Genomic DNA, 57,262 nt, shown 5'->3' on the forward strand with positions numbered 1-57,262 from the left:
CCTTGCTGACCCCGTAGTACGTGTCGGGCGCCGGCAACGGCATCCCCCCGCGCACGAGCGGTGAGTCGGCCGGCACGTAGCCCGCGGCGTGGACGGAGCTCGCGAGCAGCATCCGGCGCACCCCGGCGCGACGGGCCGCCTCGCAGACGGCGCGCGTGCCGTCGATGTTGACGGCGAGGATGTCCTCCCACGAACGCTCGTCCGAGTGGGCGCCGAGGTGCACGACGAGGTCGGCGCCGGCGAACGCGTCGGCCTCGCCGTCCACGTCGCGCAGGTCGCACTCGACGGCCCGCTCCGTCGCCGCGTCGACGTCCGGCACGGCCACCCCCGGGGCGTCGCAGAGCACGAGCCGGTGACCGGCCGCCCGGAGCCGCGGTCGCAGCGCGGTCGCGATCCGCCCGGAGGCGCCGGTCAGCGCGAGGAGTGCCACGTCACCGGCATACCCGCGAGGCCACCCGGCCTCTCCGCTCAGAGGCCGTCGACGACGGCGGCTGCCATCTCCATGCACGACTCGTGCGTCTTGCGGTTGATCTTCAGCGGGTCGAGGTGCAGACCGGGCGCCAGCATCGGGTCGTAGGGAATGTCGACGACCGCGCGCACCCACTGCTCGAAGTGCTCGCGCGTGTGCACGCCGGCACCGATGTCGTTGCTCCGGGCCGAGGTGTGCGAGATGACGCAGACCGCGTTGCGCACGAGGTCACCACGGCCCATGGCCACGAGCGCATCCAGGTTCTTGGCCGCGACGACCGAGGTGTCGTCCTTGAGCGAGGTCGCGAAGACGAGCATGTCGGCGCGGGCGGCGGCCGCGAGCCAGTTCGGCGACAGCCGGTTGTTGCCGGTGTCGACGACGATCATCCGGTAGAAGCGCGACAGCTGCGTGTGGAGGTCCTCGAACTCCTGCTCGCCGATGATGCGCATCGCCTCGTCGTCGTCGGCCGAGGCCAGCACGTCGAAGGACAGGCCCCGCTGCTCCCGCACCCAGTGCGCGAGCTCAGACGTCCCGGCGTACGGGTCGTCGGCGATCGTGGGCAGCGCGCCCAGCAGGTCGACGACCGTGCGGTGGTGGCTCTGGGACGGAGCCCGCATGCCGAGGGTGCCCTCGGTCTCGTTGTTGTCCCACGCCAGGACCGAGCCCGAGCGGTAGCGCCCGAGGTAGCTGGCGAGCATCAGGGTGACGAGCGTCTTGCCCCCGCCGCCCTTGGTGTTGATGACCATGATCGTCTTGCGACCGCTGACGGGGCGCGCGATCCGGTCGAGCCGGTCCCGCTCGAGCATCTCCCGCACGCTCGGCCCGAGGCCGAGGGCCCTGCGCAGCCCGGAGCTGGCCTTGAGCTTCTGGCGCTCTCCCTTGGACCGGGCCGAGATGAGGTCCTCGGCGCTCGGGCGCACAGAGAGGCCGGTGCGCGACGCGGGAGTGCGGTCGTATGCCGGGTGCTGGGCGTCGTGCTCCTCCTCGACCGCGACGGCGGACGCGGTCGACGATGCCGACGCGGCGGCCACGTCGGGATCGATGGTCGGCCGGCCGGCATACGCCCGCCGTGCCGCGGTGTGACCGTCCAGGGTCGCGCCGGCAGGGGTCCAGCCGGTGTGCGTCTCCGACTCGGTGCCGGTCGCCGCGGAGTCGTCGGACGTCGCGGGGTCGGCGGGCTCCCAGTCGCTCCAGGCGTTCGCCTCACCGGACTCCGCCGACTGCCAGGAGGTGTCCTCCCACGTCGAGCTCCACGGGTCGGCCGGGGCCTGCTCGGGCTCGCCGGCAGCAGCCGACGCCGTCGGAATGGGGAGAGTGAAGCCACCCGGGATGGAGCTGTTCGCCGAGAAGCCGGGGATGCCCTGGCTCTCGGTGGTGCCGGTCTCGTCCTTGCTCATCGAGCACTCCTTGCTGGCCTGACCATGTGCGCGGTCCCGCCTCGGGACCCGTGAGATCGTCCCATGACTGCGCCACACCGCAAATCTGCGCACCACGCAATCCGGGTCAGAACGGGTGCCGAACGAGGGGCCGCTCCGGCTGTCGGTTGGGGGCTGCGGGGGCTGACCCGGTTACGATGAGGCGCCCGGCAAGAGCGCTCACCACGAAGGAGGAGACGGCGTGGGAATCATCAACCGTGTCGAGCACGGTCTGGCCAAGGCTGTCCACGGCGCCTTCGCCAAGGCATTCAAGTCCGAGGTGCAGCCCGTCGAGATCGCGTCCGCGATCCGTCGCGCCATGGACGATCGCGCCGCCCTGCTCGGTCACGGACGCGCGATGGTGCCGAACCTCTACACGATCGAGCTCAGCCAGACCGACTACGACCGGCTCGGCGACTACGAGGAGGACCTGTCCGACGACCTCGTCGCCGCGGCACAGGAGCACGCCGACTCGCAGGGCTACCAGCCCGGCGGACCCCTCGAGGTGCAGCTCGTCGAGGGCGAGGGCCTCGAGACCGGAGTCTTCCGCGTGCGTCCCGCCACCGCGAAGGCGGCCGTGCGCGAGCCCGCCCCCCGCGAGCAGGCACCCGCCGCACCCAGGCCGCAGGCCAGCGCCGGCACGGCCGTCGACGAGGTCCCGGTCCAGCGCCCGGCTCCCCGGTCCAACCCCTCCGCCCGCCCGTGGCTCGACATCTCCGGTGACCGCTACCCCCTCCTCGGCAGCCTCACGACCCTGGGCCGCGACGAGACCGCCGACATCGTCATCGACGACCCGGGCGTGTCACGGCGGCACAGCGAGATCCGCGTCACCACCGACGGACCGCACCTCGTCACCTCGATCCGCGACCTCAACTCGACCAACGGCACCTTCGTCAACGGCGACCGCATCTCGAGCCAGCGGCTCCAGGACGGCGACCGCCTGACGATCGGCCGCACGTCCGCGACGTTCCGCGCGGGACGCCGGTGAGCCCTATGACCTCCACGGACCTCCCTGGGGCGATGACGTCGGGTGACGCATGAGTGAACTGACCCTGACCCTGCTGCGGCTGGGTCTGCTGGCGTTGCTGTGGATCTTCATCTTCAGCGTCGTCGGCGTGCTGCGCACCGACATCTACGGCACGGCGGTGAGCCGGCGCGGCAAGCGCAAGGCGCTCAAGGAGGCCCAGAAGCAGGACCGCCAGCGCACGTCACCGCGCACGCCGGTGCCGGCGGCTGCCGGCGCCGCGGGCGCTGGTGGCGCAGCGGCAGCTGGCCCTTCCCAGGCAGCCGCGCGCAAGGGGCGCAGCCGAGGCAAGGGCACCCCGACCACCCTCGTGGTCACCGAGGGGCCCCTGGCCGGCACGTCGCTGCCGCTGCGCAGCGGCGGCGTCCTCGTCGGCCGCAACCCCGAGTGCGCCCTCGTCCTCGACGACGACTACGCCTCGGGTCGACACTGCCGGATCTACCCCGACCCCTCGGGACGCGACGGCTGGGCCGTCGAGGACCTCGGTTCCACCAACGGCACCTTCATCGGTCGCGAGCGCCTCACCGGGTCGCGACCCGTCGAGGTCGGCACCACCCTGAGGATCGGCAAGACCGTCCTCGAACTGCGAGGCTGACCCGGTGGCCATCGCCCTGCGCTATGCCGCGCGCTCCGACCTCGGGCTGGGACCGAAGTCCCGCAACGAGGACTCGGGGTATGCCGGTCCCAACCTCCTCGTCCTCGCCGACGGGATGGGCGGGCATGCCGCGGGCGACGTGGCCAGCTCGATGATCGTCGGTGAGCTCGCCCCCCTCGACGAGGAGGACGTCACCGCCGACCAGGCGATCCCGCTGCTCGAGGAGGCGCTGCACTCCGCGAACGCCAAGCTCACCAAGGCGATGCGTGAGAACTCCGACCTGGCCGGCATGGGCAGCACGACGATCGTCATGCTCCGCACCGGCAACAAGCTCGCCATGGCCCACATCGGCGACTCCCGGGCGTTCATGCTCCGCGGCGACACGTTCTCGCAGATCACGAAGGACCACTCCTTCGTCCAGCAGCTCGTCGACGAGGGCCGCATCTCCAAGGAGGACGCCGGCCACCACCCGCAGCGCTCCGTCGTCACGCGCGTCATGACCGGCCAGCCGGACGACGAGCCCGACACGTCGCTGCGCGAGGCCAAGATCGGCGACCGCTTCCTCATGTGCTCCGACGGCCTGTCCGACTTCGTCGGCGCCGACGTCATCGAGGAGATCCTGCGCGAGGCCCGCACTCCCGACGAGGCCGCCGACCGCTGCATCGAGATCGCCCTCAAGGCGAGCACCCGCGACAACGTGACCGTCATCGTCGCCGAGGTCGTCGACGCCGACGGTGACGACCTGCCGACCACGGTGCCGCAGGTCGTCGGGGCAGCCGGCAAGCGGATGCGGGGCCGCACGCGGGCGATCCCGACCAGTCCTGCCGAGAAGGCTGCCGCCCTGTCGCGCGAGGCCACCGGCCGCGCCGAGCCCGACGACGACGCCCTCGAGCTCGCCGAGGACCGCACCCGGTCCCGCCGCTCGAAGATCCTGCTGCGCACCATCGGTGTCCTCATCGTCGCCGCGATCCTCGGCGGCGGGGGGTATGCCGCGTGGGCGTGGTCGCAGAAGCAGTACTTCGTCGCTGCCGACGCCGGACACGTCGCGATCTTCCGGGGGGTCTCGCAGGACCTCGGCCCGATCCGGCTCTCCCACGTCGAGTCCTCCTCCGACGTGCTCCTCTCCGACCTGCCGACGGACGTGCAGGCCTCGGTCGGCAACACGATCCCGGCCCGCGACCTCGCCGACGCCCAGGTCAAGGTGACCGCGCTGCGCGGCGAGGCAACGCGGTGCCAGCGTCTGGCCGCGACGGGCACGCCGTGCGGCACGACCCCGAACCCGACGTCGACCGTCCCCACGACGCCCGTCCCGACCTCGCCGACACCATCGACGTCGCCCGTCCCGACGCTCCCGGGGCTGACCCCGCGACCGTCGGTGCCGCGCCCATCCGTGTCGCTGAGGACCCCACCGGCCGTCGCGCTCGCGACGGACCGTCACGACGAGGTGGCCGCGTGACCACGACCGTCGAGCCCCTGAGGCCACGCACGCGCCGCGGCGCCGAGCTGCTGCTCCTGCTCCTCGCGATCGCGATCGTGCTCCTCGCGTGGGTCACCACCGACCTCAACCGCAACGGCACCGTCCCGGCCAACATCATCCCCGTCGCCGGCGGCTTCACCGTGCTCGCGCTGGCTGTTCACGTCGTGCTGCGCTGGAAGGCGGCCTACGCCGACCCGGTCCTCCTGCCGATCACCACGGTGCTCAACGGCCTGGGCCTCGTCATGATCCACCGGCTCGACCTCGCCCGGGGCCAGCTGGGCACCGACGGCGACGCGTACCGCCAGCTCATCTGGACGACGCTGGCCGTCGTCCTGGCCGTCGCCGTGCTCGTCCTGCTGCGCGACCACCGGCTGCTGCGCCGCTACACCTTCGTCAGCATGGCGGCCGCGCTCGTGCTGCTCCTTCTCCCGCTCGTGCCGGGGCTCGGCCGTTCCATCAACGGCTCGCAGATCTGGATCAGCATCGGGCCGCTCAACTTCCAGCCGGGCGAGTTCGCCAAGATCGCCCTGGCGATCTTCTTCGCCGGCTACCTCGTGCAGACGCGCGACGTGCTGTCCCTCGCCGGCAAGAAGATCATCGGCTTCACCTTCCCCCGCGGGCGCGACCTCGGCCCGATCGTCGTCGCCTGGGCCCTGTGCGTGGTCGTGCTCGTCTTCCAGAACGACCTCGGCACCTCACTGCTCTACTTCGGGCTGTTCGTCGCCGTGCTCTACGTGGCCACCGAGCGCGTCTCGTGGATCGTCATCGGCCTGCTGCTCTTCGCGGCCGCGGTGGCCTTCGCCCTCACGGCGTTCGCCCACTTCCACGAGCGCGTCGACCTGTGGCTCGACCCCTTCTCGCAGCAGAGCCTCGACCGGTCCAACCAGCTGGCCAACGGGCTCTGGGGCATGGCGGCCGGCGGTCTCACCGGGACCGGGCTGGGTGCCGGACGCCCCTACCTGACACCGTTCGCCGAGAGCGACTTCATCTTCACCAGCCTCGGTGAGGAGCTCGGGCTCTTCGGTGCCGTCGCCATCCTGGTCCTCTACCTCGTCTTCTGCGAGCGCGGCGTCCGCACCGCCCTCGGCGTGCGCGACGGCTTCGGCAAGCTCCTCGCGATCGGCCTGTCGTTCTCCGTCGCCTTCCAGCTGTTCATCGTCATCGGCGGCGTGACCCGGGTCATCCCGCTGACCGGTCTGACCACGCCCTTCCTGTCGCTCGGCGGGTCGTCCCTGCTCGCGAACTGGGTGATCATGGCGCTGCTGCTGCGCATCTCCGACCAGGCCCGGCGCCCGATGCCGGAGCTGCCCGTCGGGGTCGCCGTCGCCGACCCGGCCCCCGCCCCGTCGCCGGCTGAGCAGACGCAGGTGGTGAGGCTGCCGTGAACACCCCCATCCGACGGCTCTCGATCGTCATCGCGATGCTCTTCACCACGCTGCTCGTCGCCTCGACGGTCGTGCAGTTCGCGCAGGCGAAGTCGCTGGGCGCGATGGCGAGCAACAAGCGCACCCTGCTCGACAACTACTCCCGCCAGCGCGGGGCGATCGTCGTCGGCGGTCAGGCCGTCGCTCAGTCGGTCTCGGTCCCGGACCAGTACCGCTACCTGCGCACCTACCCCCAGGGCGCGCTCTACTCCCACCTGACCGGCTTCTACTCCTACTCCGTCGGCGCGCCGTACGGCCTCGAGCACGCCGCCGACGACCTGCTCTCCGGCAACGCCGACCAGCTCTTCGTGCGCCGCATCACCGACCTCATCACCGGCCGCACGACCTCGGGGGCAACGATCGAGCTGACGATCGACCCCAAGGCGCAGCAGGCCGCCGACCGGGCGCTCGGCGCCAGTCGCGGCGCCGTCGTGGCGCTCGACCCCAAGACCGGCGCCATCCTCGCCATGGTCAGCCACCCGGACTACGACCCGAACCCCCTGGCCAGCCACGACCTCGGCAAGGTCGCCAAGGCGTGGAAGGCGCTGTCCACCGACCCGAACCAGGCCTACCTCAACCGCGCCCTCAGCGGCATCTACCCGCCCGGGTCGACCTTCAAGGTGGTCACGGCGGCAGCAGCCATCGAGAACGGCCTGGTCAAGGATGGCAACACCGTGGTCCCCGGCCCCGCGCAGCTCGACCTGCCCCTGACCAGCACCACGCTGCCCACCGAGACGGGCCAGCCCTGCGGGCCGGGCGACAAGACCACCCTCGTGCACGCCCTCGAGATCTCCTGCAACACCTCCTTCGGCGCGCTCGGGCTCCAGCTCGGCGGCGAGAAGCTCCGCGCCCAGGCCGCGAAGTTCGGTTTCGGCGACTCGCTGCAGGTCCCGATGCGCGTCGCGACGAGCTCCGTCCCGGCCGAGCTCAACGCCCCGCAGGCGGCTCAGGCCGCGATCGGTCAGTACGACGTCCGCGCGACCCCCCTGCAGATGGCGATGGTCGCCGCCGGCATCGGCAACGGTGGCAGCGTGATGACGCCGTACCTCATCCAGTCGGTGCGGAGCGCGAACCTCGACGTCATCCAGTCGGCGCCCGACCCGGTCGAGCTGTCGCAGGCCGTCTCGGCGCAGACCGCCTCCACGCTGACCAAGATGATGGTCTCCGTCGTCAACAACGGTAGCGGCGTGCGGGCGCAGATCCCCGGTGTCGAGGTCGCGGGCAAGACCGGCACGGCCCAGCACGACCTCAAGAAGCCGCCGCACGCCTGGTTCATCTCGTTCGCGCCGGCCACCGACCCCAAGGTGGCCGTGGCCGTCGTCGTCGAGGACGGCGGCGTCACGGGCAGCGAGGTCGGCGGAGGCCGCGTCGCGGCGCCGATCGCGCGCGCGGTCATGAAAGCGGTGCTGAACCGATGACGCTCCAGACCGGTGCGACCCTCGGCGGCCGCTACACGCTGGGTGCCGCCATCGCCTCCGGCGGGATGGGCGACGTGTGGGAGGCCGCCGACGAGGTGCTCCGGCGCCCCGTCGCCGTCAAGGTCATGCGCCCACAGGGGCCGAGCGACGCCGCCTTCCTCGAGCGCTTCCGCGCCGAGGCGCGCAGCAGCGCCTCGCTGCACCACCCCAACATCGCGGCCGTCTTCGACTACGGCGAGGAGGACGGCACGGCATACCTCGTGATGGAGCTCGTGCCCGGGCGGACGTTGGGTGAGATCATCCGCGACCACGACGGCGGTATGCCGGCCGAGGAGGTGCGCTCGATCCTCGGCCAGGCGGCGCTGGCCCTCTCGGCGGCACACGAGGCCGGCGTCGTGCACCGCGACGTCAAGCCGGCGAACATCATCGTGACCCCTGAGGGACGGGTGAAGCTCACCGACTTCGGGATCGCCAGGGTCGGCGACGGTGCGGGTCACACGCTCACCGGCGAGGTGCTCGGCACTCCCGACTACATCAGCCCGGAGCAGGCGCTCGGCGACCCGGCGACGGCGTCCAGCGACCTCTACTCCCTCGGGATCGTGGCGCACGAGATGGTCACCGGCCGCAAGCCGTTCGACATGGGATCGCCGGTGGCGACGGCCATCGCCCAGGTGACCGACCCTCCCCCCGAGCTGCCCGCCACCGTCCCGCTCGACCTGCGTGAGGTCATCGAGGCCTGCCTGGCCAAGTCCGCGACCGACCGACCGGCCCACGCACTCGCGGTGGCAGAGGCGACCGGGGTGTCGGTGGCCTCCCTGCCCGGGGCCACGCCACTGCCTGCCGTGACCGTCGACGGCACGAGGGTCATCCCGACAAGCGCTGCTTCGCCGTCCGCGACCCGCGCCCTGCCCCGGATGGCGAACCGTCCGGCCCGCCGTGACTCCCTTGGCCCCCGCGACCGCCGTGTCCGCGGGCGCCGTCTCGGTTGGCTTGCGGTCCCGGCCGTCGCCCTCATCGCCCTCGTCGCGTGGGGCGCGGTCGCCCTCGCCGGTGTGATGCAGGCCCCGGTCGCGGGGCCGGCCGCGCGGCCCGCGTCCGCCCCGGCGGCGACCGCCACGCCGAGCAGCACGCCCAGCTCGTCACCGAGCCCAGCGACGAGGGTCACCGCCCCCTCGGTGACGCCGAGCTCGACGTCGAGCACGACCCCGAACAGCACGTCGAACAAGGCCGCCCCCGTGTCCACGACCTCCAAGCACCAGCCCGCCCACCACGTCAAGGGCAAGGGGAAGGGCAAGGGCAAGTAGATGACCGACCACCGCGACCAGCCCGACCAGCGCGCTGCAGGCGCCCGACGAGTGGACCAGGATGACCCAGCACCCGAACGAGCAGAGGCCAACGACATGAGCACCGCACCCCGTGTCCTCGGCGGACGCTACGAGGTCGGCGAGCTGATCGGCCGCGGCGGCATGGCCGACGTGCACCTCGGCCACGACACCCGCCTGGGGCGCCAGGTCGCCATCAAGATGCTTCGCTCGGACCTCGCGCGCGACGCGAACTTCCTCCTGCGCTTCCGGCGCGAGGCGCAGTCGGCCGCAGGTCTCAACCACCCCGCGATCGTCGCCATCTTCGACTCGGGCGAGGACGACAGCGCCGTCGAGGGTCCCAACGGCACGCGGACGACGCTGCCCTACATCGTCATGGAGTACGTCGACGGCGAGACCCTGCGCCAGCAGCTGAGCAAGCGCAAGCAGTTCGAGCCCGCAGAGGCGATCCGCGTGACGGAGGGCATCCTCGACGCCCTGGCCTACAGCCACCGGATGGGCATCGTCCACCGTGACATCAAGCCGGCCAACGTCATGATCACCTCGGGCGGCCACGTCAAGGTGATGGACTTCGGCATCGCCCGCGCCATCGCCGACACCGCCGCCACGATGACGCAGACCCAGTCGGTCGTGGGCACCGCCCAGTACCTCTCGCCCGAGCAGGCCCAGGGCCAGACGGTCGACGAGCGGTCCGACCTCTACTCGACGGGGTGCCTCCTGTTCGAGCTGCTCGCGGGTCGTCCGCCGTTCACCGGTGACTCGCCGGTCGCCATCGCCTACCAGCACGTCGGGGAGCTGCCCCAGCCGCCGAGCGTCTTCAACGACGCCGTCGGCGGAGACCTCGACGCCGTCACCCTGCACGCGCTCGCCAAGGACCGCGAGGCCCGCTACCAGAACGCGTCCGCCTTCCGGGCCGACCTCGAGAACGTCCGGTTCGGCCGATCCATCAGCACGGCGGCGCTGGGCACCGCGGCCGCCGTCGGCGCCGTCGCCACCCAGACCCTCCCGCAGTCGTATGCCGTCGCCGGCTCCCCGACGGCGGTTCAGTCGCCCGTCACCGAGCGCAGCGAGCGCTACGCCAACACCGCGGGTCTGCCTGCCGTCGGCCATGACGAGGAGGACGACGAGAGGAAGGGCGGCAGGGGCAAGGCCGCGCTCATCACGGTGCTCATCACCGCCGTGCTGGCCCTCGTCGGATGGGGTGCCGTGACGTGGTTCAGCAACCAGACGCCGGCCGTGACGCTGGTCTCCGTGCCGACGATCGAGGGGATGAAGGGCGACGTGGCGGCGCAGACGCTCGCGACCAACAACCTCCGGGGCGAGAAGTCGACCGCACCCAGCACGACCGTGACCGAGGGTGACGTCATCAGCCAGGACCCCAAGTCCGGCACGAGGATCGCCGAGCAGTCGGTGGTCAAGTACGTCGTGTCCACCGGGCCGGACAGCCTGACCGTCCCCGACGTCACCGGCTTCGACAAGGACGCCGCGCGTGCCGAGCTCGAGAAGCAGGGCTTCGTCGTGTCGGGCTTCCAGGAGGAGAACACCCCCGACCAGGAGAAGAACAAGGTGACGAAGACCGACCCGGCCGCCCGGGCCGTCGTCGCCAAGGGCTCGAAGATCCGCATCTTCTACGCCACCGGCAACGTCAAGGTGCCCGACAACCTCGTCGGGCAGGACTGGGCCCTGGCCGCGGTCGCCCTGCAGAACGCCGGCCTCCAGCCGCGCAAGGAGACGGTCGAGTCCGCCAAGAACCCCGACGAGGTGCTGTCCGTCGACCAGGCCGGCAACGTCGTCAAGATGGGCACCTCCATCACCGTCAAGGTCGCCAAGGCGCCGACACCCCCGCCCGTGACGGTCACCTCGCCGCCGCCCACCACGCCGGGGACGACCACGACCGGCACCGGGACCGCGACGCCGACCCCGTAGGGCCAGGCACACGGCATACGACGAAGGGGCCCCTTCCCGAGCGGGCCTGTTCGGCTTCTGGTGGGGGACCAGGGGCAAATCGGTACCACTGAGGTGCGCCTCCCAGTGAAGCTGGGAGGCGCACCTCTTGTTGGGAGCGTGGACCAAGTCGCCGGCGTCACCCACTCATCCGGTGCGCGCCGGTGAGCTCTGCGCGAGCTGAATGCCGTGTGACGAGGGGAAGAACGACGGAGACGGAGCGAGCTCTGACTGGCGAGGTCTAGGTCTCCTCTTCGGGCGTCATGGCTGACGCGACTTGGTCCTGCACGAGGTGGACACGTGGACGAAGACTGACGGGGATTGCGGACTCGTCGACGCACTCACGGAAGTACTCCAGGTGTCGACGGTCCATCCAGTGCTCGGACTCCTCGACGCGCCTACCGCCGGGCCCTTGCACGGTGTACCAGAAGAGGTAGTCGACCCCATCAACGGTGTCGCAGAAGATGGACTCGACATACATCCGCTCCGGCTGCAAGGTCTCGAGCGCCGCATCGTGGTTGGCCTCGATCCAGGCCATCCACTCGTCGACCAGGGCCCTCTTGCCGTGCCGGATCGGGAACCTGGTCAGCTGCACGCGCATAGCGCGATCGTGCCTGACGCGGCCGTCTGGTGCATTGACTGCCGGTCTCGTGTTCGCAGACGACTTCGCCGTTGCGCTGGGGATGGGCTACTGCAACGTTTCTCCCGTCCGGGAGGGCCCTTCGTCGTGTGCCGGGTCGCGGGGTGGGTCAGACAGCGGCGGTCACGAGCGGGCTGAGCCCGACCGACCGCTCGACGGCGCGGACGTCGCCGCACATCGCGAGGAAGTTCGCGAGCATCCGGTGCCCGCCCTCGGTGAGGACGCTCTCGGGGTGGAACTGGACGCCGTGCAGGGGCAGGTCGCGGTGGCGCACCGCCATGACGAGACCGGAGTCGGTGTGACCGGTGACGAGCAGCTCGCCCGGGAGGGTCTCGGGGTCGATCGTCAGCGAGTGGTAGCGCGTCGCCGTGAACGGGCTGGGCAGCCCAGCCAGGACGCCCGTGCCGTCGTGGTGCACGAGCGAGGTCTTGCCGTGCAGCAGCTCGGGCGCCCGCCCCACCGTGGCACCAGCGAAGACGCCCAGGGCCTGGTGACCGAGGCACACCCCGAACATCGGCTTGGCCAGCCGGGCGCACTCGGCGATGATCTCGAGCGAGACCCCCGCGTCCTCGGGCGCGCCGGGTCCGGGGGAGACGAGCACCCCGTCGTAGGCAGCCGCATCCGACGCGGGGACGGCGTCGTTGCGCACGACGGTGCAGTCGGCGCCGAGCTGCTCGAGATAGCCGACGATGGTGTAGACGAAGCTGTCGTAGTTGTCGACGACGAGGATGCGGGTCATGCGGGCCTACTTCTGCGTGCTGACGGTGTGCGGGCTGGGCTGACCCTGGACCGTGACGTCCTCGAAGGGCAGGAGCGGGGCGACCGCGGGGAACACCCAGCCGAACAGGATCACCACGGTAGCGGCGAAGAGCACCAACGCGGACAGGGACTTCGCGAGGCGGCCACCGGGGAGTCGGCGCCAGAGGGCGGCATACATCGGTCAGAGGTCCTTCGGCGTGGTCAGGTAGGCGGCAGGCAGGCCCTGGGCGCGCGGGATGGTGGTCTCGAGCTTGGAGAAGACGATGTAGCGGGAGGTGTTGCCCCACCGGGGGCTGCACGTCGTCAGCGTGAACCAACGCTCGGTCGGCTTCACCCCCGGGCGCTCCGGCACGGGCGCGACGACGTCGGAGCGGTCCGGCGCGACGATCTCGTGCCGGACGACGCGGTAGACGTTGTAGGCACTCTTCGTCTCGAGGACGAGGACGTCGCCGGGGCGGATGAGGTCGACGTCGAGCAGCGGGTTGCCGTGCCCCGAGCGGTGACCGGCGATGCCGATGTTGCCGACGGCACCCGGCAGGGCCGTGCCGGGGTAGCGGCCCATCCCGTCGGCGAGGACGTCGGCGCCGACCCCCTCGCGCACGGGCTTGGCCCAGTCGCCACCGAGCCGCGGGATGCGCAGCACCGCGAAGAGCTCACCCGGCTTCGGCTGCGTCTCGGCGGGGGTAACGGCCGGTGCGTGCCCGGCGGAGGGCGAGGGCGGCGGGGCGGCGAAACTGCGTTCAAGACCGCTGACCGCATCGGCCTGACCCGCATCCTGCACGTGGGCCTGCCACACGAGCAGCCAGACGACGAAGAGGCCGACGAGCAGCCCAGCGGTCAGCAACAGCTCGCCGACGGTACGGACGAGGATGCGAATGCTCATGCGGGCCTGTCGGGAGAGGTCACGGGGTGCCGGTGGTCGGCCGGATCGGGGTCGCGTACTGGAAGTCGACCGAACCCGAGTATGCCGGGAACTCGGTCGAGCCCAGGGTGTGCAGGCCGTAGCCGAGACCGACCGCGTCGACGTACTGCTTGTAGATGGTGACGGACGGGTCGGCGTCGAGGCCCCGCTCCATCCGGTCGATGTCACCGATGGCGGTGATGCGGTAGGGCGGGGAGTAGACCCGGCCCTGCAGGATCAGGGTGTTGCCGACGCAGCGGACGGCACTGGTGGCGATGACCCGCTGGTCCTGGATCATCATCGCCTCGGCGCCCGAGGTCCACAGCGCGTTGACGACGGCCTGGACGTCCTGCTGGTGCACGACGATGTCGTCCGCGGTGAAGCCGTCCGGCAGGGAGTCGGCGGTGCGCTTGGCGTCGTCGAGCGTGACCTCGAGCGCCGGGCCACGGACCTTGGTCGTCGCGGCGGTCGGGGCCAGCTCGTCGGCGGCGCGGGTCAGGCTCGAGAGGTGCTGGTCAGCCGGGGCGCTCGTCGTGCTCAGCCTCTTGACCTCCTTCTGCAGCTCGTCGAGGACACCCGCCTGCGCGGCGACGCGGGCGTCGCCGGCGATGATCAGCTGGGGAAGGTCACGGTCACCCCGCAGGTCACGGCCCTGGGCGGTCTGGAAGCTCAGCGCGAACATCACGCCGGCCGCTGCCGTGACGACGGGCACGAGCAGACGCCAGGTCAGGCGCCGCCGCGGACGGACGGGTGCGTCAGCCACGTCGACAGGGTCGACAGGGTCGACAGGGTCGACGATGCCGGTGGCGTCCTCGCCCACGCCCTGCTCCGGCGTCTCGGCGTCCTTCATCACGGCTGACCTCGCTCGCGCGGACCGTCCGCGCCGCCACCATTGTGCCTCGTCACGGTTCGTCGACGGACCGGCGGTACGGGCAGGCGCGGCGGGCGGGCGCGGCGCGGTGGAGGCATCTCCGTGTTCTCCTCGACACCGGACGGCCGTCGTGCCTGCTCAGGCAGGGACGCCACGCGTGTCATTGGTTACCCTTGCCTCAACTCAGAGCAAGGAGAACGCAGTGCCCGAGTCCAAAGGCCGCGACCACAAGGCGACGGCATACACCCCGCCCCGCACGAGCAAGGCCGCCGAGCCCAACCCCACCTGGTGGGCGCCCGTCTTCATCACGCTGCTCGTCCTCGGGCTGCTGTGGATCGTCGTCTACTACGTGACCGAGTACAAGTACCCCATCGGGTCCATCGGGGTCTGGAACCTCGGCGTGGGCTTCGTCCTGCTCATGGGCGGGTTCATCATGACGATGCGGTGGCGCTGAGCCGCGAGGCTCACCCTGCACAGACCGCCCGACGCCGGCTGTCCACACCTGTGGACAGCCGGCGTCGTGCATGTCGGTCCACACCTGTGGATGACGGCCGTGCACAACCTCCGGCGCGCAGGTCCCCGGTTATCCACACAGTTGTCCCCAGCTGGGGATGAATGACATCTGTGTAACTACATCCACAGGCTTGTCCACAGCCCGTGGATAACCGTCTGCTGGCCTCGCCGCGAGGAGCCTCAGAGCCGCGCCAGACCGAGCTCGGTGACAATCCGCTCGGCGGTCCGGCGGGCGTCCGCGTGGTCGTTGTCGAGGCGCAGGTGACGGTGCCCCGGCAGCAGTCGCTCGCCGTCCCGCGCGGGGTCGGTGGTGAACCGGGCACGCGACTCGAGGTCGACGACATGGGCGCGGGCCCAATCGACGTCGCGCTTGCTGCGCTTGTGGTCCATCCGGTCAGCACCACCCTCCCGGGCGAGGCGGACGTGCTGGGGTGCGCAGAGCTCGACGACGTCGACGGGGGCGCCGGCACGCTCCACGGGCTCGACGAGCTCCTGCAGCTGCTCGAGCTCCCTGGGGTCGTCGAGGTCGATGGCGAAGGTGAAGACGAGGCCGGGCAGCCCGGCGACGACGGACTCGGCGATGACCTCCCGGCGGATCATCGCGTTGATCCGCCGGAACGAGGGCGTGCCGAAGTCGTAGACGCCGAGCAACGGCTCGATCGACATGTGGTTGTGGAAGAGCCGGAAGCCGGTCAGGTCGCAGACCGCCCGGCCCACCGTCATCTTGCCCACGGCCGGCGGGCCGGTGACGCAGATCAGGTGCACGGGCCGGTCACCCGAAGATGCTGAGCTCGCGGATCGCCTCGGGGACGGTGAGGTACTTCCCGACGGTGACCGCGACGAGCAGCACGAGGACGGCTCCGAGGGCGGCCCACACGAGGTGGCGCACACCCTGTCGGCGGAAGGCGACGATGACGCCGGCGCAGATGACGCCGGTCACCAGCCCGCCGAGGTGGGCCTGCCACGAGATGCCGGGGTAGAAGAAGCCGAAGGCGGCGTTGATCGCGATCGTCGCGTACATCGCCGCCGAGGAACGCCCGAGGTGCCGGTTGAGCACGAGGAGCGCCCCGAAGAGCCCGAAGATGGCCCCGGAGGCACCGACGACGGGGGTCAGCCAGGCGTCGTCCAGGCCGGCACGCAGACCCGCGATCGTGGGCGAGCCGGCCATGAGCGTCACGGCCACCTGCCCGCCGATGCCGCTGATCAGGTAGAGCGCGGCGAACCGGGCGCGACCGAGCATCGGCTCGAGGTACTGCCCGAGGGACCACAGCGCGAACATGTTGAGCAGGATGTGGAAGACCGTCTGCGGGGAGTGCAGGAAGGCCGCGGTGACGAAGCGCCACGGCTCGGTCCACCCGAGGAACGGCGCGAAGGCGAAGTTCTGCGTGACGCTCGAGTTGGCGCGCTGCGCGAGGTAGACGACCGCACAGATGCCGATGATCGCGTAGGTGACGACGGGCGTGCCGTCGGTGGCCCGCCCACCGAAGACGGTGCGAGCGCTGGGCGTGGTCCGGGCGGCTTCGCGTACGCAGTCGACGCACTGGATGCCGACGGCGGCGGGCCGCTGGCACTCGGGGCACGCGGGCCGGCCGCAGCGCTGGCAGCGGACGTAGGCCTCGCGGTCAGGGTGGCGGGGGCACACGGACGGACCGGCAGCGGGCTGCGGCACTCCCGGCTCGAGCGGGGGCTGGCCGGGCTGGCCACTGGTCGGGTTGTCAGACAACGGGGGTCCCCCTGCCGGTCACGTCCGTGGGCGGTGTAGCTGTCGTGCGTTGCTGCTGTGGATCTGTCGTGCTGGAGGGTCAGTCCTCGATGGTGACCGAGTTGAGGACGACGTCCTCGAGGGGCTTGTCGTTGGCGCCGGTGGCGACCGCCCCGATCTTGTCGACGACGTCGCGCGAGGCCTGGTCGGCGACCTCGCCGAAGATCGTGTGCTTGCCCTGGAGCCAGGTGGTCGGCGCGGTGGTGATGAAGAACTGCGAGCCGTTGGTCCCCTTGCCCATGCGCTTGCCGGCGTTGGCCATGGCGAGGATGTAGGGCTTGGTGAAGTCCTTGTCGGGGCTGATCTCGTCGTCGAACGCGTAGCCGGGGCCACCGAAGCCCTGACCGATCGGGCAGCCGCCCTGGATCATGAAGTTCGGGATGATGCGGTGGAAGATCAGGCCGTCGTAGAACGGGGTCGGGTTGGTGCGCCCGGCGTCGTCCTTGTACTCCTTCTCGCCCTTGGCGAGACCGACGAAGTTCTCCACCGTCTTCGGGGCCTGGTGCTCGAAGAGGTCGATGACGATGTCACCGTGGTTCGTGTGCAGGGTTGCCTTCATGGGGCCAATCCTCGCACGACCGAGCACGTATGCCGTTCGGGCGGGTATGCGCCGTGTGACGCGGAACGCTGACGGTGCACCCACCGTTGGCCAAGGAGAAGGATCGTCCTCACAGCAGCTGGGGACGCGACCCGATGAGCAGCCGGCCGGAGCCGGTCGAGGACGGAGTGCCGATGTCGTTTCTGGACAACCTGAAGAAGAAGGCCGAGGAGCTCGATCTCGAGACGAGGGCCAAGCAGCTGCAGGACACCGCGACGCAGGCAGCGAAGCAGGCGCGTGAGAAGGCGGGCGACTACGCCGCGCAGAACCGCGAGAAGATCGACGGCTACGTCGAGACGGCCACGACCAAGATCGACGAGAAGACCGAGGGCAAGTACGCCGACAAGGTCGCCAAGGTCAGGGAGCAGGTCGGCCGCGGCGTCGACAAGATCGCCGAGGGCCACACGTCCGGGCCGGCGCCGGTGCACGAGGGCGGTTTCGACGCGGCGGCCGGCGACCTTCCCGTGCCGACGCGGGAGGCCCTGGCCGACACGACCCTGGAGGACACCGTGCTCGGGCTCGACCACCTGCCCACCGCCCCCGCCAGGCACCAGGACGCGCCCATCCCGGAGGACGCCGACACGGGTCCGCGCGGGACCCAGCCGCCCCACGACGGCACGATGTGACACCCGACCCCGGCGACACGGCATACGCCGAGACTGTCGGGGTGGTCACGTTCGGGAGGTGTCCGTGCGGTACGTGGCCGAAGTTGGCAGGATGGGTAAGGACGACAGGACCTAGGAGGACGTATGTTCGGAACCAAGCAGTCCCGCACGGAGGCTGCCGTTGACCAGGCACGCTCCGCGGCGGCCGACCTCGGCACCACGGCAGGCGACCGGATCGGCTCGCTGAAAGTCAGCGCCGCCGACACCGCGAGCGATGCCGCCGCAGCCGCGAAGGACCGCGCGTATGCCGCGAGGGAGGCCGCGACGCCGGCGCTCCAGGACGCGGCCGAGACCGCGCGCGAGCGGTTCCACGACGCGGCGGCGGCCGCCAAGCCGAAGGTGGAGGCCGCGCAGTCGACGCTCGTCGAGAACGTGCTGCCCAAGGTCGGCGCGGCCATCGCGACGGCCGCCGCGGCTCTCGCCGCCGGTGCCGAGCAGGCTCGCGAGGCGGCCCAGCCGCACCTCGAGCAGGCTCGTGACGCGGCCCAGCCGCACCTCGAGCGTGCCGCCGCCCAGGCCAAGGAGTCCGCGGCCGTCGGGGGCCACCGCGCCCACGACGCCTACGCGGTGCTCAAGGGCGACGCGGTCGCGAAGCAGCGGCGCGGCAAGGGCAGGTGGCTCATCGCCATCGGCCTGAGCGCGGCCGCGGTGGCCGCTGTTGCTGCTTTCCGCAAGCAGAAGCAGGCCGACGACCCGTGGGCCACGCCACTCGACACGCGCACCGGCGCGGGCGGAACCCTCGGCTCCGACGCGGCGACGCTCAAGGACAAGGCGGCCGAGCAGGTCGGCCACGCCAAGGACGCTGTCGCCGACGCCGCGAGCAAGGCCAAGGACAAGGCCGGCGACCTCGCCGCCAAGGGCCAGTCCGCGATCGCCGACGCGAAGGACCGCTCCGGCGAAGCCGTCGACGAGGCGACCGACGCGGTCGCCACCGAGGGCGAGGGTGAGGTCACGGCGGTCGACGCCGCGCCGGACTCCGACGCGATCACCTCCGAGGCGGTCGAGGGCGGCACCATCAACGGCGCCTCCACGACGGACTCCCCGCGCGGTTCGGCCCAGGCCAAGCTGGACCAGGAGCAGGGCGACAGCCAGAGCTGACGCCCCGCGCGACACATGCGCAGGACAAAGAGAAGGACAAAGAGAAGGACCCGGATGCCGAGGGCATCCGGGTCCTTCTCTGCTTGAGCTGGCTCGCACCGACAGGGGGACAGCGCGAGCCAGCACATGCAGAAGGGCTGGGCGCGGTTCGTGCGTGCCCAACCCTTCGCTGCAACCAGTCTAGACCCTGTCTGGCTGGTTGCGCGAGAGGCTCGATGAAGATTGCATCACATCGCGGGCCGCGAGTTGGTGCTCCACTGAGCATGGCACCCGAGCCGGTCCTGCGCCATAGGAAGATCCCGTGGATCGGCTGTGCGTCTCTTCCAGGATCCGGCCCGCGCAGCCGCGGTGCGCTGAAACCTAGCGCCGCATTACTCCCAATTATGGGGTTTCGTGCTGTTACGTTCACCTCGCCCGGTAGCCGCCGGGGCACAGGGGACTCACCAAAGGCACACCTCACATGCGTTCGAATCTGCAGCGCCTAGGCGTGGCACTGGCCGGGGCGTTGCTCGCCACGTCCGTCGTGGCCGCGCCCGCATCAGCCGCTCCCGCCTCTCTCTCGGGCGCCATCACCGCCGACGACACCGGGGCCCCGATCCAGGGCTGCGTCGACGTCTACACCGCCGACCGGAGCTGGGCCGGAAACGCATGTTCGGACGAGCAGGGACACTGGGGCGTCGACGGCCTCGAGGCCGGGGTCGGCTACAAGATCCAGGTCAGTTCCTGGGATGGGGTCCACGTGGGGGAGTGGGCCCAGGACGGTGTGTCGTTCGAGACGGCCACCGAGTTCACCGCGCCCGCGACCGTCGACACCGGGCTGGCGGCCGGCGGAACGATCAGCGGAAGCCTCCGGCGTGCTGACGGTTCGCCCGCGAGCTGGGCCTCGGTGACGATCTGGGACGCGGCAGCGGTGACGCAGGTCGCCACCACCAACGTGGGGGACGACGGCTCCTTCACCATCACCGTCCCCGCCGGGGACTACAAGGTGCAGTTCCAGGACTGGCCGTCCGAGCAGTGGGCGGTCGGCAAACGCAGCTCGCAGGAGGCCGACCTCGTCCACGTGGGCCGGGCCGAGACCACCCGGATCGATGACAGCTTCCGCCCCAGCGGCTCGGTCGCTGGAACGATCACGAGTGACGTCGACGGTCGACCGATCGCCGGTGCCTGCGTGACCATCACGAGCTTCCCTGTCGACGACTCGTCGTCGTGGGCGGGTGAAGCCTGCACCGACGAGTCCGGCGCCTACTCCGTTCCGGTGTCGACTGCCGGCACGTATGCCGCCGCCGTCCGCGACGACACCGGCGCGTTCGCTGCGGAGTACTCCGGAGACACGACCGACCCTGCGCGCGCCACCTCGTTCGAGGTCGTCGACGGGCAGCAGACCCACTTCGACGCACGCCTTGCGCCTGGCGCGACCATGACCGGTCTCGCGGTGGACGGCAAGACCGGCGCGCCGGTCGAAGGTGCCTGCCCAGCCGCATACGTGGGTCACGACGGCGGGTACCTCCGTGGTCAGGTGGCGGAGTGCTCCGCCAGCAATGGACGATGGACCATCAAGGGACTTGCCGCCGGCTCGTACGCCCTCCACCTGGGGACGTCGGAGGGGAGCGACTACATGGCTGGCACGTGGGCATTCAAGGCGACGTCTCAGGCGACCGCGGACCTCCTGACCGTGCGCACCGGCGAGAGAGCTGCCGTCCGGAACGTCAAGCTCGCTCCCGGCGGCCGCATCAGCGGCCGGATCACCGATCAGTTCGGCCAGCCCGTCGAAGGCGCCTGGGTCGATGCCAGCGGCCGTCTGCCCGGCCGGGCTGGACCGGGTGAGGGGCGGTACGACGCGGTGACGGACGCCGACGGCCGCTACACCATCATCGGTCTGCCCGCCGGCTCGTACACCCCCGTCGTCTACACCGACTCGCGCCGTCCCGAGCTGGCCCCCGAGTGGTCCGGTGACGCCGACAGGCTCTCCTCAGGGTCAGCGATCAGCGTCAAGGCCGCCAAGACTGCGACGATGAATGCCCAGCTCGCACCCGGTGGCACGGTGACCGGCCAGGTCGTGACCAGCTCCGGTCAAGCCGCGCCCGCGGGGCTCGAGGGTGACATTTTCGATGCGGACGGGCAGCCGGTGGGCTCGCTCTGGTGGGACGGCCACGCGCTCCACGCAAGCGCTCTGCCGAGTGGCGACTTCACCATCTGTATGCGGGACTTCGAGACCGGTCACACCTGGTGGTACGACGGTGCTTCGAACCAGACCGCGGCAACCCGACTGCACCTCGAGCGAGGCGAGACGAAGGACATCACCTTCCACCTGGGGTGACCGGCGCCGGTCCCCACCGGCCACGGCGAGCTGGTTGCGCAGCGTCGCTGAGTCACCCTCGAGCCAGCCCTCCGCCGCCTTGCCGTGCGTCTGCCCGTCGATGACGAGATCTAGAGGGCGCGCTGCGTCACTGCTCCACCCACCGGAGCACTGACGCAGCCGCCGACACCCCAACGTCAGCTCCGTCCGGTTGGGCCCACCCAACTGAACCTTGCCTTCAGGGCCCGATACAGCACGTACATGGTCGCGCGGGCCGCCGCTCCAACGCCGACCGCCCGTGGTCGCACCCGCGTACGATCGATCAGGTAGGGGTTCGGCGCCGAGAGGTGAGCCGATGGGCACGACGGTTGAGGTGCAGTTCGACGAGCGCGGGTCCGATGACGCACGCCTTGACCTGCTGCACCGACAGCTCCGCCAGCAGCTCCACGAGGTCGGTGCCCTGGAGATCCTCCCGGGGGCGGCGCCCGGTGTGCCGGTGCCCGAGAACACCCGCGGGCTCGATGTCGAGACCCTCGGCACCCTGATGGTGGCCGTGCTCGGGTCCGGAGGCCTGACCGCCCTCGTCGCCTCGGCGCGCGACTGGCTGGGCCGGGGCACGCGCGACGCCCGCTCGCTGCGCATCGAGATCGCGGGGGACGTGCTCGAGCTCACCGGCGTCACGGACGACGAGCACGACCGTCTTGTCGCGCTGTTCCTGGCGCGGCACGAGGACGTGGACGCGTCATGAGCGGCGCGTCATGAGCGGGGCGTCATGAGCGGGGCCACGGGCGGCGCAGCGCCGGCCAGGCGCGCCCTCATCATCGCCAACGACACCTACGACCACGCGAGCCTCAGCCAGCTGCGCGCCCCCGAGGCCGACGCGCGCGCCCTGGCCGGCGTCCTCGGAGACCCCGAGATCGGCGGCTTCGACGTGTCGATCGTGCACAACGCCGCCTCGCACGAGGTGCAGTCGCACATCGACGACCTCTTCGCGGACAGCCGTCCGGACGACCTGCTGCTGCTGCACTTCTCCGGCCACGGCCTCAAGAGCGACTCCGGCGAGCTGTTCATCGCGGCTCGGAACACGCGGCCGGACCGGCTGGGATCGACCGCGGTGCCGGCCGATTTCATCCAGCGGTGCATGCGCTCCGCCCGAGCACGCACCATCGTGCTCTTCCTCGACTGCTGCTACGGCGGCGCCTTCGGCGAGGGAGTGGCGGTCCGGGCGGCCGGCCCGGTCAACGTCATGGAGAGCTTCCCCTCAGGTCGCCTCGGCGGCGGGCGCGGGCGCGCGGTGATCAGCGCCTCGAGCGCCATGGAGTACGCGTTCGAGGGCACGACCCTGACCAGTGACCACGAGGTCCAGCCGTCGGTCTTCACCTCAGCCGTCGTCCACGGCCTGCAGACCGGCGAGGCGGACCGCGACGAGGACGGCCTCGTGTCGTTGGGTGAGCTCTACGACTACGTCTTCGACCGGGTTCAGGAGCAGAACCCCCGCCAGACGCCCGGCCGTGACGTCGAGATGTCCGGCGAGGTCTACCTGGCGAAGAGCCGCCACAAGAAGGTGCGCCCGCTGCCGATCCCCGACGCGATCGTCGCTGCGCTGCGTGAGCCCGACCCCACCTATCGCCGGGGCGCCGTCGTCGAGCTGCGCGACCGGCTCGGGCATCCGGACCTGGGCGTCGCGCTCGGCGCTCTCGAGGCGCTCCAGGGCATCGCCCGCTCCGACACGAAGGCCGTCGCCGACGACGCGGCCGCCGTCATCGCGGGGGCGGCCCCCGGGGTCAGCCCGGCGACGCTCGACTTCGGTGAGATCGCTGCCGGGGCCGTCGCCGCCGTCGAGCGTGAGCTGCGCGTGAGCGGCGTTGCGCTCGCGCGGGAGGTGCGCGTCGACGCCGATCCTCCGCTCAGCGCCGTCGTCGAGGGACCCGTCGTGACCGTCACCTTCTCGCCGACCGACCAGCCGTATGCCGGCAGCCTCACCCTGACGAGCCCGACCGGGTCCGTCGTCGTGCCGGTCACGGCCTCCGTGGGCCGCCGGACCGGTTTCCTCGAGTCCGCACCGCCGGTGGCCGAGCGCGTGGACGAGCGCGTGGTCGAGCCCGTGGTCGAGCCCGCTGCCGCGGTCGGCTCGGATCCCACCGTGGACACGGAGCCCGGCGGTCGCGCGCTCGTCGGTCGGCGCCTGCGCCCGGTCGAGACACCACCCGAGGCTGCCGCGCCCGTGCACGAGGCCGCCGAACCGCGCGTCCGCGTCGCGTCCCCGACGACGTCCCCGTCCCCGACCCCGACCACGTCCCCGACCACGGGTGCACCGTGGCGACGCCGGGTTGCGGGCGGCGCGGCGCTCATCGGCGGCCTGATCCTGCTGCTCAGCATGCTTGCGCCCTGGTTCGACGGCGGGACCTACTCGGACAACGCACCGGAGCAGATCCCGGCCATCGGCATCCGTGCACTGCTGGCGCTGACCGCGGGGGTGGTGGCGTTCGTGCCCCGCGTCAGCACGCCGGTGTCCGTGGCGTTCCTCGCCTCCGCCGGCGCCGGCGCCGGTGCCGGTTCGCTGACCATGATCGGTGTGGTCCGCGACTCCGGCCTCGATCGCGTCGACGCCGGTTGGTGGCTGGCGCTCGCCGGTCAGCTCCTCGTCGGCGCGGCAGGTCTCGCGGCCGTACTGGTTGCCGCCACGAGCGCCCAGGTGCTGTTCCACCGGTTCGACCGGCGCGCCCCGGGCTCTCTCGTGGCCCTGTGCGTCGGGCTCGTCACGACCGCCCTCTTCGTCGCCTACGCCGTGTTCCTCGCTCCGGAGGTGCCCTACTGGGCAGCCGTTGCTCTCGTGTGGGGCCTGCTGACCTTGGGCGTCACCATGGCGGCCGTGCGCCTCGGCGCCGCCACAGGGCGGGTCCTGCTCGGCGGCTGGGCTGTCGGCGTCCTCAGCTACTCGGTGTCGGACTGGGTCTTCCGCAACCACAGCTCGCTCGACCTCAACGTCATACCCTGGCTCGTCCTCGCCGGCGTCGCCCTTCTCGTCGCAGCTGCTTTCCTCCGGGTCAGCCGATCGTGATGGACACCTCGTCCGCGCGGCCTTGGTAGAAGTGGGTGTCGTTGGGCTTCCCACCGATGGTCAGCGAGACCGAGTTGGCGATGCTCCCGACCACTCGGGTCGCGACGGGGCCTGACTTTCCGTCGACGGTGACATAGGCCTGGGTGTCCGTGAGGTGACACTCGACCTGGTGCCAGGAGCCGTCGTTGATCCGCTTCGGTCCATAGACGCGGTTCTTGGCTCCGCCGGGAGAGTTGAACGCGCAGTCGGGGTAGCCGAACTTGTTCGCCCCCGCGGTGCCGACGATCTCCAGCTTGTACGCGCCGCCGACCGCGTTGGCCTGGCCCTTCTGCAGGACGTTGTAGTCACCGCCGGTGAGGCTGCTGGGCACCCAGAGGTAGGCCGAGACCGTCAACGGCGACAGGTAGGGGTTCAGGTCATCGGCCGACGGCACCGTGACCTTCGCGCTGGGGCCGGGGAACTCGAAGGCCGTGCCGAACTGACCGGGGACACCGGGCAGCACGTCCGCGCCGATCGCACCGTGGTGGCCTCGCCCCGAACTGTCCACCGCCACCGTGTCGCCCGGCTGCTCGTCGAGATGCCACAGCGCCACCGTTGCCGGGCCCGAGGTCCCCACCGTCGCGGCACTGACCGGAGCCCCTGCCAGCGCGACCGTCAACGTGCCAGCCGCCATGACCGGCAGCAGAATTCGTCCCATCATCGTTCCCCCCTTGACGGCGGAAGGTGCCGCCCCCATTGCCCTGGATGCACGCTAACGGGCGGAGAACACCTTGCGTGCACTTTTCACGCCAACGGGCACGAAAGAGCCCCTTCCCGGTGACCGGGAAGGGGCTCTGAGCTGTGGTGGAGCCAAGGGGACTCGAACCCCTAACCCCCTGCTTGCAAACTCGGCGCGAAAGGATCGGGAGCCAGCGGCAGCGCAAGCCGAGACTCGTTGGCGACCACTTGGTGTTCCCTATCGTCGCCCTCGTTGCCGTACTCCGCTGCAGTACTCCCGGAGCGCCGGGTGGGGTACTGTCCCAAGGCCCCCGGCTGATGGTCCTTGGCACTCGGACAGTCCTCGATCGTCCACGCGCGCTGCGACCCGGGTGCGCGCTGCAACTCGCGGCGCTGGTGGGGACCGCCGCTACCGCTGTCGGTGGTGACCGTCATCCTTGTGAAGTCGGCGCGCCTCCCAAAGACTGGGACGAAAACCGGCCACGATGTCCTGAATTCGACCTAGAGAGGCCCCGCGTCCTGTGACTGCCGTACAACCCGTGCCCACCCTGCTCGACCAACTTTCCGTGACCCTCACACGGCCCCAGATCGCCGACCTAGTCGGTGTCACGGAGAGGACGGTCCGCAGATGGCTCAGCGGGGAGACTCCAGTACCTGGACACGTTGACGCAGTCCTGACCCGACAGCTCCGCAGGGACAAGCCCGAGTCGGCCTTCACCTTCATCGACCTGTTTGCCGGGATAGGCGGAACGAGGCTGGGCTTCGAGGGGGCGGGTGGCCGCTGCGTCTTCACGTCCGAGTGGAACAAGTATGCGCAGCAGACGTACCTCGATAACTTCGGCACTGACGACGGCCACATCCTTCAGGGTGATATCACAGCGATTCCCGCGACGGAGGTTCCCTCGCACGATGTCCTGATTGGGGGATTCCCGTGCCAGCCCTTTTCGATCGCCGGAGTTTCCAAGAAGAATTCTCTCGGCCGCCCTCATGGCTTCGCGGACGAAGCACAGGGAAACCTGTTCTTCGACGTGGCTCGCATCATCGACGAGAAGCGGCCAAAGGCGTTCATGCTCGAGAACGTCAAGAACCTCATGTCGCACGATCGGGGTCGAACCTTCGCCACCATCAAGAAGGTCCTCGAAGAGGAGCTTGATTACAGCGTGAGCGCACAAGTGGTCGATGCGTCGGCTTGGGTGCCCCAAGCGCGGAAGCGCATCTTCATAGTCGGCTTTCGCGACAAGCACAGCTTCGACTGGCGAGACCTTGAAATTCCTGAGGATCCGCCAACGATGGCCGATGCACTGCACCCTGAGGATGGATCCGAATCGCCGGAGCATCACTATACGCTGGGGGATCGCGCGGTCGTCAACGAGAAATACATCCTAACGGAGCATCTTTGGACGTACTTACAGAACTACGCCCGCAAACACCAAGCAGCAGGGAACGGTTTTGGCTTCGGACTGGTCGGGCCCAACAGCGTTGCTCGCACCCTGTCGGCGCGCTACTACAAGGACGGATCAGAGATCCTCGTGTCACGCGGCGAGGGCGAGCGACCCCGGCGATTGACTCCGCGTGAGTGTGCCAGAATCATGGGCTTTCCCGACGACTTCAAGATCAAAGTCTCGGATACGCAGGCGTACAAGCAGTTTGGCAACTCGATCGTCGTTCCAGTGGTCGAGGCGGTGGGCAAGCTGGTCGCGAACCAGCTCTGAAATGGACGTCGTTGACCCAGTCACTCGTAGCCGGATGATGAGCGGTATCCGTGGCAAAAACACCAAGCCAGAGCTTGTCGTGCGACAGTTTTTGCACCGCAGCGGTTTCCGCTATCGCCTTCACGTCAAGAAACTTGCCGGCAGCCCTGACATCGTGCTGCCGCGATGGGGCGCCGTCGTGTTGGTACACGGCTGCTTCTGGCACGCGCACCAGGACTGTCGATACTTCCGAATCCCGGCCACCAGATCAGCTTTCTGGGAGGTCAAGCTCTTGGGCAACCGGGCGCGGGACCGACGTGACGTCGCGGCACTAGAAGAGGGTGGGTGGCGCGTCGCGATCGTCTGGGAGTGCGCGGTTCGTGGCTCGCTTGACCTCGAACTGCTCGCGGCCTGGCTCAGGTCGGGGGATACCCGACGATTCGAGACCAGCGTCGACCGCTTGAAATGACTGATACAAGCGGTTCAAGTTCTTGGAGGAGCACCGGAATTGCGACCTGCGTCTCCCGATCCACTTGCCTGAATCGCCGAGCTTTAGGTTGATGCCCGGATCGTAATAGACGTCCCCGCTTGCCAGTGCTTGAAGGAGCAGTGGGAACGTTGTCCCAATGCCGAGCCGGACCGTGGAGCCGTACCTGAACCCGGCGGGCGCGTCGCTCTGAATGTATGGAACATAAGCTGTCTGTCCGTGCTTCATCCGCCAGTGTTCGAGGAGCTTCGCATACGACCAAGAGGCGGCGATTGATCCATCCTTACCGATCAACTGGATCGCTCCGTCGCCGGTGAACTTGCTACCCCCTTGGTAACCCTCAAGCCGAATGTGTGCCCCAGTGAGTGCTTTCGGTGCATCGCCGACCCGCATAACCCCGCCAAAGTCCCATCGGTCTGGACGTCGTTGGTACCCGTTGGCCATCACGAACCGTTTGAAGTCCTCCACATACAGGCCTCCATCCGGCTCAGGTGTCATGAGCGTCAAGACTCCGGCGTTGAGGGCCGCAGGTCGGACCAAGCTGCTGACTTTGTGCGCCTTGAGTTCCCAACCCAAGTAGTCCGGCTTGGCCTCGGCGTTGGGTACCACACCAACGGCAGCTTCGAGGGTGAACCCGCCGCAGTTGGTGCCTGTGCACACCCGCAGCGTTCCGTCCTTCGCCAAGAGGCGTGGGGGCAGCCAATCGGGCTCCGAGGCGATCTCGTGCAGTCGGCCCAAAAGGGCGGAACGGGTGTCACCCTGCGCACCCTGCTTCAGCTGCCACGTGTGGAACGGACCGTACGCCTGCCCGAGCATTCCAGAAAGCAACTGTTGCCCTGCCTGCGATTCCGGCGGCAGTACGAGTCCATAGACTCTGTCTGAAACTGGGGCCAGCAAGAGGACGCGGTTAAACTCCTTTCCGCGACGGCCGATCGCCAGCAGTGACAAGGGCGCATCAGGGCTACCCCGTAGGAACCCGGACAGCCGCACCTCGGGGTACTGGGGGTAGTAGATCAGCTTGGCACCCGGAGCAGGAACCGAGATGAAGCCTGGGGCAATCCACCAGAGGTTGACCAGAGCTTGGTAGCGGACTTTCCCACTTGCTCCCGCCTTTTGACTTGCGGTGACGCTGGCGACCACCTCCCCGGATGGAATCTTCGCGGTCGCCGTAAGGTCTTGGCCCACATAAATCTGCTGCTTGTCATTGCCCTGCTTGTCGGTCAACCGCCGGACGAGGACCTCGTCGGCGCCCAGGTCACGGAAGGTTGACTCGATCTGAGAGAGGGTCAGACCAGCGAGCCAGCGGTCGTACTCCACGGGGTCGGTCCTCGGCATGGGGTGAGCCTGCATGCGCCGTGGGGTTTCCGCCACTCGAACCGCCGGGGTGACTGACTTTCCGAGACCCACGCTCGCTGCGACGAGTTGCTGAGTGGACCGCGCCCTCCGTACGCCGGCCACGTATGCTGGCCCCGTGCCCATCAAGATCTCGAAGGCCATGCGCTCCAAGCTTCCACCTGAGGAGCGCGACACTGCTGAAGAGGTGCTCTGGGCTAAGAGCACTGGAAAGTGCTTCCTATGCGAGGTCCAGTTCAATCGATCTGCCGATGACATCGAACCAGATCACGACGTCCCCGAACGCGAGGGCGGCGCAACCACGATCGAGAACCTCAATCTCGCTCACGCTTCATGCAACCGGGCCAAGCGAAACGCCAAGACCATACCGATCCGTCCGTATCTGAAGCTTGCTGCCTTCGGCCAAAAGCGCCGTCTCAAGTACGACGGTTACCTCGAGCATTTCGAGATTGAGACCAAGCCCGTAGTCATCACGCGCTCAAGCGGAACGGCAACGTTTGAACTGCCGGACGGTGAGATCGTCGAAACCCCCATTTTCAGCGAGTCGAACTCCCAAGGCGACTTCGAGTATTGCTTCCTGCAGTTGCCTCGTTCGGCGATCTTCAACGACGACGCCTGCCAGCCACGGGCACTCCGCCTCGAGCACGCTTGGGCAATCTACGCGGATCTGCAGCGCAACGTCCTTCACGAGCCCCCCAGCTGCCGAGCAGATTCCACTGACTTGGGCTCGCCCGTAAAACTGCTCATGTTTGACGGCCAGCACAAGACAATTGCGAATTGGATGTTGGGTCGGCAACGGGTCACGACCAAGGTCTACCTGAATCTCACTGCTGCCCAAGCCAACGAGTTAGTCAACTCGATACAGGCGAAGATCAAGAAACTCCCGCTCTCGCCGTTCGAACTGGCCGGGAAGATGTCGGATGAGTGGGAAAACAAATTCCACGAGTATGAGGAACATGTTGGCTCCACCGGTGTTTCCGAGAAGGGGTTCCTCGATTGGTTGCCTGCCACGGAACGCACGAGAGGCAAGCAGGCCCTCCAAGCTGCGCTCGTACAGAATATTCTGGCGAGCGACGATCTGCGTATAACAAACTTCGTAAAGCGCCCCGGCTCGCCGAAGGCGGACGTCGAAATCACCGAGCAACAGTTGAAAAGTAAGTTGATCGAGAAACTGCTCGTGATGGACGCCTCCACGGGAGCCGGCGAGGATGCCCAAGCCACACGGGACCAAGAAGCGACGAATATCATTGCGTGCCTGAACTTATTTAGTGATCTGGCATTCGAGCCCAAGGAAGACGCCGTCGAGCTCACCATTCAAGAGAAGGATCGGGCGCGTCGGCTGACGTACCAAGCTTCCTTAGCGTACGTGGCCACCCTCATACGTCAGCTCTGGTTCCACATTGCAAAGCGAGCAGAGACGAAGTCTCTGATGACGGACGAGATGTCTGAGACGCAGTGGGGTGAAGTGCGGAATGGGATTGAGCTTCTCGTCAAGCATCCTGCTTGGGCCTCCCCATACGAAGATTCGGACAAGATGAAGCGACTGAAACTGGCGTTGGAGAAGAACCAAGAGGTGAAGGAGTCACTTGAGGAGCTGGGGCTGGATCTGTCTTACCTCCTGCTTGGTCCAAGCGCCACGACCTACAAGAAAGTCTGGAAGGACGCCGGCTGAGGACGGCGCGGCAGCGCCGCCCGCAAGTCGGCAAGGCGCGAAGCGCCTTCTTGATCCAATAGAGGTCAATCCAGCAAGCAACGCCGTGAGAGTGTGTCCTCCGTCGGGTGATGCGCGACAGTCGTCCGCCACCTGACGCGCGATAGGGGCCCAATTCGGCACCGTTGGGTCTGGGCGTCTCCGTGGGTCGCCTGGACTTGAGGAGGCCGGGATTGGCACCGGTTGTCTTGTCTGTCCTGGGTCAGCCGTTGGACGCGGTCCGGGCTGTCCTAGGTGGGGCAGACGTCACCGAGAAAGGCAGGTAGGTGCGGGGTGCATCGAGTGGCTGGGTACCTGACCGACCAGTTGGCGGGGCCGGTCGATCTGTCGCGCCGGCCAGGCGTCCCAGTTGCCGTCAATTGGAGCCCGATGTCGGGTAGTTTCGGAGAGGCATCCTGGGCAACGTGTCGGGAAGTGGGCTCCGCCGCCGGAGCCATGCCTTGTGGTTGGGTTTCGGCTGGAGGATGACGTGGTCAACGATGAGGGTCCAAGTTCGGGCGCCACTCTGCGCCGACTGAGCCAGGTCGCCGCCGTGGCCTCGAGCAACCGACTCGAAGAAACCTTGGACTGGCTAATTCCGATGCTGGCGTACTATTCGAATAGACCATGGAAGTCGGCAGATGACTGGTTCGACGAGATTTCTTCTGCATACGGCATCGAAGTGTCCCTTCACGATATCGGTGAATCTCTGTCCCGGCTGAGTTCTAAGCGACTCCTCATCTGGGAGGCCAGCAAAGCAGAATTCAGTCTCTCCCGCGCGTGTTCGGGCGACATCGAAGCGAAGATCGAAGCCGCGAGCGACCTTGAAGAGCGCGTGATGAGCCTTTGGATGGAGGAGCACGCGGATCTCGGCGTTGAACGAGAGGCACGCGAGTGTTGGCAGGTGCTGATGGACTATTGCGCGCCGGTCTTTCGAGCCCACGGTATTGATGCTGTGCGCGTACTGACTGACGACGGTCCCGACGTTCGAGATGAGACACATCTGAAGGTACTCGAGTCAGTTCTTGAAGCTCACTCGATCCCAAATGGTGAACGTGACGGATACCGCCGAGCCATTGCGGACTTCTTTCAATCCGAGAACCCCGAAGTAACGGGCTATATCGCTCAGATGGCGGACAGCACTTTCAACCTCCTAGCTCTCTGCGTTGATGATGCGAGCAGGGAAGCCCTCAGGGGAGGGATGCCTAAGCTGAAGATATTCGTGGACACGAACATCCTTTTTGCGCTTTTGGGAACCCATGACACGCCTCTCGCCGCGGCGAGCATAGATCTATTTCGCGTAATCCAAGATTCAGATTTGCCATTCACGCTCTATTATCACGCTAAGACGCTTTCCGAGTTGACGCATACTGTTGAAGATGCGGCTTACCGCCTGAAGAAACAGACATGGTCTCAGCACGTGAGTAAAGCAATAATTCAACTCCCTTGGCAGGTCACAAGGGTTAGCGGCATTGAGATGCGGTTCCATCAGCTAAACGCTAAGCGGCAGATAGATCCCGCGGCTTTTTGCGCTCGCTTCGACTCGCCCGCGGCTCTTTTGAGTGAGCATGGATTGCGCATTTTCCGCGAGCCTGAGGCGAGCGAGAGCCAAGGGAGGCTTGAGCTCCGATCTACCCTGATTTCCGACTATAAGGATTATCTAACCAACCACCCACGGCGCAGGAATACCAACTATGCCAAGTTGGATCACGACTGCTCGGTTTGGATGCTAGCGAAGGATCAGCAGGCCCCTACGCGCAAGGGTTTAATATTCTCGGGATCATTCTTCTTGTCGAGCGATTACGTGCTGTGGCGGTTTGATCGGGAGATTCTTCGGGAAAACTACGGTTCTCGGCCAGTCGTCGTGTTGCCGGATGCATTTTTGCAGGCGCTCCGTCCGTTCGTAGGTGGCTCAAGGTTCGACAATCGCGCATTCGTGCAGGCTTTTAGTGCGTCCGAGTTCCGGGCCAACAGTGGTGCGGGCTTAGCAACGACAGTGCGCAGAGTTATGAGTTATCTGGCTGCCTTTGACGACATTTCCGAGGAGACGGCGGTTCGCATACTCACGGACAACATCCTATTGGAGGGATTGAAGAAGTATGAGGAGACGGCTCCGGAATTCAAGCAGGCGATCGAGAAGGCGCTATTTGCTCACAACGAAGCGCTCGTCCGGGATCGGGACGAGCTCCTGCAAGAACGTGGCGCCCAATTGGGTCTAGCTCGCCAGGCGTTGATGGACGTCGGTGACGGAAGCACTTCTTCGGATGCACAGGCAGTTCTTAGTGAGCTGATCAAATCACTTGAGCGCTCCCCGCGTTTAGGGTCAGGTCCAACCATCAACAACTATGGAGGTACCGTGAACACGGACACAGGTGGGGTCTATCACAACCAAGGATCGCAGGTTGGCGCGCAAGGTCCGTCCGCCTCTGCCACGGAGAATTCGTTCACGATGCAACTAGTTCAACTGAACAATGATCCAGCACTGGTGAAGGAATTGCAGGACGTCAGATCACACCTGCTTACCCAGGCGAAAAGCGCGGCCGATTACGAGGTCGTGGCTGGAGTGCAGGGCGCTATTGAGGCGCTTGAGGCGAAGGATGAGTCGAAGGCTGCGGGTCCACTGCGGCGCGCTGGGCAGAAAGCCCTCGACGTAGCCATTGAGATTGGTGCAAAGCTCGCGTCGGCTGCTATTCAATCGCAACTTGGTTTAGATTCCTAACGTCTCGTTGATGTCAAGCCGTGGAGGCGGCGGGGTGGCCCGCGAGTGTTCGGTGGCCCGCATGTGTGCGGCAGCCGAGCGTTTCGAACGCGAGCTCGTTGATCTCGAGCTGATCGCGTCGAGGTAGAGCTATCGAATGACCCGTTCGACTAGGTGCGCGGCCGACGTCTGCTGCCCTTGCCGATGAGGAGGATTCGCTCGCAGTCCTCGGTGGGCAATCGCATTGAAGCGTGTCGAGCTCCCATTCAGCATGGCAATTTAGACGGGGCCGAGCGAGTCCGTCTGCGCAGTGACGAAATGGCGTGACCCACCTCCGGATCCGCGCGAGGCGCCGTATGAAACCCAGCCAAGCGGGTCTGGAGATTCAGCCATGCGCCTGACGTGGGCAGTGGTGAGGCTGTGGGACTCAACCATGCGCGACGCCTCCCTCCCTCGTCCTCGGCGCCTGAGACTCCGCACCTCGTCGAGGTGGTTCGGTACTCGTGGAAACCCGACCGTCCGCTCACCCCTCGAGGACCACCCTCGGTGAACGGGGGGTGAGAGCTGCTTCAAGACTTGGTCAGGTCCCGGCGTGTTTCTTCGTCCTTCGTGCAGGTGTCGCGGTGCTCTGGATTGGGCGATCTGCCCGATTCCGTCTGGAAGGGGACACCATGAGCACCATCGCAACGTTGGTCACCGCTGCCGGCACGTCCGGCCTGCAGGGCTGGATCAAGTCCAACATCATCCCTCTGCTGCTGCTCTTGGTGGCCACCATGTTGTTCGTCCTCGCGCAGCGCGGAGACAACGCCAAGGCCATGCGAGTGGTCGCTGGCGTAGTCATCGCGCTCGCCGTGCTGGGTCTCGCCACCAGTGGCCGGGCCGACAGTCTCGGCGCGTGGATGGCCTCCTTGGTCACGGGATGAGCTGATCATGCGTCTTCCCGTCGATGACGAGATCTACAACGTCAACTCCGTCTGGCTGGGGCCGCCCAACCGGACCCTGCCCTTCAGAGCCCGATACAGCGCGTACATGGTCGGTGCTGTCGTGTTCGTCCTGCTGCAGATGGTCGAGCGGCGTCTGGGCATCGGGCTCGGGTTCTTCTCTTTCGCATACAGCCTCCTCGCGACGGTCGGATTGACTCGGCTGATCCTGTCGGTCGTCAACCCTGACCGACCCCTCAGCGCGGTGCTGGCCGCGTTCGCGCACGAGGTGTCCGCGCCGCGTGACAACCAGAAGGTCGCGGTGCGCGCAGTCCGCCCGGCTCGAGTGCGTGCCGTCCCCTCGCGCCCGAGCCGGGCCCAACGCAGGGCCCAGTGTCAGGTCGAGCGTGAAGCGGCCGTCGCGCAACGAGAAGTCACTATCGAAGGGACGAGCGCATGAGCGGCAAGCGAGGCCTGGCGCTGCGTCGGATCTCTGGGCACTGCACTGTGACTGCTCAGAAGGTCATGGCGTGGTACCTGCTCGACCCTCAGGGCTGGTCGTTCCGGCCGGACGGCGTCCGGGAGCAGCTCATCGTCGACGGTGCCGATGTCTTGTCCCAGCTGGCCAGGCGAGAGGTGCACCTGCGCGTCACGACCCGCCCCTATCCCGTGGCGAAGTGGGCGCGCGACCATGATGCGAACGCGCCGGCCCCGTTGCCCGCATGGGGGGAGCACCTCACGACCGACCAGTACCGTCTGGCGTCGCTGTCGATGGCAGATAAGGAGGTGTACCTCGGAGTCGAGATCCCAAGCCGGAGCCCGCTGCTCAAGGCCCTCGGCTCCATCGGCGACAGCCTGAGCGACACTCTCGGCGGCGCGGTCTCGCACCGAGAGGTCACCGCTCTCGAGAAGCAGGTCCGGGCCACCGACGAGCTGATGGGCTCTCCCGGGATCGAAGGTGCCCCTGCTTCACCGCAGCAGCTCGAGTGGCTTCTGCACCGCTCATGCTCCTTAGGACTGCCCGCCCCGCTGACCCTGGGGGGCGTCGAGGACCCCGCCTGGGACACCGACGACCTGAGCGAGTTCACCGATCAGGTGAACTGGTTCGCCACTCCGTACGGCCGCACGATCCGCGTGGTCGGCGAGCACGATGATCGTCGGATCGAACGTCACGTGTGCGTTCTGTCGGTCGGGCGCATGACCGACCTCGAAATCCCGCCCGGGATCCCGTGGATGCAGCGGACCGACGAGCTGCCGTTTCCGGTCGAGTGGTCTGGCCGCATCCTCGTCGAGGACGCCGCCAAGGTTGGGGCCGCCATGCGCCGCAACATCCAGAAGATCCGCGCGCAAGCAAACCACTACGAGCTCGAGCACCACGAGCCCGCGCCCGGAGCCTTGGAGCGTCAGGCCAACCGTGCCCTCGCCGTCGAGGACGAGATCTCAATGGGGCTGTCGGGCCTCTCCACCCGCACGACGGGCTGGTACCGCATCGCCGTTTCCGGGGCGACCGAAGACGAGGCCGTCGACCGGGCCAGCCTCGTGCGCAAGCTGTACGCGCCGCAGATCACGATCGCCCGCCCGCAGGACCAGTACGCAGTCGCCCGTGAGTTCATCCCCGGCGAACGCCTGGGCTCGACCGCCTACCGGCGCCGCATGCCTGTCACAACCATCGCCGCCGCGGTTCCCGCGGCCACGGCCACAGTCGGCGACCGAGTCGGGATCCACCTCGGCCAGACATCCGGCACCTCCGCCCGGGTCGTCACCTGGGAGCCGTGGCTAGCCACCGAGCGGGAAGAGGAGTCGGGACTCGCCGTCCTTTGCGCAGGCCTCGGAGGCGGCAAGTCCACAGCCGGCGGCAACATCATCTACCGCACCGTCATCCAAGGGGTCCCGTGGACCGTGCTCGACCCGTCGGGCCGACTCACGGCACTGACCCAGCTGCCCGAACTGGCCGCATACTCCCGTGCCGTCGACCTGCTCGACGCCGCTCCAGGATCGCTGTCCACCTACCGCGTCATCGCCGAGCCGAACCGGCAGCACTATCCCGACGAGGCCGCGTGGCGCGCCGCGATGGAGCAAGCGAAGGACACCCGGCGACTCCTCACGAGCAGCGTGCTGCGCGCCATGCTGCCCAAGCAGCTGCAGGAACATGTCCTGTCGGAGGTCGCGCTAATGCGCGCCGTCGGGGCTGTGCCCGCCAACGCCTGGTCCTCCTGTGACCAGGTCGTCACCGCCCTCGCATCGCTCGACCGAGGGCCCAACGGTGAGCCCACCGGCGACACGGAGCTCGCCCGTCACGCCGGCTACATGGCCGACTTCCTCCGGGAAGCCGCGAAGACCAGTCACGGCCGCCTCATCTTCCCGGCGGGACGTCCCCCCGGCGAGAGCGATGCTGACCCTCTGCTGACGGTGTACTCCCTGCGCGGTCTGGCACTGCCCGATGAGAGCACCCGAGGCGGGGAGGACCTCGACGAGCGGCTGTCGATGTGTGTCATGTACCTCGCCGCCTGGCTCACCCAGCGCGGCATGTATTTCGGCGATGTCCACGCCCGCAAGGGCATCTTCATCGACGAGGCGTGGGCGCTGTCCACGTTCTCCAGCGGACGCCGATTCATCGACCGCGCCGCCCGCGACTCGCGTAAGCACAACACCCGCGTGCTCATGGCCTCCCAGAATCCGGCCGACCTGCTCAAGCTCGACCTGGCCAACCTCTGCTCCGCCGCCTTCATCGGGCGCCTCACGGGTGAGGACGCTCAACGAGACGCCCTGAGGTTCATCCCCGGGATACGGGATGGTCTCGGCTACGAGCAGATCTTCGGCACTCTCTCCAGGCCATCCAGAGACGGACTGCGTGGGCCGCGGGAGTTCGTCTTCAGCGACGGTTCTGGCGGGATCGAACGCATCCGGATGGACCTGTCCGCCCACCCCCGCCTACTCGATGCGCTCAACACCACGGCCGCACCCGACAAGGCGCGCAACCGGCTGCAGCGCCCCGCGGCTCCGTCGGACGAGCCCGAGCCAGCCGCTAGCGAGTATGCGGCTGGGCTGCTTGAGCGGGACCAGAGAGCGAGTGCCTGACGTGGCCCCCACAGTCCGCCGTCTGATGGTTGCGCTCCTTCTCGCCATGGCCGGGATGCTCATCCTTACGTCGCCCGCGTCGGCGAACCCGACGGCGTCCGAGGCGGCTCCCGTCGCGCTGCCAGCAGCGCCGTGGGACTGCAAGACCGCCCCGACGGCATCGTTGCCCGACACCGGCTTGCCGGGCTTCTTCGACCCGGCACCCAACCCCGCTCCAGCGAAGGGCAACCCGTGGGCGAGCAACCGCACCACCACCGTCTATGACCAGTACGGGTACGCCGGGCTCGGGTGGAGCACCTACGACATCGGTTGCGTGGGTGGACTGGGCGAGATGGACGCGACCATCGACACGTTCATCGGCAACACGCTCATGGGTGGCGGCGTGTGGATCAGCTCCGCCACCAACGGAATCCACAACCGCGTTGCGCACCCCGAGCAGTACATGAATCCACTCGACAACGTCGTTGCAACCGTCACGACGCGCTTGCATGACGCGATCTGGTCCCCATGGGGAATGGTGTCGTTCCTCGGCGTCGCTGCCTTGCTGCTCTTCTACTCAATCAGCGGACGGCTTTCGGCGGTCATGTCCGGCGCGGTCTGGGCGCTCTTCGTCCTCGTCGTTTTGTCCGGCGTCTCGCAGTACCCGACACGCGTCGCCAGCTTCTTCGACCAGGCAGTGACCGGCTCGGTCGCCACGGTGAACCAGAGTGCTACGGGACTCACCGGCCCCAGCGCGGGGGACCCGACCCGTGCTCAGGGCGCCCTGATCGTCGACGACATCCTCTACCAGTCCTGGCTCCGCGGGGAGTTCGGTGATCCCGAGAGCCCTGCGGCCAAGAAGTGGGGACAGCTGCTGTTCCGCGAGTCGACCTTCAGCCGAGCCGAGCTCGCCGCCGCCCGCTCGACGCCCGACGGGGTCCAGAAGATGACCGAGCAGAAGGCCAACGACTGGGGCGCCACTACTCAAGAAATTCAGGACCAGGATCCGCTCGCCTACGCTGCGATTCAGGGCAAGGCGAAGGGCCGCGCAGGCGCCGGTTTCATGGCGCTCGTCGGGGTGACCTTCACGGCAGTGTTCAGACTGATCGCCGACATCTTCGTCTTCGCCGGCTTGGTCATGCTGCGACTGCTCGTCATGTTCTTCCCCGCAGCCGCCGTCTTCGGCGTCATCGCGCCTATGGCGAGCATCGTCAGGCGAATCGGCAACATCGCGGGCGCGTCAGTCGTCAACGTCATCGCGTTCGGCGTCGGCTCGGCCATCCACAGTGTCGCCATCGCGGCCATCATCACGCAGGCCAACAACGCCGGCATGGGCATCCTTTCCCTGATCCTCTGCTTGGTCGTCTCGCTCGCAGCGTTCGTTCTCCTGATGCCCCTGTTGTCCCTGACGAACATCCTCGGGCACACCTCACAACGCGGGATGCTGCGGAACGTCGGCCGGACCACTCTGGGGTACTTCGTCGGACGCAAGGCCGTTGATGACGGCACTGAGGACGCAGCCAAGAAGACCCGTACGACCGCCTCTGAAGACGAGGAGAGGCAGGGCCGCAACGGTCCGCTTGATGCCGGACCCGCCCGCTACGTCAGACGGGTCAACCTGCCGCCGGAGTCCATCGGTAGGCGCTTCGACACCCTCACACAGACTCAGCCTGAGGTCCCCCACACCCAACGCCATGTCGGCGGCAGGTTGATAGGGCCGCGCCACGAGCTCCCCAGCTCTGCGCCGGCAAACGGGCAGCGTGTCCCTGACGCAGGCGCGACCATCGCAGCAACGGCGGGGGTCTCGCGGGGGAGCTGGCCGGGGCCCAACGGTAGCGACACCCCCGCTCTTCACGCGCCGAGGCAGACGCTGCCCGGCCGTGGAATCGAGGGACACCTCGTCGACGAGGTGCCGTCTGGGGTCAGGGTCCTGACACCGATCGAGCGCACGCATGACTCGCACGCGGAGGTGACGGGCCAGGGGCTTCGCATGCGAATGTTCGACGCCGACACCAAGTCGATGGTGACCGTCGAGCCCAGCGAGTCCGAAGTGGGTCGGCGCCATGAGTAGCCGCCTGCAGCGGCTCATCGAGTGGCCCCTCTGGTCGTGGAGACACCTGACTGTCTCGCTGGCTGCGCTACTCGTCGTGCTCGCACTCGTGGGCAAGGCCACAAACTTCCTTGCGCCACGGCCAGCTCCCGCGCCAGCGGCTGCGACCCCGGTCGCACCACTACCGTCACCAGCGCTCATGGCGACGCACACGACCGTGCCCGTGCCCGTGCCGAAAGCAGCCGCGACCGGGGCCGGTGCACCAGCCTCCACTGGGCCGGCCAAGAACAACCCGTGTCAAGAAGTCGCAACGGCGTTCATGAACGCTTGGGTGCGAGCTGAGTTGACGCCAGCGGAGTGGCTGGGAGGCATGCGTCCCTACGCGCGCCCCGAGTTCATCGCTCAGCTGAGCCACACTGACCCCGCGCGCGTGCCAGCAAGCAAGGTCACCAGCCAGCCGGTCGCAGTGCTGACTGTGTCGGCGACCACGGCCTTCCGGTTTGCCACCGACGGGGGCCGCGTCGATGTCTCGATCAAGAGGTCTGGAGCATCGTGCCTGGTGAGCGATCTCGAACCCGCAAACGATGTCCCCGGCGCCCCGAAGCCGGCGCTCACCCCCCTATCGGCGAACGGCTGACATGGTCGCACCACTCGTCGTCGCGGGACGTGCCTTGGTGTGGCGAAGGCTGCGCCGCATCCTCATGGGCGTGCTGCCGATCGTCCTGGCCGGTGGCCTCGCGATCGTGTTGCTTGTGGCGTTGATCGGCGGATCCGGTCATCAGCAAGCGCCTAGTGGTGGTGGAGGTGGCTGTCCTGGGGCGGCCATAGACGCAGCCAACGCAACGATTGGGGTCACCGGCCTCACTAAGGAGCAGGCCTCGAACGCGCGGACCATCGTGGCGGTCGGGCGCGAGCTGAAAGTTCCCGCCTACGGTTGGGTCATCGCCGTCGCGACCGCGATGCAGGAGTCGAACTTGGTCAACGTGCCGTTCGGGGACCGTGACAGCGTGGGCCTGTTCCAACAACGCACCGCTTGGGGAAGCACTGCGGACCGCATGGATCCCGCGAAGTCGGCGCGCATGTTCTACACCGGTGGCCACCAAGGACAGCCTGGGCTGCTCGACATCTCCGACTTCGAACGGATGTCGGTTACCGATGCCGCTCAGTCGGTGCAACGCAGCGCCTTCCCTGGTGCATACGCCAAGTGGCAGCCGCTCGCCATGCAGGTCGTTGGGGACCCGACCGTGCTGTCCGCGGCCTGCTATGCGAACGCTGCATTCCTCAGCGACGGGACGGCCGGAGGAAGAGCTGTCGCCGCCGCTCTCGCGGAGATCGGCGTGCCCTACTCGTGGGGCGGAGGCACGGTCGCGGGACCAAGCGTCGGCTTCGGAGCAGGCGCCGGAGTCTTGGGATTCGACTGCTCCTCCCTGGTCCAGTACGCCTGGCACAAGGCGGGAGTCGACCTGCCGCGCCTGGCCAGCGCACAGGCCGCAAGTGTCACCCGGCTTCCGTCCGACCCAAAGGCATGGCGGGCAGGCGACCTCGTCTTCCTCCACACTCCCGGCGATCCACCCGACTACTTCCACCACGTGGCGATGTACGACGGCCAAGGAGGCATCGTGCAGGCTCCTCGACCAGGACTCACAGTCGAGGTCGTCCACGACTTCCTGAGCGTGGACTACTACAAGAGCGAGCTGGCGTTTGTGGGCCGCGTGTCTCAGCAGGCGTCCAGCGTTCCGGGGGCGGCAAACCGTGGATGAACTGACGCCCCGCGACGTCGACACACGTTTCGGCGCTCTGGTCGGTGCCTACGGCTGGGGAGACGAGCCCACTGATGACTTGGCTCTCGGCGTGCCGGCGATGCTCGTCCGTCGGCTGCGTGCCGGTGATGCGGTGCCGCGCGGCGCCCGAGCACGGTTCCTGATGACGACATTCGAGGAGGGCAAGCTCACGGCATACGGCTGGCGCACGGATCTCCGGATCGGTTCCGCTGACGTAATCGCCGCCGCCGGCCTCAAGGAGCCCGGGGTGCAGCTGCTCGATGAGCGCGACTACTACCTGGGATCCGCCGAGGCGGCAGTCTACGTCGACATCTCCCGTGTCTGGGTAGAGGAGCTCGTACAGGTTCCGCGCTCGCGATTCTCGCCAGAGGGGTCGTGGTTGCGACCGGTTCTCGAGGATCCGAACGCACCCCGAGTCGAGCCACTGAGCTTGGCGGCCGGCCGGCCGCACCTCCTCGGATCTCGCCTCGTTCGTGCCCTGGCCAACGGCAGGTACGACGTCGATCTGCGCGCCGTCTCGGGCCCAGTGATGAGCAGCGACGGAACGCTTGCGGTCGCCGCGGTCACCGAGGATCAGTGGTACCGCTGGCATCAGGGCAGCTACACCGAGACCGACCGCACCGTTGGTCACGTCCCAGCCGAGGAGCTCTGGGTCGAGTGAGGTCAGCAGCGTGCGCAAGCCGCCGTCGCGGCGCGGCCGGTCGTGCCCCGAGACTCGCTGTCTATATCGTTGTCCTATTCATCAGTGCATGGAAGGGCAACATGGCGGAAGTTGGATTCGAGCTGCGGCGGATGCGGGAAGCGGCTGGCATCTCCGGATCGGCTGTCGCACGCGACCTGGGGTGGTCCCAGTCGAAGATCTCTCGCGTGGAGACAGGTCGCTTCGGCGCTTCAGTCAGCGAGGTTGCCGAGCTCCTCGCCTACTACGGGGTCGCCGAGGAGGTTCGCGCCGAAATCCTCGGGTCTGTTGCAAGGAGCAGTGGGCTCGAGGGCGCGTGGGTCGTCAGTGCCGGCGGTGCCCCGAGGCGTCAGGCAGCAGTCGAGGCCGTCGAGACCCGGGTCAAGCGGCTCAGGCAGTACCAGACCTCCTGGATCCCCGGTCTGCTTCAGACCGCCGCCTACGCCACCGCGATCTGCGAAGCAGCGGGCCTGAAGGCCGACTCCGTCGTACCGGCGCGGCTGGAGCGTCAGCAGCTCCTGGCCCACCGCCGCGGCGTGCGTTACGAGGCGATACTGGACGAGTCCGCGTTGCGGCGCTCTCCACGCGCCACGTCGGCGGACATGGCCGCGCAGATGACTCGCCTGCTCGAGCTCGTCGACGCCGGCTACGCCGACCTGCGAGTCCTGGAAATCGGGGGAGTGGTCCCCACGTTCGCGGCCAGCTCGTTCGTGCTTTACGAGTTCAAGACGGGCTCACCCGTGGTGCTTTGCGAGAGCCAGACAGCGGACCTCTACTTGTCCGCTGAACGCGATATCACGGCATACCAAAAGCTCTTCCGGGGGCTGCACAAGGACGCTCTCGACGCCGAAGGGTCACGTCAGGCGATCGAGGCCGCGCGGCGCTACTGGGCGTCGTGACGCGATGAAAGGGGAAGTCATGGAACCCGACTGGAGCCTCGCAGCATGGCGGAAGTCAGTGCACAGCGACACCGGCGCGTGCGTCGAGGTAGCTCAGTCCGCAGGGCTGATCGGGGTGAGGGACTCGAAGGCGCACGGTTCCGGTCCGATCCTCGAGTTCACTGAGGCTGAATGGCGCGCGTTCATGGGCGGCGTGCGGGACGGCGAGTTCGAGTACGACGTACTGACGACGACGGAATGACCGAAGCCATGGCGAGCCAGCAGCCGGCCGACGCTTCGCTAGGGCGAGGTCTAAATCGGCTGCTGGCCTCCACGGGCGTCTCCATCGCTGGACAAGGCATGGTGCTCGCCGCCGTGCCACTTCTCGCCGCCCGCCTCACCACTGACCCCTTTGAGGTCTCGCTAACAGTTGCGGCTACGTATGCCGCATGGCTGGTCGTGGGTCTGCCCGCGGGAGCACTCGCGGACCGGTGGCCGCGGCGCACAACGATGGTCGTGGCCGACGTCGTCCGGGCCGTCATCGCTGGCGCGCTTGCGGTCACCGTCCTCACCGGCGCTGTGCAGCTGTGGGCACTCGTGGCATGTGTCTTCCTGCTTGGCGTCGCGGGCTGTTTCTTCGACCCGGCTGCGCAGGCCGCACTGCCGCTTGTCGTCGGCCGTGACCAGCAACGGCTCGCTACCGCCAACGGGCGCATCTGGTCACTGGACCTGATCGGCCGCAGTATGGTCGGCCCACCTCTCGGAGCCGCCCTCTTCGTCCTTGGCGCCTCGATTCCCTTCTTCGGCAATGCGATCGCCTTCCTCATCTCGGCTGCACTGCTTGTGGGGCTGGGCCGGATGGCGCCGCCGCCGACCGTCGCCGAGCACCCGCCCGTGTTCCGCTCGGTCCGAGAAGGCCTCAGCTACCTCGCCCGCCACAGCGAACTGCGACTGCTCACGGTCGGCATGGCCATCTTCAACTTCGTCTACAACGTCGCCTACTCGACGCTCGTCCTCTTCGCACGCGAGCGTCTTCATGTGACAGAGACGGGATTTGGCTTCCTGTTGGCGGCTTCTGCCGTCGGCGGGTTGGCGGCTGGCTACTTCGTGCCCAAGATTGGTCGCCAACTTCCGGCCCGTGGCATCTATGGCGCCGGACTTCTGGCCCAAGGGTGCGGCTGGCTGTTGGTGCTCGTGTCGCCCAACCCGTGGATCGCCGGCGTTGCGATTGCCCTGGTCGGAGCGGCATCGATGTCAGTCACAGTTCTCGGAGGAACTGCCCGCCAGCGGCTGACCCCTGACGAGCTGCTGGGACGCGTGAGTGCCACGACTCGAGTCGCCGGGATAGGTGTCGCTGCGCTTGGAGCGATCGCGGGCGGCATGATCGCCAACGCTGGCGGGTTGTCGAGTTCATTGCTCACGGCTGGAGTTATGGCCGGGCTCGCTGGGGGCCTTCTCGCAGCCTGGGCGGGGAAGCTTCCTACCAACGGCACCCGAGACGCACCCTGATCTGCATTATCCCGTTGTGCGTTCAACCTCGCCGAGCGCCTCAGATTCGGGCAGCAAAGCTTCGACTGTGGCCCACCAACGATCACGAAATTCCGGCGCCAACTTCACCCAGACTCGCGATTCCTTTGGCGCTGCATTCGGAACCAACATGAAACCCGAGATGGCATTGTCCTTATTCACCATGAATACGGTCTCGACGGGGAAGGGCAGTTTTTCCCACGTAGAAGGAGCAACTTGGACAACGCCGATTCGCCCCTTGGCGGCCTCGCCGACCTTGCGCGTCATCTGACGAGCCCGATGGCCATTGACGCCACTCTCTTCCGTGACATATGTATAGCGAACTCCGCGAGTCACGTTTTCTATCACAATGCGCGCGTAATCGACGTACGCGTCTCGCTCGTCGATTTCGTCCTGAAATTCGTTGCCCATCTCTTTAATTACGATAAGCACACGTGATACATCCTCGGCGGCTTCCAGAGCGGCAAACTGCGTGTCGGCCAAGACCGAGGAGTCACTCACCGTCGAAGTGCCGGCGACAATGCTTAGTCGGCGATCTAATCCCGCCATCGAACTAAGAAGGCCATCGACGGCCTTCAGCACGCGATCCCGCATGTGCTCTACTTCACGTCGGAACTCAGGGAGAACGAGCTCCCGAGACACGAACCCTCCGACCCCTGCAGCCAAGATTATGGTCATCATAAGAAGTGCGCAGGCCGCCAGCACCCCGGGAACAGAAGCGGCACCTAGGAGGTAGGACGCAATCAGACCCGCGGCGACGGTGAAGAGTCCCGCGGCAAGATTAGTCAGCGGGCTGTTCAATATGCGCTTTGCCCACGACGATTCAGCGCTACTATCCTCCCCAGTGGTCACACCGCTCCCATCGGGAGCGCCCAGCGATTAACGATGGCATCGTAAAACTGTCTCCTCGCCTCGAGTGCCTGAATGGCTCCCTGCTCGACTGCAAGGATGTCTGCCTCAGTACGAAGGAGTGACTCAATAGTATCTTCGGTTTGTCGAGCGTGGCGTGCGTCAACCTTGAGGTTTTCTTCGAAGAACCTGAGGCTCGGCGTGTCGAACTCTTCCTTCACGGCGCGCCAAATAGGGCGAAACTCAGCGACTGTCAGGTACTCGTTGGCGTAACAGAAGGCTCCCAGGCCCGCGAATACGTTTGACTTGGCTAGGTCTTCCTGTACCTTGACGAAACGTGTGGTCTCAACCTCGGCCGCCGACGCTGGCGGATCTCTCTGGAGACCCATGCTTTGCAGGAGGTCGCAGTACAGAGAGTAGTGCGTTCCTTGCAGGGCACCTTCGCCGTGCTCCTCCCACAGGTTTTGGACCATTGGATGCCGGGATTCAGGGTCATCAATTTGACCCACAATGATGCCGATCAGGCATGGGAATCGGCGAGATACGAAGTAGTCCTGAATGGCCCAAAGTGAAAGGAGCCTGCGCGAGTCCGATCCACGGTCTAAGTGATGGAAGAACTCATGGTCGATGACTCCCGCCGAGTCGGCCATTCGTCGCAAGCGGCGACTCCAATCCCGCCTAGACTCCACAAGGACTCCTTTCTCCGCGTTGTCTGCTCGGAGCGACGTCGAGCTCAGCCTAGACGAGGGTCGAGGCGCGACTGATCCTTCCAGAGGTCTTCAGTGATCGGGGGTGTATCCGCGAACTGTCCGTGCCACTCCACGATGCGTCGCAATGACGGCAAGGTCGTGGGCAGGAACCACTCAGAACGGTGACCTCCGGTGTCGTTGGCTAAACAGCGGTCCGCTGCTGGCGGGCCCGGCCCCGCACCGGTGCCGGCACGGCGACGTCCAATGAACCGCCCGCCCCAAACCCACCACAAACGGAAGGTATGCAGCGCTGACGACGGTGACCTCCACTGCGACTGTGACAGGTGCGGCAAGGGGTGCGTCAGCACACAGGGCGGGACCGCGGGCGTCATCGTGCCGTGACCCCCGGGCTGGCGTGGACAGTGCGCCCATCGCGTCGATCAAGATCCGCCCGGTCGCGAGCCCGCCGCGCGTGATCGCCTCACCGGCGATGGCCGACGCCGACGGTCATCCATTCTCCGTCGACTTGGCGAGTCAAAACGTCCGCCCTGAGGGGTCATTCGCGTCCCCCTGCCACCGGCCAGCGCTGCGAGGCCAGCGTCGTTCCGCCGCCGCTGTCGCGGGCCGTTCACGGGTACGGCACCGCTGCCGCAACGATTGCCCGGGTATCCGGGCGAGGTTCCCGCGCGGGGAGACTCAGAGACGGTGCTGCGCCAAGCAGACCCCCCGACACGCCGGCGCTTGCGAGTTCCTCTTGTTCAAAGTCATGCATATGTGCATAACATGAGTCTATGCAGTGGTGCATACGGCATCGCGGCCAGTCAGAGGAGTTCAAGATGGCAGTCGCACGCAAGCTTCAGCTAGGGCACGACGAGGTGTTCCCTCATGGCGCCTACCTCGTGTCGGAGGTCACCCCAGTCGTCGACTTCGACCGCTCAACGCGTGAGAACCGCGTCCAGCAGATCGACCCTGACACGGGTCTGCCGGTGTGGTCGGTCGACGTCGTCGATGCGGACCCGGATGCGCGCAAGAAGGACCGGACAGTCTCGGTCAAGATGCTCGGCAAGGTCCAACCGGTCCCACCGGCCAACGACGGGACGTCACCGTTCACACTCGTCGTGTTCGGGAACCTGACTGGGACTCTCTGGGTGGACTCGTCGAAGTGCCGCCCGCCGGAGGACGGCCGATCTCATCGGTGTGGAGCCCAGGCCGCATGGTCGCTTCGCGCCGACGGCATGTCTGCGCCGGGCAAGTCAGCGGCTGCAAGGACGACGAGTGACGGGTCGACCTCGCAGACGCCCACTCCGCCCAACAAGGCCGCGTAGGGCGGTGCGCTGTGAAGTACACGGTTGACTCAACGGCCTGGGCCGAGGCCTTCGGCGTTCACCACGACGTCCTCGACCGGGCATTACAGCAGCGGCTGCGCCGGCTCCAGGACATGGATGAGGAGCTGCGATCGGTCTACAGCTCTTTCAGGGACGTGCCCGACGACGAGTTGGTCCTGTGCATCCGGTCGGCCAACCGGTCCATGACGCAGGCCGTCGAGTGCCTTCAGCACGCCATCCGGCAAACGATCAGGTGACGGTATGTCTGCGACGACCATCGGCACAGTGTCGGACTGGACAGCATTTCTCGACGTGCGAGCGGCCGAGCTCGACGAGGCGATGAGGGCACTGCAGCGGGGGGCGATCGACACCTCGGTCGACCTCCAGCGCTTCGCTCGGCGTGTGAGGGGTGCTCCCAACGAGGAGTTGCAGCTTCAGGCCAGCCATCTCTCCAGCGCCATGGGGCTCGTCGTGATGGAGATAGGTGTGACGCGTCGTTCTCTGATCAGGGAGGTCGCCCGATGAGCGGTCGGACCCGGTCCGGAAACGAGGGCCTTCTCGGTAGCGACGACGTCGTGGCTGTGCTCGTCGAGGCGGTCCTGTGGACAACGTGGGGGACGCTTCGCGCGGTCGTGTCCATGCTGTCGACCATGGTGCGGCATCCGCTCACGACCGCCATGGGCCTGGCACTTGTCGCGTGCTGGGCATTTCTGGGTTGGCGCGGTGTTGCTGTGGTGATTGCCGCTGGGGCAGTCGCGCTCGGCACATGGCGCGTCTGGCATCCGCCGACCTATAAGGCGTACGTGCAGGTGGCTGCGTTGACGCTGGTCCGGTCTGCCTACTACCGCGCCCGGTGGGGCCACATCGCGCAGAACGTGGACCTCATAGTCCACGATCGCGAGCAATCCCGGCTCCGTCGCCCCAAGAATCGGGGGACCTCCAGCCGCAGCGTCCAGCTGGTCAAGGTCAGGGCGACAAGCCATGGCACGGACCGTCTGCTGTTGCGCCTGCCCACCGGGCTTGTCCCAGCGGACGTCGCAACCCGGGGCGACGCCATCGCACATGCCACGGGCTGCCTCAGCGCCACGGTTCGCCCTCATCGCCCAGGTCGCTGTTGGCTCGAACTGAGCCGCCGCGACGACCTCGTCCGCACCGTGCCTCCTGTCGCTGCGTCGGAGACGGTCGACCTGCACGCCGTCCCGATCGGCAGACGGGAGGACGGAGGGCCGTGGCTGCTCAAGGTAGCTGGCACCCACCTTCTGGTCGCCGGCGCAACTGGCGCCGGTAAGAGCTCGGTCCTGTGGTCGCTGCTGCAAGGCGTGTCACGCGGCCTCTCCAGCGGTGTCGTCCAGGTCTGGGCGGTCGACCCGAAGGGCGGGATGGAACTGCGTCCCGGTCGCGCACTCTTCACTCGGTACGAGGACGCCTCCCCCGAGGACATGTGCCGTCTGCTCGAGGACCTCGTCAACGTGAAGGACACCAGGTCAAGACAGCTGGCAGACGCCGGTGCGCGCGTCCACCAGCCCACCCCGGAGTCGCCACACATCATCGCGGTCCTCGACGAGCTCGCGACGCTGACCGCGTTTGCGGACCGGGCTGTGACGCGACGCATCGACACCGCGCTCGGGATGCTGTTGACCCAGGGGCGCGCCTGCGGGATCACTGTCGTCGCCGCTGTGCAGGACCCGGGGAAGGACATCGTCGGGTGGCGAGACCTCTTCCCCACCCGAGTCGCGATGCGCTTGGACAACCCCCTGCAGGTGTCGATGGTCCTTGGCGACTCTGCCCGCGACGACGGTGCGCGTGCCGACGAGATCAGCGAGCTCACTCCCGGCGTCGCGTACGTCCGCATCGACGGCACACGCGAGAACGTGCGTGCTCGCGCCGCCTACCTCGATGACCAGGACATCGCCCGCCTCGTCCACGACGTCACCACGCGGCGGGTCAGCCACACCGCCGGCGATGACTCGGCCGAGCCCGTCCTGACGACGGCGGACCTTCCAGACACCATGCGCGCCACTCGCGAAGGAGATCAGTCATGAGCAGCACGGAAGAACAGCAGACCCCCGAACCAGCCGGCACCAAGGAGCGCGAGCTTGCCAACGCCGCCTCCGAGGCGGTCCGAGACATCAACCACCGCACGATCGGCTCACCCGCCATCCCAGCTCCGAAGATGTACGAGGTGCTCGGCGACCTCAAGACACTCGGCTTCGGCCTCGAGCAGGCGCTCCGCCAGCTCGCCCGGTCCCTGGCGTCATCCCTGTCGGTGTACGCGCTCTACGAGGAGGACGGCGGCAACCCCGAGGAGAGCATCGCGTACGCCATGGACAGCATGCGCGTCGCGGCCGGACACGCCAGCCGACTCGGCGAGGTGCTCGACTCCGCCCAGTGCGACATCAGCCGACAGGGCTTCTACCCGCCCAGCACGACCTTGGAGACGACATGAGCCCGTTCGAAACCACCCCGCGCCGGGCACCCATTGCGTACGACCGGGTCCAGGCGACGCCGGGCAACTGGCTGCGCAACTACGGCCGGCCGATTCAGGGCCTCGACACTGCGGGCGGCCCAAGCCTCCAGACCCTGCTCGAGCCGAACTGGATGCGCGGAGCAGTGTGCGCAAGCGTCGATCCGGAGCTGTGGTTCGAAGAGTCCGACACTCCTTCGACTCGCCACGCCATCAGCTTGTGCCACGAGTGCCCGGTCCGAGCCATGTGTCTTGCCTCCGCGCTCGTGTTCCGCGAGGAGTACGGCGTCAGTGGTGGACTCACCCCTAGCGAACGACGGCCACTCGAAACTCGCCTGGCTCGCGGCGAAGCCCTGGGTGAGGTGCTCAGCTCGGGACTGACCCACTCCGCCGAGCGCAACCAGCAGGGTGCGGCCTGATGAGCCCCCACCTGGACGCCGGCGTCGTACACGAGCTCGCCCTCAAGGAAGGCGTCTGCGTTCGGCCCCTGCTCCATCGCGTGACGGACCGAGAGACCGGGGAGCACACCGTCGTCGTGATGCCGTGCCGCTCGGTCCGCGAGTCGCGCTGCCCCAACTGTGCCGAGGCCGCCAGACGCCTGAGGATGCAGCAGTGCTCAGAAGGCTGGCACCTCGACCACGAGCCAGAACTAGCCGATGAGCCGGATCCCAGCGACCAGGATGACCCGGCGGAGAATGCGGACGAGTCCGCGCCGGAAGTGGATGAGCAGGCCCCACGAAGAACTCGCTCGACGAGGCGCCGAGACGACCTGGGCGATCTCCCGCTCAAGCCCGCTGAGCCGCGGACCATAGGCGCCGTGTTTGAAGGCAAGAATGGACGCACCTACCGGCCGTCGATGTTCGTGACCTTGACCCTGCCTTCCTATGGCGGCATTGCACGCGGTCGTGGGGTCCCCACCGATCCGACGAGGTACGACTACCGAACTGCTGCGCTCGACGCGCTGCACTTCACCAAGCTGCTCGACCGATGGATCCAGAACCTACGGCGATGCGCCGGCTTCAAGGTCCAGTACTTCGGCGCGATCGAAGCCCAACGCCGGCTCGCCGCTCACTTCCACGTCGCGCTGCGCGGAGCCGTCCCGAGATCGACGCTCCGCGCCGTCACCCGCGCCACCTACGCGCAAGTCTGGTGGCCACCCATGGACGAACCTGTCTACACCGACAAGGTCCCGGCCTGGGACGGCGTCGACTACATGGATCCCGACACCGAGGTCCCCTTGACCACGTGGGACGAGGCAATGCGCCGCCTCGATGAAGACCCCGAAGCCCGCCCGGCCCACACGCTGGCGTTCGGTCGGCAAGTCGATGTCAAGGGTCTGCTCGGTGGGACGCCCGATGCAGACCGTACCGTCCGCTACCTCGCGAAGTACCTGACCAAGTCAGTCGCCGAGACGTACACGCAGCCTGACGTGTTCGACGCTACCTACGAGGCGCACATCGACCGGCTCCACGACCAGGTCCGGTACCTGCCCTGCTCGCCGGTGTGCGCCAACTGGCTTCGGTTCGGCGTGCAGCCCAAGGATCCCGGCCCGGGCCTCTGCCCCGGCCAGTGCTCATCGCCCGCGCACGATCGCGAGAACCTCGGCATCGGCGGTCGCCGCATCCAGGTCTCGCGTGGGTGGTCGGGCAAGACCCTCAGTGACCACCGCGCTGACCGGGCCGCTGTGGTCCGCCAAGTCCTCGAGGCCGCCGGCTACAACCCGCACGAGGCAGACCGGATGTCCACCGAGACTCTGGCCGACGACGGGTCGCCCAAGTACCACTGGCAGACCGTGCACCTCCCGCCGGAGAAGGCCAGCGAGGCGATCATCCAGTCCGTCTTCGAGCGACGGCGATGGCGCAATGAGTACGACCGCGCCAAGACCGCCGTCATGAGCAACGCACCACCTGTGGACGGCAATTCGGCAATCGAACTCATCACCGAAGGAGTGAGGACATGAGTGAGCTGGAGATCAGACGCCGGTGGCACACCGTCGCCGAAGTCGCGGAGATGCTCGGCTACGGCGAGACGAAGGTCCGCATGGCCATCATCTCCGGCGACCTCAAGTCGGTGAAGGACGGCAAACTGCGCCGCATCCTGCCTCAGTGGGTGGACGAGTACGTCGCGCTCAAGGTGGCCGAGGGCGAGCAGGACATCTGATGGCCGGCCGTCGCCAGAACGGCGAGGGGACCATCTACGCGTACCGCTCGGGATATGCCGCCCAAGTGTTTGTCGTGACCCCAGAAGGCCGGCGTGTTCGGAAGACCGTCTATGGAAGGACTCGCGCGGACGTACAAGAGAAGTGGGTCCAGCTGCAGACCCAGTCGCGCCGTGGCCCAGTGACTACGACTGTCCCCCGAGTCGACGAGTTCGCAAGTGACTGGCTTCGCGACGTTGTGACCCCGGGGCTCGCACCCTCCACTGTGGCGAACTACGAGCTGTTCACCCGGCTCTACATCAATCCCGACCTGGGCAAGAAGCGCATCGACCGGCTGACCGTTCGAGATGTCCGCATGTGGCTCAACGACCTGAAGACTCGGTGTCAGTGCTGCGCCCAAGGCAAGGACCGGGCTCGCGCGGTGGCCAGGTGCTGTGCCGCGGGAACGTGCTGCCAACAGTTTCCCTCGGAGTGGACCGTCCACCAGGCCTGGACCGTCCTGCGGAGCATGCTCAGCGAGGCCATGCGCGACGAACTCGTGACCAGGAACGTCGCCGCACTCGTCAGGGTGCCCCTCCCGCGTCCTCGTAAGCGGAAGTACTGGAGCGTCGACGAGGCTCGCCAGTTCCTCGAGTCAGCTCGGTCGAATGGCGACCCCATGTACGCCGGCTACGTCCTCATGCTGGTCCTTGGGCTCCGTCGCGGCGAACTGCTCGGACTCGCGTGGGAGGACCTCGACCTTGATGAGGGGGAGGCCCACATCGCCTGGCAGGTCCAGCGACTCGGTGGAGAGCTCGTACGCCGTCCGACCAAGACACACGCGTCTGACGCCCCGCTCCCGCTCCCTGAGATCTGTGTCGAGGCACTCAGGCACCGCCGCGCGGTGGAGAACAAGCTCCGTCTCGCCGCGGGTGAGGCGTGGAACACGAGCGGACTTGTGCTCACGACCCGGTTCGGGGACGCAATTGACCCACGCAACTTCCAGCGGGCTTTCCGTTCGAGTGTCCGACGGGCCGGCATTCCGGTCATCCCCGTGCACTCGACGCGGCGCACCTGCGCCAGCCTGCTGGTGGCCCTCGACGTGCACCCCCGCGTGGCCATGGCCATACTTCGACACAGCAAGATCGCCGTGACGATGGACATCTACTCCCAGGTGTCCGCCGCATCGACGCGGGAGGCGCTGAAGAGACTCGGGGAGGCCTTCGGATGAGCGTCCTGACGACCGGAACTGCAGTACTTATTTGCAGTACGGGCACGAAAGAGCCCCTCCCCGGTGACCGGAAAGGGGCTCTGACCTGTGGTGGAGCCAAGGGGACTCGAACCCCTAACCCCCTGCTTGCAAAGCAGGTGCGCTACCAATTGCGCCATGGCCCCGAGTGGGGGGAGCGGTCAGGACGAGGAAGAGTCCTCGTCGGTCGCCGCGGAAGCCGGAGTCGGAGCCGGAGGCACCGGTGCGTGCACGTCGTCCGTGGCCTGGGTCCACAGGTCCTGCTCGGCCTGCTGCTGCTTCGCCTTCTTGCGAAGGAACACGACGCCTGCGACGGCGCCACCGATGAGGGCGAGACGCTTCAGCATGCGAGGGATCCTCTCCGTGGTGGCGGTGATGGTGGGCCTAGGAGGACTTGAACCTCCGACCTCTTCCTTATCAGGGAAGCGCTCTAACCGTCTGAGCTATAGGCCCATCGTCACCTTCGCGCGGCCGTCCCACCCCGTCAGAGAGGTTGACCGGACGCGAGGGGAAACGTTACCCGATGCACCTCACCTCATACAAAACGGCCCCCACCCGCGAGGGTGGGGGCCGTTTGCGTATGCCGTGTGGCCGGCTGAGCCGGGCGGGCTCAGTCGTCGGTCAGCGTGAGCTGCACGCCGCCGACGAGGGCCGAGCAGATGTTGTAGAGGAAGGCCATGACGGTCGCGATCGCGGTCATGAGGATGACGTCGATGACACCGATGACGATCGAGAGCGACACGACGCGGCCGAAGCCGACGTAGTCCTTGATCGAGAACGGGTCGGACGTCGTCGTCTGCAGCGACTGGAGCACGCCCTCGATGTCGCTGAAGACGTTCATCGTCGACAGGATCATCCACAGCACAGCGGTGAGGATGACGCCCGCGATGCCGAGGGCGACGGAGAGCAGGAAGCTCATCTTCATGACCGACCACGGGTCGACGCGCGCCACCGCCAGACGGACCCGGCGTGGGCCCTTGTGCTTGCGCGCGGCCGTCGCCGTGCGCGCGCCAGCTGCCGCGGAGGCGCCCGACGGGCCTGAGCCCGACTTGTTCGCCTGACCCGCACCGACGCGCTGGGTCGGGGCGGTGCGGTTGGTGACCGCGCCGCGCGAGAGCGGCGTGCCTTGGTCGGCGCCGGCGGCACCCGAGGTGGTCCCGGTCGCGCCGCTCGAACCTGTCGATGCGCCCGCGCCGCCCGAGGCGTAGTAGGACGCGTTCTGGCCACTGCCGTCGGACGAGCCCGACCCGCTGCCCGATCGCGTCGACGTACCGGGCCGGCTCAGGGAGCCTTCAGGGCTGGTCGCGCTCATTCGTCACCTCCGTTGTCGGCGTCCGACGAGCTCGCCTCGTCACCCGACGTCTGGTCCGACGGTACGCCATCAGCGCTGGGAACCGTAGCGGGCGCTCCCGTGCCGGACGGCTGCTCCACCGGGTTGCCGTCCTCGATCTCGGCGACCGCGATCTCGGACTCGGCGTTGCGGGCCACCGCCACGATCGAGTCGCCCTTGTCGGGCGTCGCGAACTTCACGCCCTGGGTGAGACGACCCGTGTAGTTGACCTCGGCCACGCGCGAGCGAACGATCTTGCCCTTCTCCATGACGACCATGACCTCGTCGGTCTCGCTCACGGTCAGGGCGCCGACCAGGTCGCCGCCCTTCTCGGACAGCTTGGCGACGGCGACTCCGTAGATGCCCCGGCCCTTCGGGGTCCACACCGACGACTTCGTGCGCTTGGCCAGTCCGTTCTCGAAGACGACGAAGACGTCCGGGTCCTCGCCCTCCTCGATCACCGAGACGGCCAGGAGCGAGTCGTCGCCCTTGAACCGCATTCCGGTGACGCCGGACGTCGAGCGTCCCATCGGGCGCAGCGCATCGTCGGTCGCATGGAAGCGCACCGACTGGCCCTTGCGCGAGACGAGCAGCAGGTCGTCACGGTTGGAGGCCAGCCCGGCGCCGACGAGCTCGTCACCCTCGCGCAGGTTGATCGCGATGAGGCCCCCGGAGCGGTTGGAGTCGTAGTCGGCCAGGCGGGTCTTCTTGACGAGGCCCGCGCGGGTGGCGAGGACGAGGTAGTCGGTCTTGGCGTAGTCGCGGATGGCGAGCACCTGCGCGATCTGCTCGCCGGGCTGGAAGGCGAGCAGGTTGGCCACGTGCTGGCCCTTGCTCTCCCGCGAGCCCTCGGGCAGCTCGTAGGCCTTGGCCCGGTAGACGCGGCCGAGGTTGGTGAAGAAGAGCAGCCAGTGGTGGGTCGTCGTCGTGAAGAAGTGCTCGACGACGTCCTCTCCTCGCAGGGACGTGCCACGCACGCCCTTGCCGCCGCGCTTCTGCGATCGGTACTGGTCGACGCGAGTCCGCTTGGCGTAGCCGCCGCGGGTGATCGTGACGACGACGTCCTCCTCGGGGATGAGGTCCTCCATCGACATGTCGCCGTCGAAGGGGACGATCGTCGTGCGTCGCTCGTCGCCGTAGCGCTCGACGATGTCGGCGAGCTCCTCGCTGATGATCTCGCGCTGACGCACGGGCGAGGCGAGGATCGCGGTGTACTCGTCGATGAGGGCCTGCAGCTCGTCGTGGGCCTCGATGAGCTTCTCGCGCTCGAGAGCCGCGAGGCGGCGCAGCTGCATGTTGAGGATCGCGTTGGCCTGGATCTCGTCGATCTCGAGCAGCTCGATCAGGCCCTCTCGGGCGATCTCGACCGTGCGGGACCCGCGGATGAGGGCGATGACCTCGTCGAGACGGTCGAGCGCCTTGAGCAGACCGCGCAGGATGTGGATGTCGGCCTCGGCCTTACGCAGGCGGAACTTCGTGCGCCGGACGATGACCTCGACCTGGTGGTCGACCCAGTGCCGGATGAAGCCGTCGAGCGGCAGGGTGCGCGGCACCTCGTCGACGAGGGCGAGCATGTTCGCGCCGAACGTCGTCTGGAGCTGGGTGTGCTTGTAGAGGTTGTTGAGCACGACCTTGGCGACGGCGTCCCGCTTGAGGACGATGACGAGGCGCTGACCGGTGCGGCCCGAGGTCTCGTCGCGGATGTCGGCGATGCCGGAGATCTTGCCGTCCTTGACGAGATCGGCGATCTTGAGCGCCAGCATGTCCGGGTTGACCTGGTAGGGCAGCTCGGTGACGACGAGGCACTGGCGGTTCTGGATCTCCTCGACCTCGACCACGGCACGCATGATGATCGAGCCGCGGCCGGTCCGGTAGGCCTCCTCGATGCCCTTGTGCCCCATGATCAGCGCGCCGGTCGGGAAGTCCGGGCCCTTGATGATCCCGAGCAGCGCCTCGAGGAGGTCCTCGCGCGAGATGTCCGGGTGGTCGAGGTAGTACTGCGCACCGGCCGCGACCTCGCGCAGGTTGTGCGCCGGGATCTGGGTGGCCATGCCGACGGCGATGCCGGCGGAGCCGTTGACGAGCAGGTTGGGGAAACGGCTCGGCAGCACGGCCGGCTGCAGCGTCTTGCCGTCGTAGTTCGGGACGAAGTCGACGGTGTCCTGCTCGATGTCGCGGACCATCTCCATCGCGATCGAGGCCATCCGGCACTCGGTGTATCGCGGGGCCGCGGCGCCGTCGTTGCCGCGCGAGCCGAAGTTGCCCTGGCCGTCGACGAGCGGATAGCGCAGCGACCAGTCCTGCACGAGGCGCACCAGGGCGTCGTAGATCGCCGAGTCGCCGTGCGGGTGGTAGTGACCCATGACGTCGCCGACGACACGCGCGCACTTGTTGTAGCCGCGGTCGGGGCGGTAGCCGCCGTCGTACATCGCGTAGACGATGCGCCGGTGCACCGGCTTGAGGCCGTCGCGCACGTCGGGCAGGGCGCGGCTGACGATGACCGACATCGCGTACTCGATGTAGCTGCGCTGCATCTCGGTGTTGAGGTCGATCGGCTCGACCCGGTCGTGCTGGCCGATGTCGGCCGGCACGACGACCGCGCTGGCGTCCGGGTCGCCCTCGTCGGCGGCGTCGTCGTCAGCCGGGTCGGGCCCGAGGATGTCGTCGATGCTCTCGTCGGGTGTCTCGTTGACGTCGTCTCCGTCGTTGGGAGGCAGGTCGTCGCTCACGTCAGATCCCTTTGTCTCTCAGTCGCACTCATTGCGTATGCCGTGTCGTCACGATTCACGTGAAACGTCCGTGACGGTGGTCGGGGGAACTCGGGGGCGCAGGCCCGCCAGGGCCGTGAGCTCCCGAGCGTTCAGATGTCGAGGAACTTCACGTCGCGGGCGTTCTTCTGGATGAACGACCGGCGCGACTCGACGTCCTCACCCATGAGCACGGCGAAGACCTCGTCGGCCTTGGCGGCGTCGTCGAGCGTGACCTGCAGCAGCGTGCGCGTGCTCTGGTCCATCGTCGTCTCGCCGAGCTCCTGGTAGTTCATCTCACCGAGGCCCTTGTAGCGCTGGATCGGGTTGTCCTTCGGCAGGCGCCAGCCCTTGCCCTCACCGAGCAGCCGCAGGCCGTCGCGCTCGCGGTCGCTGTAGGCGAACTGGTGCTCGGCGTTGCTCCACCGCAGGCGGAAGAGCGGCGGCTGCGCGAGGTAGACGTAGCCGGCCTCGATGAGCGGGCGCATGAAGCGGAAGAGCAGCGTCAGCAAGAGGGTGCGGATGTGCATGCCGTCGACGTCGGCATCGGCCATCAGCACGATCTTGTGGTAGCGCGCCTTGTCGATGTCGAAGTCCTCGCCGATGCCCGTGCCGAAGGCGGAGATGAGCGCCTGGACCTCGTTGTTGGCGAGGATCTTGTCGATGCGCGCCTTCTCGACGTTGAGGATCTT

General features: G+C 67.6%; 53 protein-coding genes, 2 tRNA genes and 1 pseudogene (2 of these 56 running past the window's edge). 36 read left to right on the forward strand and 20 right to left on the reverse strand.

The features are described from left to right. A protein-coding gene (locus AC1DIW_RS07060; protein ID WP_478107010.1) for an NAD-dependent epimerase/dehydratase family protein crosses the window boundary here: on the reverse strand, positions 1-430 show its 5' portion. The gene continues 398 nt to the left of window position 1, outside the view; only the first 430 of its 828 coding nucleotides appear in the window; it begins with the start codon at positions 428-430; its stop codon lies beyond the left edge, outside the window. Positions 431-468: 38 nt separating this feature from the next. Then, on the reverse strand, positions 469-1,866 hold the full coding sequence (locus tag AC1DIW_RS07065; protein ID WP_478107011.1) for a MinD/ParA family ATP-binding protein: 1,398 nt from the start codon (positions 1,864-1,866) through the stop codon (positions 469-471). Positions 1,867-2,086: 220 nt separating this feature from the next. On the opposite strand from AC1DIW_RS07065, the gene AC1DIW_RS07070 reads away from it, so the two are divergent. The 7 genes from AC1DIW_RS07070 (at position 2,087) to pknB (ending at position 11,070) form a co-directional block, all read left to right on the forward strand. Continuing rightward, positions 2,087-2,872 carry an FhaA domain-containing protein gene (locus tag AC1DIW_RS07070; protein ID WP_442278407.1) on the forward strand — a complete coding sequence of 262 codons (786 nt, stop codon included), beginning with the start codon at positions 2,087-2,089 and terminating at the stop codon, positions 2,870-2,872. A gap of 49 nt (positions 2,873-2,921) precedes the next feature. Continuing rightward, a complete protein-coding gene (locus AC1DIW_RS07075; RefSeq protein ID WP_478107012.1) occupies positions 2,922-3,503 on the forward strand; it encodes an FHA domain-containing protein FhaB/FipA in 582 nt (193 codons plus the stop codon). Between the two features lie 4 nt (positions 3,504-3,507). Further along, complete coding sequence (locus tag AC1DIW_RS07080) at positions 3,508-4,959, forward strand: PP2C family protein-serine/threonine phosphatase (protein ID WP_442278405.1); 1,452 nt, start codon at positions 3,508-3,510, stop codon at positions 4,957-4,959. Then, a complete protein-coding gene (locus tag AC1DIW_RS07085) occupies positions 4,956-6,365 on the forward strand; it encodes an FtsW/RodA/SpoVE family cell cycle protein (RefSeq protein WP_478107013.1) in 1,410 nt (469 codons plus the stop codon). The genes AC1DIW_RS07080 and AC1DIW_RS07085 overlap by 4 nt, the downstream gene beginning before the upstream one ends. Then, on the forward strand, positions 6,362-7,822 hold the full coding sequence (locus AC1DIW_RS07090) for a peptidoglycan D,D-transpeptidase FtsI family protein (RefSeq protein ID WP_478107014.1): 1,461 nt from the start codon (positions 6,362-6,364) through the stop codon (positions 7,820-7,822). The genes AC1DIW_RS07085 and AC1DIW_RS07090 overlap by 4 nt, the downstream gene beginning before the upstream one ends. Next, entirely contained in the window at positions 7,819-9,126 is a 1,308-nt protein-coding gene (locus tag AC1DIW_RS07095; RefSeq protein ID WP_478107015.1) for a serine/threonine-protein kinase, read from the forward strand. Before AC1DIW_RS07090 ends, AC1DIW_RS07095 begins: the two co-directional genes overlap by 4 nt. Before the next feature lie 96 nt (positions 9,127-9,222). Continuing rightward, positions 9,223-11,070 (forward strand): Stk1 family PASTA domain-containing Ser/Thr kinase, encoded by a 1,848-nt coding sequence (gene pknB / locus AC1DIW_RS07100; RefSeq protein WP_478107016.1) that lies wholly within the window; start codon positions 9,223-9,225, stop codon positions 11,068-11,070. A 259-nt stretch (positions 11,071-11,329) separates the two neighbouring features. On the opposite strand, the gene AC1DIW_RS07105 is transcribed toward pknB, so the two are convergent. The 5 genes from AC1DIW_RS07105 to AC1DIW_RS07125 form a co-directional block, all read right to left on the reverse strand. Beyond that, positions 11,330-11,689 carry a DUF6176 family protein gene (locus AC1DIW_RS07105; RefSeq protein WP_442281031.1) on the reverse strand — a complete coding sequence of 120 codons (360 nt, stop codon included), beginning with the start codon at positions 11,687-11,689 and terminating at the stop codon, positions 11,330-11,332. A gap of 148 nt (positions 11,690-11,837) precedes the next feature. After that, on the reverse strand, positions 11,838-12,467 hold the full coding sequence (locus AC1DIW_RS07110; protein WP_478107017.1) for an aminodeoxychorismate/anthranilate synthase component II: 630 nt from the start codon (positions 12,465-12,467) through the stop codon (positions 11,838-11,840). Between the two features lie 6 nt (positions 12,468-12,473). After that, entirely contained in the window at positions 12,474-12,665 is a 192-nt protein-coding gene (locus tag AC1DIW_RS07115; RefSeq protein WP_442281029.1) for a hypothetical protein, read from the reverse strand. 3 nt (positions 12,666-12,668) lie between these two features. Beyond that, complete coding sequence (locus tag AC1DIW_RS07120) at positions 12,669-13,370, reverse strand: class E sortase (protein WP_442281028.1); 702 nt, start codon at positions 13,368-13,370, stop codon at positions 12,669-12,671. Between the two features lie 19 nt (positions 13,371-13,389). Then, on the reverse strand, positions 13,390-14,238 hold the full coding sequence (locus AC1DIW_RS07125) for a DUF881 domain-containing protein (RefSeq protein ID WP_478107018.1): 849 nt from the start codon (positions 14,236-14,238) through the stop codon (positions 13,390-13,392). A 223-nt stretch (positions 14,239-14,461) separates the two neighbouring features. Here AC1DIW_RS07125 and AC1DIW_RS07130 point away from each other — a divergent pair, with 223 nt between their 5' ends. Beyond that, positions 14,462-14,713 carry a cell division protein CrgA gene (locus AC1DIW_RS07130; RefSeq protein WP_056750107.1) on the forward strand — a complete coding sequence of 84 codons (252 nt, stop codon included), beginning with the start codon at positions 14,462-14,464 and terminating at the stop codon, positions 14,711-14,713. A 239-nt stretch (positions 14,714-14,952) separates the two neighbouring features. Here AC1DIW_RS07130 and AC1DIW_RS07135 read toward each other — a convergent pair whose 3' ends face one another. The 3 genes from AC1DIW_RS07135 to AC1DIW_RS07145 all read right to left on the reverse strand — a co-directional run bounded on the left by AC1DIW_RS07135 (position 14,953) and on the right by AC1DIW_RS07145 (position 17,093). Further along, complete coding sequence (locus tag AC1DIW_RS07135; protein WP_478107019.1) at positions 14,953-15,537, reverse strand: DEAD/DEAH box helicase family protein; 585 nt, start codon at positions 15,535-15,537, stop codon at positions 14,953-14,955. 7 nt (positions 15,538-15,544) lie between these two features. Then, positions 15,545-16,495, reverse strand: coding sequence for a rhomboid family intramembrane serine protease (locus tag AC1DIW_RS07140; protein ID WP_442281025.1), 951 nt, complete (start codon positions 16,493-16,495; stop codon positions 15,545-15,547). Between the two features lie 79 nt (positions 16,496-16,574). Then, positions 16,575-17,093, reverse strand: coding sequence for a peptidylprolyl isomerase (locus AC1DIW_RS07145; protein WP_442281024.1), 519 nt, complete (start codon positions 17,091-17,093; stop codon positions 16,575-16,577). Between the two features lie 134 nt (positions 17,094-17,227). Here AC1DIW_RS07145 and AC1DIW_RS07150 point away from each other — a divergent pair, with 134 nt between their 5' ends. From AC1DIW_RS07150 to AC1DIW_RS07170, 5 genes are all read left to right on the forward strand, one after another. After that, complete coding sequence (locus AC1DIW_RS07150; RefSeq protein ID WP_478107020.1) at positions 17,228-17,758, forward strand: antitoxin; 531 nt, start codon at positions 17,228-17,230, stop codon at positions 17,756-17,758. Positions 17,759-17,881: 123 nt separating this feature from the next. After that, positions 17,882-18,895: a hypothetical protein gene (locus AC1DIW_RS07155; protein WP_478107021.1), complete on the forward strand. Its 1,014-nt coding sequence runs from the start codon at positions 17,882-17,884 to the stop codon at positions 18,893-18,895. A 460-nt stretch (positions 18,896-19,355) separates the two neighbouring features. Then, positions 19,356-21,212, forward strand: coding sequence for an MSCRAMM family protein (locus AC1DIW_RS07160; protein ID WP_478107022.1), 1,857 nt, complete (start codon positions 19,356-19,358; stop codon positions 21,210-21,212). Between the two features lie 334 nt (positions 21,213-21,546). After that, positions 21,547-21,939, forward strand: a complete 393-nt coding sequence (locus AC1DIW_RS07165) for a hypothetical protein (RefSeq protein ID WP_478107023.1) — start codon at positions 21,547-21,549, stop codon at positions 21,937-21,939. A gap of 24 nt (positions 21,940-21,963) precedes the next feature. Next, positions 21,964-24,252: a caspase family protein gene (locus AC1DIW_RS07170; RefSeq protein WP_478107024.1), complete on the forward strand. Its 2,289-nt coding sequence runs from the start codon at positions 21,964-21,966 to the stop codon at positions 24,250-24,252. Here the strand turns inward: AC1DIW_RS07170 and AC1DIW_RS07175 are convergent. Beyond that, complete coding sequence (locus tag AC1DIW_RS07175; RefSeq protein WP_442281018.1) at positions 24,239-24,952, reverse strand: LamG-like jellyroll fold domain-containing protein; 714 nt, start codon at positions 24,950-24,952, stop codon at positions 24,239-24,241. The two genes, AC1DIW_RS07170 and AC1DIW_RS07175, sit on opposite strands and share 14 nt — an antisense overlap. A gap of 556 nt (positions 24,953-25,508) precedes the next feature. On the opposite strand from AC1DIW_RS07175, the gene dcm reads away from it, so the two are divergent. Both dcm and AC1DIW_RS07185 read left to right on the forward strand, forming a co-directional pair. Continuing rightward, a complete protein-coding gene (dcm, locus tag AC1DIW_RS07180; protein WP_478107025.1) occupies positions 25,509-26,681 on the forward strand; it encodes a DNA (cytosine-5-)-methyltransferase in 1,173 nt (390 codons plus the stop codon). 1 nt (position 26,682) lies between these two features. Next, positions 26,683-26,976: pseudogene (locus AC1DIW_RS07185) on the forward strand (very short patch repair endonuclease); the annotation flags it as partial. 15 nt (positions 26,977-26,991) lie between these two features. On the opposite strand, the gene AC1DIW_RS07190 reads toward AC1DIW_RS07185, so the two are convergent. After that, the gene (locus AC1DIW_RS07190) at positions 26,992-28,482 is read right to left on the reverse strand and encodes an MvaI/BcnI family restriction endonuclease (RefSeq protein WP_478107026.1); all 1,491 of its coding nucleotides are present in this window, start codon (positions 28,480-28,482) and stop codon (positions 26,992-26,994) included. Between the two features lie 136 nt (positions 28,483-28,618). Here AC1DIW_RS07190 and AC1DIW_RS07195 point away from each other — a divergent pair, with 136 nt between their 5' ends. The 12 genes from AC1DIW_RS07195 to AC1DIW_RS07250 all read left to right on the forward strand — a co-directional run bounded on the left by AC1DIW_RS07195 (position 28,619) and on the right by AC1DIW_RS07250 (position 43,762). Further along, a complete protein-coding gene (locus AC1DIW_RS07195; RefSeq protein ID WP_478107027.1) occupies positions 28,619-30,172 on the forward strand; it encodes an HNH endonuclease in 1,554 nt (517 codons plus the stop codon). 508 nt (positions 30,173-30,680) lie between these two features. After that, complete coding sequence (locus tag AC1DIW_RS07200) at positions 30,681-32,909, forward strand: hypothetical protein (protein ID WP_478107028.1); 2,229 nt, start codon at positions 30,681-30,683, stop codon at positions 32,907-32,909. A 650-nt stretch (positions 32,910-33,559) separates the two neighbouring features. After that, positions 33,560-33,811, forward strand: coding sequence for a hypothetical protein (locus AC1DIW_RS07205; protein WP_478107029.1), 252 nt, complete (start codon positions 33,560-33,562; stop codon positions 33,809-33,811). Positions 33,812-33,818: 7 nt separating this feature from the next. After that, positions 33,819-34,268, forward strand: coding sequence for a hypothetical protein (locus AC1DIW_RS07210; RefSeq protein ID WP_478107030.1), 450 nt, complete (start codon positions 33,819-33,821; stop codon positions 34,266-34,268). Beyond that, on the forward strand, positions 34,265-36,886 hold the full coding sequence (locus AC1DIW_RS07215) for an ATP-binding protein (protein ID WP_478107031.1): 2,622 nt from the start codon (positions 34,265-34,267) through the stop codon (positions 36,884-36,886). The genes AC1DIW_RS07210 and AC1DIW_RS07215 overlap by 4 nt, the downstream gene beginning before the upstream one ends. A 25-nt stretch (positions 36,887-36,911) precedes the next feature. Further along, a complete protein-coding gene (locus tag AC1DIW_RS07220; protein WP_478107032.1) occupies positions 36,912-38,936 on the forward strand; it encodes a hypothetical protein in 2,025 nt (674 codons plus the stop codon). A 349-nt stretch (positions 38,937-39,285) separates the two neighbouring features. After that, positions 39,286-39,552: a hypothetical protein gene (locus AC1DIW_RS07225; protein ID WP_478107033.1), complete on the forward strand. Its 267-nt coding sequence runs from the start codon at positions 39,286-39,288 to the stop codon at positions 39,550-39,552. A 1-nt stretch (position 39,553) separates the two neighbouring features. Further along, positions 39,554-40,675, forward strand: a complete 1,122-nt coding sequence (locus AC1DIW_RS07230) for a C40 family peptidase (protein WP_478107034.1) — start codon at positions 39,554-39,556, stop codon at positions 40,673-40,675. Between the two features lie 163 nt (positions 40,676-40,838). Beyond that, a complete protein-coding gene (locus AC1DIW_RS07235) occupies positions 40,839-41,357 on the forward strand; it encodes a hypothetical protein (protein WP_478107035.1) in 519 nt (172 codons plus the stop codon). A 101-nt stretch (positions 41,358-41,458) separates the two neighbouring features. Beyond that, positions 41,459-42,274, forward strand: coding sequence for a helix-turn-helix domain-containing protein (locus tag AC1DIW_RS07240; protein WP_478107076.1), 816 nt, complete (start codon positions 41,459-41,461; stop codon positions 42,272-42,274). A gap of 19 nt (positions 42,275-42,293) precedes the next feature. Continuing rightward, positions 42,294-42,515: a DUF397 domain-containing protein gene (locus tag AC1DIW_RS07245; protein WP_478107036.1), complete on the forward strand. Its 222-nt coding sequence runs from the start codon at positions 42,294-42,296 to the stop codon at positions 42,513-42,515. Continuing rightward, positions 42,512-43,762, forward strand: a complete 1,251-nt coding sequence (locus tag AC1DIW_RS07250) for an MFS transporter (RefSeq protein ID WP_478107037.1) — start codon at positions 42,512-42,514, stop codon at positions 43,760-43,762. Before AC1DIW_RS07245 ends, AC1DIW_RS07250 begins: the two co-directional genes overlap by 4 nt. Before the next feature lie 6 nt (positions 43,763-43,768). Here the strand turns inward: AC1DIW_RS07250 and AC1DIW_RS07255 are convergent, their stop codons facing one another. Both AC1DIW_RS07255 and AC1DIW_RS07260 read right to left on the reverse strand, forming a co-directional pair. Further along, a complete protein-coding gene (locus AC1DIW_RS07255) occupies positions 43,769-44,632 on the reverse strand; it encodes a hypothetical protein (RefSeq protein ID WP_478107038.1) in 864 nt (287 codons plus the stop codon). Beyond that, positions 44,629-45,279 carry an iron-containing redox enzyme family protein gene (locus AC1DIW_RS07260; protein WP_478107039.1) on the reverse strand — a complete coding sequence of 217 codons (651 nt, stop codon included), beginning with the start codon at positions 45,277-45,279 and terminating at the stop codon, positions 44,629-44,631. Before AC1DIW_RS07260 ends, AC1DIW_RS07255 begins: the two co-directional genes overlap by 4 nt. Positions 45,280-46,154: 875 nt before the next feature. Between AC1DIW_RS07260 and AC1DIW_RS07265 the strand changes: the two genes are divergently transcribed. From AC1DIW_RS07265 to AC1DIW_RS07305, 9 genes are read left to right on the forward strand one after another with little or no spacing between them, the layout of a single operon-like run. Continuing rightward, a complete protein-coding gene (locus tag AC1DIW_RS07265; protein WP_478107040.1) occupies positions 46,155-46,643 on the forward strand; it encodes a plasmid replication, integration and excision activator in 489 nt (162 codons plus the stop codon). 11 nt (positions 46,644-46,654) lie between these two features. Then, positions 46,655-46,900: a hypothetical protein gene (locus tag AC1DIW_RS07270; RefSeq protein ID WP_478107041.1), complete on the forward strand. Its 246-nt coding sequence runs from the start codon at positions 46,655-46,657 to the stop codon at positions 46,898-46,900. Between the two features lie 4 nt (positions 46,901-46,904). Continuing rightward, the gene (locus AC1DIW_RS07275) at positions 46,905-47,168 is read left to right on the forward strand and encodes a hypothetical protein (protein ID WP_478107042.1); all 264 of its coding nucleotides are present in this window, start codon (positions 46,905-46,907) and stop codon (positions 47,166-47,168) included. Positions 47,169-47,224: 56 nt separating this feature from the next. Further along, positions 47,225-48,685 carry an FtsK/SpoIIIE domain-containing protein gene (locus tag AC1DIW_RS07280; RefSeq protein WP_478107043.1) on the forward strand — a complete coding sequence of 487 codons (1,461 nt, stop codon included), beginning with the start codon at positions 47,225-47,227 and terminating at the stop codon, positions 48,683-48,685. Further along, positions 48,682-49,089, forward strand: coding sequence for a hypothetical protein (locus tag AC1DIW_RS07285; RefSeq protein WP_478107044.1), 408 nt, complete (start codon positions 48,682-48,684; stop codon positions 49,087-49,089). Before AC1DIW_RS07280 ends, AC1DIW_RS07285 begins: the two co-directional genes overlap by 4 nt. Then, complete coding sequence (locus tag AC1DIW_RS07290) at positions 49,086-49,526, forward strand: WhiB family transcriptional regulator (protein WP_478107045.1); 441 nt, start codon at positions 49,086-49,088, stop codon at positions 49,524-49,526. The genes AC1DIW_RS07285 and AC1DIW_RS07290 overlap by 4 nt, the downstream gene beginning before the upstream one ends. Next, positions 49,526-51,067: a replication initiator gene (locus AC1DIW_RS07295; RefSeq protein WP_478107046.1), complete on the forward strand. Its 1,542-nt coding sequence runs from the start codon at positions 49,526-49,528 to the stop codon at positions 51,065-51,067. Before AC1DIW_RS07290 ends, AC1DIW_RS07295 begins: the two co-directional genes overlap by 1 nt. Then, a complete protein-coding gene (locus tag AC1DIW_RS07300) occupies positions 51,064-51,267 on the forward strand; it encodes an excisionase family DNA-binding protein (protein ID WP_478107047.1) in 204 nt (67 codons plus the stop codon). Before AC1DIW_RS07295 ends, AC1DIW_RS07300 begins: the two co-directional genes overlap by 4 nt. Next, a complete protein-coding gene (locus AC1DIW_RS07305; RefSeq protein WP_478107048.1) occupies positions 51,267-52,475 on the forward strand; it encodes a tyrosine-type recombinase/integrase in 1,209 nt (402 codons plus the stop codon). Before AC1DIW_RS07300 ends, AC1DIW_RS07305 begins: the two co-directional genes overlap by 1 nt. An 88-nt stretch (positions 52,476-52,563) precedes the next feature. Here the strand turns inward: AC1DIW_RS07305 and AC1DIW_RS07310 are convergent. From AC1DIW_RS07310 to gyrB, 6 genes are all read right to left on the reverse strand, one after another. After that, a tRNA-Ala gene (locus AC1DIW_RS07310) sits at positions 52,564-52,639 on the reverse strand. Positions 52,640-52,654: 15 nt separating this feature from the next. After that, complete coding sequence (locus tag AC1DIW_RS07315; RefSeq protein WP_478107049.1) at positions 52,655-52,840, reverse strand: DLW-39 family protein; 186 nt, start codon at positions 52,838-52,840, stop codon at positions 52,655-52,657. Positions 52,841-52,869: 29 nt separating this feature from the next. Beyond that, positions 52,870-52,946: transfer RNA gene (locus AC1DIW_RS07320), tRNA-Ile, on the reverse strand. Positions 52,947-53,103: 157 nt separating this feature from the next. Beyond that, entirely contained in the window at positions 53,104-53,805 is a 702-nt protein-coding gene (locus tag AC1DIW_RS07325) for a DUF3566 domain-containing protein (RefSeq protein WP_442281016.1), read from the reverse strand. Then, positions 53,802-56,552: a DNA gyrase subunit A gene (gyrA, locus tag AC1DIW_RS07330; protein WP_478107050.1), complete on the reverse strand. Its 2,751-nt coding sequence runs from the start codon at positions 56,550-56,552 to the stop codon at positions 53,802-53,804. The genes AC1DIW_RS07325 and gyrA overlap by 4 nt, the downstream gene beginning before the upstream one ends. Before the next feature lie 131 nt (positions 56,553-56,683). Then, positions 56,684-57,262: the end of a DNA topoisomerase (ATP-hydrolyzing) subunit B gene (gene gyrB, locus AC1DIW_RS07335; protein WP_478107077.1), read on the reverse strand. The gene runs 1,536 nt beyond the window's last position; 579 of the gene's 2,115 nt are visible here — the last part of the coding sequence; the start codon falls outside the window, past its right edge; its stop codon occupies positions 56,684-56,686.

It is taken from the genome of Terrabacter sp. 01T434 (genome assembly GCF_056398545.1).

Bases quoted from the DNA above. Each gene is read 5' to 3' on its own strand.
- AC1DIW_RS07220 (WP_478107032.1), top strand. From the start codon at position 36,912: ATGGTTGCGCTCCTTCTCGCCATGGCCGGGATGCTCATCCTTACGTCG.
- AC1DIW_RS07150 (WP_478107020.1), top strand. From the start codon at position 17,228: ATGAGCAGCCGGCCGGAGCCGGTCGAGGACGGAGTGCCGATGTCGTTT.
- AC1DIW_RS07215 (WP_478107031.1), top strand. From the start codon at position 34,265: ATGAGCGGCAAGCGAGGCCTGGCGCTGCGTCGGATCTCTGGGCACTGC.
- AC1DIW_RS07325 (WP_442281016.1), bottom strand. From the start codon at position 53,805: ATGAGCGCGACCAGCCCTGAAGGCTCCCTGAGCCGGCCCGGTACGTCG.
- AC1DIW_RS07225 (WP_478107033.1), top strand. From the start codon at position 39,286: ATGCGTCCCTACGCGCGCCCCGAGTTCATCGCTCAGCTGAGCCACACT.
- AC1DIW_RS07175 (WP_442281018.1), bottom strand. From the start codon at position 24,952: ATGATGGGACGAATTCTGCTGCCGGTCATGGCGGCTGGCACGTTGACG.
- AC1DIW_RS07095 (WP_478107015.1), top strand. From the start codon at position 7,819: ATGACGCTCCAGACCGGTGCGACCCTCGGCGGCCGCTACACGCTGGGT.
- AC1DIW_RS07110 (WP_478107017.1), bottom strand. From the start codon at position 12,467: ATGACCCGCATCCTCGTCGTCGACAACTACGACAGCTTCGTCTACACC.
- AC1DIW_RS07125 (WP_478107018.1), bottom strand. From the start codon at position 14,238: ATGAAGGACGCCGAGACGCCGGAGCAGGGCGTGGGCGAGGACGCCACC.
- AC1DIW_RS07120 (WP_442281028.1), bottom strand. From the start codon at position 13,370: ATGAGCATTCGCATCCTCGTCCGTACCGTCGGCGAGCTGTTGCTGACC.
- AC1DIW_RS07290 (WP_478107045.1), top strand. From the start codon at position 49,086: ATGAGCCCGTTCGAAACCACCCCGCGCCGGGCACCCATTGCGTACGAC.
- AC1DIW_RS07295 (WP_478107046.1), top strand. From the start codon at position 49,526: ATGAGCCCCCACCTGGACGCCGGCGTCGTACACGAGCTCGCCCTCAAG.
- AC1DIW_RS07305 (WP_478107048.1), top strand. From the start codon at position 51,267: ATGGCCGGCCGTCGCCAGAACGGCGAGGGGACCATCTACGCGTACCGC.
- AC1DIW_RS07205 (WP_478107029.1), top strand. From the start codon at position 33,560: ATGAGCACCATCGCAACGTTGGTCACCGCTGCCGGCACGTCCGGCCTG.
- AC1DIW_RS07065 (WP_478107011.1), bottom strand. From the start codon at position 1,866: ATGAGCAAGGACGAGACCGGCACCACCGAGAGCCAGGGCATCCCCGGC.
- AC1DIW_RS07210 (WP_478107030.1), top strand. From the start codon at position 33,819: ATGCGTCTTCCCGTCGATGACGAGATCTACAACGTCAACTCCGTCTGG.
- AC1DIW_RS07165 (WP_478107023.1), top strand. From the start codon at position 21,547: ATGGGCACGACGGTTGAGGTGCAGTTCGACGAGCGCGGGTCCGATGAC.
- AC1DIW_RS07250 (WP_478107037.1), top strand. From the start codon at position 42,512: ATGACCGAAGCCATGGCGAGCCAGCAGCCGGCCGACGCTTCGCTAGGG.
- AC1DIW_RS07230 (WP_478107034.1), top strand. From the start codon at position 39,554: ATGGTCGCACCACTCGTCGTCGCGGGACGTGCCTTGGTGTGGCGAAGG.
- AC1DIW_RS07265 (WP_478107040.1), top strand. From the start codon at position 46,155: ATGGCAGTCGCACGCAAGCTTCAGCTAGGGCACGACGAGGTGTTCCCT.
- AC1DIW_RS07300 (WP_478107047.1), top strand. From the start codon at position 51,064: ATGAGTGAGCTGGAGATCAGACGCCGGTGGCACACCGTCGCCGAAGTC.
- AC1DIW_RS07105 (WP_442281031.1), bottom strand. From the start codon at position 11,689: ATGCGCGTGCAGCTGACCAGGTTCCCGATCCGGCACGGCAAGAGGGCC.
- pknB (WP_478107016.1), top strand. From the start codon at position 9,223: ATGAGCACCGCACCCCGTGTCCTCGGCGGACGCTACGAGGTCGGCGAG.
- AC1DIW_RS07170 (WP_478107024.1), top strand. From the start codon at position 21,964: ATGAGCGGGGCCACGGGCGGCGCAGCGCCGGCCAGGCGCGCCCTCATC.
- AC1DIW_RS07285 (WP_478107044.1), top strand. From the start codon at position 48,682: ATGAGCAGCACGGAAGAACAGCAGACCCCCGAACCAGCCGGCACCAAG.
- AC1DIW_RS07145 (WP_442281024.1), bottom strand. From the start codon at position 17,093: ATGAAGGCAACCCTGCACACGAACCACGGTGACATCGTCATCGACCTC.
- AC1DIW_RS07245 (WP_478107036.1), top strand. From the start codon at position 42,294: ATGGAACCCGACTGGAGCCTCGCAGCATGGCGGAAGTCAGTGCACAGC.
- AC1DIW_RS07235 (WP_478107035.1), top strand. From the start codon at position 40,839: ATGACGACATTCGAGGAGGGCAAGCTCACGGCATACGGCTGGCGCACG.
- AC1DIW_RS07160 (WP_478107022.1), top strand. From the start codon at position 19,356: ATGCGTTCGAATCTGCAGCGCCTAGGCGTGGCACTGGCCGGGGCGTTG.
- AC1DIW_RS07275 (WP_478107042.1), top strand. From the start codon at position 46,905: ATGTCTGCGACGACCATCGGCACAGTGTCGGACTGGACAGCATTTCTC.
- AC1DIW_RS07240 (WP_478107076.1), top strand. From the start codon at position 41,459: ATGGCGGAAGTTGGATTCGAGCTGCGGCGGATGCGGGAAGCGGCTGGC.
- AC1DIW_RS07315 (WP_478107049.1), bottom strand. From the start codon at position 52,840: ATGCTGAAGCGTCTCGCCCTCATCGGTGGCGCCGTCGCAGGCGTCGTG.
- AC1DIW_RS07260 (WP_478107039.1), bottom strand. From the start codon at position 45,279: ATGGCCGACTCGGCGGGAGTCATCGACCATGAGTTCTTCCATCACTTA.
- AC1DIW_RS07190 (WP_478107026.1), bottom strand. From the start codon at position 28,482: ATGCCGAGGACCGACCCCGTGGAGTACGACCGCTGGCTCGCTGGTCTG.
- AC1DIW_RS07115 (WP_442281029.1), bottom strand. From the start codon at position 12,665: ATGTATGCCGCCCTCTGGCGCCGACTCCCCGGTGGCCGCCTCGCGAAG.
- AC1DIW_RS07155 (WP_478107021.1), top strand. From the start codon at position 17,882: ATGTTCGGAACCAAGCAGTCCCGCACGGAGGCTGCCGTTGACCAGGCA.
- AC1DIW_RS07075 (WP_478107012.1), top strand. From the start codon at position 2,922: ATGAGTGAACTGACCCTGACCCTGCTGCGGCTGGGTCTGCTGGCGTTG.